The sequence below is a fragment of the Arthrobacter sp. FW306-1B-F12A genome, assembly GCF_058781865.1.
In genome coordinates this window covers 10,461-64,815 of sequence record NZ_JBYSXD010000023.1, presented here as the reverse complement: position 1 = coordinate 64,815, position 54,355 = coordinate 10,461, and the positions used below count along the sequence as shown (strand labels likewise).

Sequence of the window (54,355 nt, the reverse complement as noted above, 5' to 3'; positions counted from 1 at the left end):
CTCCCGGCCCGACCCCCGCTCGGTGACGTGAGCGAGGGTCCGCCGGAAACCGGTCATACGCGAGCGAGGATCGGACCAAAGGCCGTCATATGTGAGCGCGGATCTCCTTGCGCGCTAAGTTACTGGCGAGTAACATGGCGGTAAATGACACCGGCTTCCCCCGTGAGGGCTGTCCGGCATCTATGTCTCAACGAGGAGTCACACATGAGCCAAACCGGGAACAGCGCCAAGCCGAGGACAGTCCGCGACGTCGTTTACGTTGACGGTGTCCGGACGCCATTCGGCAAAGCGGGCGACAAGGGCATCTATGCAGGCACCCGCGCCGACGACCTCGTGGTCAAGTGCATCCGGGAACTGATGCGACGCAACCCGGGCTTGCCCGCCGAACGCGTTGACGAAGTCGCCATCGCCGCCACGACGCAGACCGGCGACCAAGGCTTGACCATCGGCCGCACTGCGGCCCTCCTGGCCGGCCTCCCCCGCAGCGTGCCCGGCTTTGCGATCGACCGCATGTGTGCCGGAGCAATGACCGCGGTCACGACGACGGCGAGCGGCATCGGTTTCGGCGCGTACGATGTCGTGATCGCCGGGGGCGTGGAGCACATGGGCAACCACCCCATGGGCGCGGGCGCGGATCCCAACCCCAGGTTCATGTCCGAGCGGATCGTCGATCCAGCCGCCCTGAACATGGGCAACACCGCCGAGAACCTGCACGACCGCTTCCCGTCGATCACCAAAGAGCGAACCGACGCCTACGCAGCGGCGTCCCAGGCAAAGCTCGCCGCCGCCTACGGCAAGGGACAGATCCAGCCCGACTTGGTCCCGGTCGCCACGATGAAGCCCGGACAAGGCTGGACAGTGAACACCGTCGATGAGCCGCCGCGGCCCGGGACCACCGTTGAAGACCTCGCGGAGCTGCGTACGCCGTTCAGGGCCCATGGCCGGGTCACTGCAGGCAACGCGGCCGGCTTGAACGACGGCGCGACGGCGGCAGTCCTGGCCTCCGCGGAGGCTGCCGAAGAGCTCGGCCTGTCCGTGAAAATGCGCCTGGTCTCCTATGCTTTCGCGGGGGTCGAACCCGAGGTCATGGGTATCGGCCCGGTCCCGGCCACTGAGAAGGCCCTCAAGAACGCCGGACTCGGCATCGGGGACATCGACCTTTTCGAGATCAACGAGGCCTTCGCGGTTCAGGTCCTGAGCTTCCTGGACCACTTCGGAATCGCCGACGACGACCCTCGCGTCAACCGCTACGGCGGAGCGATCGCCGTCGGGCATCCCCTCGCATCATCCGGCGTTCGGCTCATGAATCAACTGGCCCGCCAGTTCGAGGAAGACCCGTCCGTCCGGTACGGCATCACTACCATGTGCATCGGTTTGGGAATGGGTGCCACAGTAATCTGGGAGAACCCGCACCACCCCGACTACAACAGCCACAACAGCTACAACAGCGAGACCGAGACCGCCGTCGAGACCGAGAGCAAGGGAGCCGCAGCATGAGCGCCGCAGAATTCCAGAAACTGGCCGGACTGTTCCCGGACGAGACCGTGACCCACTCCTACGTTCAGGACATCGAACTCCCCGGCAACGCCGGAACGTTCGCCCTGATCACCCTCGACAACGGCCTGGACCACACCAAGCCCACCACCCTCGGACCCAATACCCTCGTCGAGCTCGGCACGGTACTTGAAGGCCTCAAGGATCGCGCTGCGCGCGGCGAGATCGTCGGCGTCGGCGTCACAGGCAAGCCATACTTCCTGGTGGCCGGCGCGGACCTCTCTGCGGTCAAGCGACTCGAAGAGCGGGAACACGGCCTGTGGATGGCGCAACTGGGCCACGATGTCTACGCGACGCTCGCCGATCTGGGTGTTCCCAGCTTCGCCTTCATCAACGGCCTCGCGCTCGGAGGCGGCCTCGAAATCGCCCTCCAGTCCACGTACCGCACGGTCTCGACGGGCGCCGGTGCCCTCGCTTTGCCCGAAGCCTTCATCGGACTCGTCCCTGGTTGGGGCGGCGTCTACATCCTGCCGCGACTCATCGGCCCGGAAAACGCCGTCAAGGTCATGATCGAGAATCCGCTGAGCAACAACCGCGCGCTCACCGGTCCCCAGGCTTTCCAGCTGGGCATTGCCGACGCGATCTTCGAACCCGCGGATTTCGTGGAGCAGTCCATTGCCTGGGCCGCGAAAGTGATCGCGGGCGAGGCCGTCCCGGATCGGAGCAACTCCGTGGACCCGGAGGACCCCTCGGTTGTCGAACGCTGGGCCGGCGCCGTAGCTGCGGGCCGTGCGTTCGTGGAAGCCAAAACCTCAAACGCATCACCGGCTCCGGCCAAGGTGCTGGATATCCTCGAGGCCAACCGGACCATGGGCAAGGCGGAATCCGCGGCCCTGGAATGCGAGACCCTCGCAGAGTTGATGCAGACGGACGAGTTCCGCTCCACCGTCTACGCCTTCCTGGACCTCGTGCAGAAACGGTCCAAGCGGCCTGCCGGTGCGCCCGACCGCAAGCTCGCGCGTCCCGTGACGAAGATCGGCGTCGTCGGTGCCGGCCTGATGGCGAGCCAGCTCGCCCTGCTGTTCGCGCGCCAGCTCAAAGTGCCCGTGGTCCTGACGGACATCGACCAGGAACGCGTGGACAAGGGAGTTGCTTACGTCCATGCGGAGGTGGACAAGCTGCTCGGCAAGAAGCGGATCAGCTCCGACGCCGCGAACAGGACCAAGGCCCTCGTCAGCGGCTCCGTCTCCAAAGAGGCATTCGCCGACGCGGACTTCGTCATTGAAGCAGTTTTCGAAGAACTCAACGTCAAGAAGCAGGTCTTCGCCGAAGTGGAGGCCATTGTCTCCCCCGAGTGCATCCTCGCTACCAACACGTCCTCGCTGTCCGTGACGGCGATGGCTGAGGATCTGCAGCACCCGGAACGCCTGGTCGGGTTCCACTTCTTCAACCCCGTCGCCGTCATGCCGCTCCTGGAGATCGTGCGTGCCCCGAAGACCGACGACGCCGTGCTGGCCACCGCGTTCGAGCTCGCCAAGGGATTGAAGAAGACAGCCGTGCTGGTCAAGGACGCCGCCGCTTTCGTTGTCAACCGGATCCTGCTGCGGCTCATGGGCGAAGTCATTGCCGCGTTCGACGAAGGGACGCCGGCGGACGTCGCCGATTCGGCGCTTCGCCCCATGGGCCTGCCGATGAGTCCGTTCACCCTCAGCGCGATGGTAGGCCTTCCGGTCGCCCAGCACGTCCAGGAATCGCTGCACGCTGCCTTCGGCGAGCGTTTTGCGGTATCCCAGAACCTGCAGAAGTTGGTTGACAACGGCGTGAAGTCACTCTGGGCTCCGGGTCCTGACGGACAGCCGGTCATCCCGGCCGACACGTTGGCACTCATGTCCTTCGGCACCACGCCGTCCACTTCCGAGGAGGTCCTTCGTCGCACGCAGGACGCCCTCGCCGAGGAAATCGGACTCATGCTGTCCGAAGGCGTGGTGGCCGGGCCTGAAGACATTGACCTCTGTGTCATCCTCGGCGCCGGCTGGCCGATGTTCCTGGGCGGCATCACACCGTATCTGGATCGGGTGGGCGCCTCCGAGCGTGTCAACGGCAAACGCTTCCTGGCTCCCGGGATCGCGTCGAAGCCGGCCGCCGGGTAGCGTTCCGGCGTCAAGAACCCGGCAGGCTCCGGGCAAGGCCGCCCAATGCGCGCACCAGTTCGGCGAAGGCTTCGCTTGGGTGGTTTTCCGAGACGATGCGCGCGTTGGGAGGCTCGCCCCACAGTCCGCGGAAGTCCGCCACGGTGGTTCCGATGAGCTTGGGGGCCGCCGTCTCGACGTGCACTGTGGCCGTGCGGGTGCTGTACCTGGCAGTGCGTGCGGCGACGGACGCCGCGAAGTAGTCGTGGATGTGCGCCAGGTAGCCTTGGCCGTACTTTCGGTGGAACTCGAAATAGAAGCGCAGCATATCGCTGAGGTGCCGCACGAGTTCGTTGGACGCAGTACTGCGCCGTCCCTCCGGCTGCTCCGGGAGGACAAGTTCCGGCTCCGTGCAAACCGCCTCGGCAGCCAAGGCCGCCACGTGCCCGGGCGTCAGTTCGATCCGTTCCGTGGTCTCCAAGGCGCACACCACCGGAAGGCACTCCTCGGGAAGTCCGGAGAAGGCCGCAAACACCTCGGCGGCTGCGTGCGGATCAACGTGGGTGTTCCACTCGGCGGTGGGCGTCGTGTTGCCCTGGTAGTAGTAGCTGCCACCCATGATCACGACGCCGCGCAGCAGCTCCGGCAGCCGCGGCTCGGCCCGCAGGGCGAGGGCAAAGTTGGTGAGGGGCGCCGTCAACAGGGCGGTCAGCTCCCCCGGCCGTGACCGGGCCGCTTCGACCCAAAGCTCGACGGCGTCGACGCCGTTCAGTTGTCCGCGCGGTTCCGGTAGCTCGGCGTAGCCCACGCCTTGGGGACCGTGGGTTTCCGGCGTGGTGGTCAGCGGGATCCGCAGCGGAGCCCGGGCCCCGATGGCAACGGGCACGTCAGGGCGGCCACACAACTCGAGCAGGGACAGGTTGTTGCGTGCCACCTGCTCCGCCCCGACGTTGCCCGGAGTGCTGCTCACTGCGACGAGTTCCACCTGCGGCTGGCTGCACAGGTAGGCGATGGCGAGGGCATCGTCGATTCCTGTGTCGCAGTCCACCAGCAAGCTCACGGATTCGCGCCGGCCTGCAGCCGCTGCCTGCTCCCCGCTCATGGAACGCTCCTTAGAAAAGGGCTACCTTGGGCGTGCGCGGGAAGATGTCGTCCATTTCGGCACGTTCTTCCGCCGTGGGCACCCAGCGCACGGCTTTCGCGTTTTCTGCGATCTGCTCCGGGCGGGTGGCTCCCGCAATGACGCTGCTGACTGCGGGCTGGGCGGCCAGCCAGGAGAAGGCCAGCTGCAGTTCGTTCAGGTCCCGCTCCTTGGCGAATTGGCTGAACCTGCCCAACTGGACCCAGTCGGCGTCGTGGACCATGTTGGTCCGCGTGTGGCTGAGGCGCGATCCTTCCGGGGCGCTGCCTGGAGCATACTTGCCCGTCAGGAGCCCGTTCGCCAGGGGGAAATACGGCAGGACACCGAGCCCGAAAGCCTGGGCGGCCGGAAGGACTTCGAGTTCCGCGCGGCGGTCCAGAAGGTTGTAGTGGTTCTGCGTCGAAATGAACCGTGCACCGCCCTGTATCCGTGCGACGTATTCGGCTTCGGCGATCTGCCACCCAGCACGATTGGAATGGCCGAGGTACCGGACCTTGCCGCTTGTGACGAGGTCATCGAGGGCTGCGAGGGTCTCGTCAACCGGGGTGAGGGGGTCCGGGGTGTGGTACTGGTACAGGTCAATCCAGTCCGTGCCGAGGCGGCGCAGCGATGCCTCGGCTGCTTGGATGATGTAGCGGCGCGATCCCCGGGCGCCGAAATCGTTGCCGTTGGCGCCGTGCATGTCCATGCCGAATTTCGTGGCCACGACGGCGTCGTCCCTGCGACCTTTCAGGGCGACGCCCAGCATGGTCTCGCTGAGGCCAGGCTCCCGGCCGTAGACGTCTGCAACATCGAAAAGCGTCACTCCGGCGTCCAAGGCGGCGTGCACTACCGCGTTGGTACCCTCCTGCGATTCAGTGGCCGTATTGGCCCGCCCGAGATTGTTGCACCCCAAACCGACTACTGAGACGGTCAATCCGGAATTTCCAAGACGGCGATATTCAGTCATGGTTTCACCCTACAACGACCGCGGGGGCGGGTCCGCCGCTCAGGATCCGAAGGCGATTCCCGCCTCTTCCATCGCATCGTGCAACTGGGCCATGACCTTGGGTCCCATGCCGTGCAGGGCCGCGACCCGTCCCTCGCCGAACTCGGCGAGTTGTTCCAGGGTTTCCAGACCTTCGTGGGCGAGTGCCCTTCGTGCGGGAGCGGACAAGCCCTTGGGCAGCGGAGTGTGTCCGGGCCAGTTGCTCTTGGGCGCCATGCGTGTCCCTTCGAAGCGGTGATGTGGTCCTTAGAGGGTAAAGCCCGCGCCCGTTTTCGGCGAGTGTTTTACTTTGAATGCGGTGGGTTCGGCATGGGGCGCCGCCGCGATGCTCAGCTTGGTGAAGTCCAGGTCTTCTCCCCTGATGCACACCTTGATGGCGTTGACGGCCTTGTTGACATCCGGGCACAGACAGAAAATGTTGAGCTTCGAGTCGCTGATATCGGATCGATCCACGGTACCCAAACCGCGCCAGGCCAGTTCGCTCGTCAGGGCGGCCTTCGCCTTGCGTTCAAGGTAGCGGTCGCGGTCGGTACCGTCCTTTGTCTTGAGCGCGATCTGAGCGACCACCCAAAACTGCTCGGTCTCGGGAATCTCCGCGTAGCCGTCTTCTTCGCATTGCGCGGCAAAGGCCGTCATGAGGCCTTCGACGGCGGATTCGTCGTCGACGTCGGTTTCGTCAGTGCTGCTCTGGTGTCCTACGACCCCGTGGTTGATGACGAACTGCTTGAATTCGTCGTCATACCAAGCTTCCCGGAAATGCAGGACCGCTTCGTCGTCGCGCTTATAGGTGCGGATGATGCCGCTCATGCCTGTCCTTTTCTGAACCACTCCGGGCAGGTGCTGTTCGGACCTGTGCCGTCGAAGGGTGCCTGTTTGTTGGATACTGCCTTGAACAGGCGGTTCACAGTTTGGGGAGACTGCCTGTGCTGGGGTGTTCTTGTCCTGGCAGGGGCCGCGCGAAAGGCACCTTTGTCCCCAGGACCTGCGCGACGACGTCGTGCGTTATCTGTTGGGCGGTAAGGCCCACGCGCTCAAGGACTTGGCTCCTGGTTCCATGGTCGAGGAATTCGACCGGAAGCCCCACTTCGTTGAGGGCCGTGTCCACGCCGGCCGCGCGCATCTCCTGGCGGATCCGGGAGCCGACGCCCCCTGCCCGGACGCCGTCTTCGATGCAGATCACCAAACGGTGCCGGGCTGCGAGGGCGATGATGGACTTGCGTACAGGCAGGACCCACCGCGGATCCACCACGGTGGAACTGATGCCTTGGGATCCGAGCCGGGACGCGACGTCGAGGGCGAGTTCGGACATTGCGCCTACGCTGACAACCAGGACATCGTTCTCGGTAGAGCCTTCGGGGCGGCGCGCGAGCACGTCGACGCCGTCGGAAAGCCGTTCGATCGCTTCGATCTCGCTTCCCACGCTGCCCTTGGAGAAGCGCACCACGCTGGGCGCGTCGGCGATGGCAACCGCTTCGCGGAGTTCTTCCCGCAGGCGGCTGGCATCCCGCGGAGCCGCGAGGTGCAGCCCTGGAACGATCTGGACCATCGCCATGTCCCACATGCCGTGGTGGCTGGCCCCGTCCGGGCCCGTCACGCCGGCGCGGTCCAACACGACCGTCACTCCGGCTTTGTGCAGGGCGACGTCCATGAGGAGCTGGTCGAAGGCACGGTTCAGGAACGTCGCGTAAACGGCGACGACGGGGTGCAGTCCACCGAAGGCCATGCCTGCGGCCGAGGTGAGGGCGTGCTGTTCGGCGATCCCGACGTCGATCACTCTTTCAGGGTGCCGTTCCGCGAACTTGTGCAACCCGACAGGGATCAGCATGGCCCCGGTGATACCGACGATGTCTTCGCGCTCATCGGCGATGTCCGCGATTTCCTCAGCGAACACGGATGTCCACGAGCGGGCTCCACCCGCTTCGGTGGGTTCGCCGGTTTCGGGATCGATGATCCCGACGGCGTGGAACTGGTCCGCCTCGTTGGCGAGGGCAGGCGCGTAGCCGTGCCCCTTTTCAGTCATGGCGTGGACGATCACCGGGCCGCCGTAATTACGGGCGGTAGTCAGCGCGTGCTCAAGGGCACGCATGTTGTGGCCGTCGACAGGGCCGATGTACTTCATGCCGAGGTCTTCGAACATGCCTTGCGGAGCCCACCAGTCCTTGATGCCCTTCTTCATGGCATGCAGGCTCCTGTAGGTGAACTGCCCGATCGGGCCGCCGCTTTGGAGTTTCTTCTTCCACCAGTCCAACACCACTTCATAGGTGGGGGCTGCCCGGAAGGAATCGATCGTGGGGCGCAGCGAAGCGAGGTAGTCGGCAAGACCGCCGACCGTCGGGGCATAGGAGCGGCCATTGTCGTTGACGACGATCACCACGCGTCGCCGCTTGTCGGCGGCGATGTTGTTGATTGCCTCCCAGGCCATGCCGCCCGTCAGCGCACCGTCTCCGACGACGGCGACAACGCAGCGGTCGCCCTCGCCGGTCAACTGGCGGGCACGGGAGATACCGTCGGCCCAGGACAAGGAAGAGGACGCGTGGGAGCTTTCCACGATGTCGTGCTCGGACTCGGCACGATCGGGGTAGCCGGACATGCCACCTTGCTGCCGGAGGGTGCTGAAGTCCTGCCTGCCGGTCAGCAATTTGTGGACGTAGGACTGATGGCCGGTGTCGAAAACGATGCTGTCGCGCGGCGAATCGAAGACCTTATGGATGGCCATGGTGAGTTCCACCACGCCAAGGTTCGGTCCAAGGTGACCACCCGTTTGGGCGACGTTGGTGATGAGGAAAGTCCTGATCTCGCCTGCAAGCTGCTCCAGCTGCTGACTGGTGAGCTTGCTCAGGTCCTGCGGGTTCCGGATTGTCTCCAAGAGTCCCAACGGCCCCTCCTTAGGGTGGTTGACGTGCTATACAACTCTAACGCCTTGGCCGGAACCAAGCCGCAGGAAAGGCTACAGCCCCGGCCGGTCGATGACCAGCCGGGGCTGTAGCTTTTGCCTTTGGCGCAGGCGGAGCCCGCGCCGGTATCGGCTAGTGGGCCGAGATTTGGCGCAGAACGTACTGAAGGATGCCGCCGTTGCGGTAGTAGTCCGCTTCGCCCGGCGTATCGATACGCAACACGGCGTCGAAGGACTTGGTGCTGCCGTCCTCGGCCGTTGCCGTGACCTTGAGCGTCCGCGGCGTGGTGCCGTTGTTCAGCTCGGTGACGCCCTCGACCGAGAACGTTTCCGTGCCGACCAGGCCCAGCGACGCAGCCGATTCGCTGGCCGGGTACTGCAGCGGGAGGACGCCCATGCCGATGAGGTTGGAGCGGTGGATGCGCTCGTAGCTTTCGGCGATGACAGCCTTGACGCCCAGCAGCGCGGTTCCCTTGGCAGCCCAGTCACGGGACGAGCCGGAGCCGTACTCCTTGCCGGCCAGGACCACCAGCGGGGTGCCGGCTGCCTGGTAGTTCTGGGCAGCGTCGTAGACGTAGGCCTGGGGGCCGTCCGCCTGGGTGAAGTCGCGGGTGAAGCCACCCTCGACGCCCGCACCGTCGTTGAAGTCAGCGAGCAGCTGGTTCTTGATGCGGATGTTCGCGAAGGTTCCGCGGATCATGACCTCGTGGTTGCCACGGCGCGAACCGTAGGAGTTGAAGTCCTTGCGCTCCACGCCGTTGGCCAGAAGGTACTGGCCTGCCGGGGTGTCCGACTTGAAAGAACCGGCCGGGGAGATGTGGTCGGTGGTGACGGAGTCGCCGAGCTTCAGCAGCACGCGGGCTCCGGCGATGTCCGTTACCGGTTCCGGCTGCGCCTTCATGCCTTCGAAGTACGGGGGCTTCCGCACGTAGGTGGACTTGGCGTCCCAGGCGAAGGTGTCGCCTGCCGGAGTGTCGAGTGCCTTCCAGCGGTCGTCGCCGTCGAAGACGCCCTCGTAGCCGCGGGCGAACATTTCCTTGTCGATCGAGGAATCGATGACCTTCTGGACCTCGACCGGGTTCGGCCAGATGTCCTTCAAGAAGACATCGTTGCCGTCCTGGTCCTGGCCCAGCGGATCGGCGTCGAAGTCGAAGTCCATGGTTCCGGCCAGGGCGTAGGCGATGACCAGCGGCGGGGAGGCCAGGTAGTTCATCTTGACGTCCGGGTTGATGCGGCCTTCGAAGTTGCGGTTGCCGGAGAGGACAGCCGAGACGGAAAGGTCGTTGGCCTGGATGGCCTCGGAGATTTCGGCGTCGAGCGGTCCAGAGTTGCCGATGCAGGTGGCGCAGCCGTAGCCCACGATGTAGAAGCCGAGCTTCTCCAGGTAGGGGGTCAGGCCGGACTTCTCGTAGTAGTCGGTGACAACCTTGGAGCCGGGAGCAACCGAAGTCTTGACCCACGGCTTGGACGTGAGGCCCTTGTCGACGGCGTTGCGGGCGAGCAGCGCGGCAGCAAGCATCACCGAAGGGTTGGACGTGTTGGTGCAGGACGTGATCGAAGCGATCGAAACGGCACCGTGGTCCAGTTCGAATTCGCGGCCGTCAGCTGTTGTGACGCTCACCTTGTTCGACGGACGACCGTTGGACTTCGGGCCGTGTCCGTGCGGCGCGACGTCGGACAGGTGCGTCGCGGTGGCGGTGAACGACGGCGAATCGGAGGCCGGGAAGCTCTCGTCGATCGCTTCGTCCAGGCTTCCGTCGGCCAGGTCTTCCTTCACGTAGTTGCGCAGGTCCTCGCGGAACTGCGCCTTGGACTCGGTGAGGATGATGCGGTCCTGGGGACGCTTCGGGCCCGAGATCGAGGGAACAACCGTGGACAGGTCGAGCTCGAGGTACTCGGAGAACTTGATCTCGTGCGAGGGATCGTGCCAGAGGCCCTGTTCCTTCGCGTAGGCCTCGACCAGGGCGACGTTCTGCTCGGAGCGGCCGGTGAGGCGCAAGTACTCGAGGGTGACGTCGTCGATCGGGAACATCGCTGCCGTTGAGCCGAACTCCGGGCTCATGTTGCCGATAGTGGCGCGGTTGGCCAACGGCACGGCCGCAACGCCTTCGCCGTAGAATTCCACGAACTTGCCGACCACGCCGTGGTTGCGCAGCTGCTCGGTGATGGTCAGGACGACGTCCGTGGCGGTGGCGCCGGCGGGGATGGAGCCGGTGAGCTTGAAGCCGACAACGCGCGGGATCAACATGGAAACGGGCTGGCCAAGCATGGCGGCCTCGGCTTCGATGCCGCCTACGCCCCAGCCGAGCACGCCCAGGCCGTTGACCATGGTGGTGTGGGAGTCCGTGCCGACGCAGGTGTCCGGGTAGGCACGGAGGACGCCGTCAACTTCGCGGGTCATGACGGTGCGTGCCAGGTATTCGATGTTGACCTGGTGGACGATGCCGGTTCCCGGGGGGACAACCTTGAAGTCGTCGAAAGCAGTCTGGCCCCAACGCAGGAACTGGTAACGCTCGCCGTTGCGCTGGTATTCGATCTCCATGTTGCGCTCAAGCGCGCCGGAGTTGCCGAAGGCATCGATCTGCACGGAGTGGTCGATGACCATCTCAGCCGGAGCCAGCGGGTTGACGCGCTTGGGGTCGCCGCCGAGGTCCTTGATGGCTTCACGCATGGTGGCAAGGTCAACCACACAGGGAACCCCGGTGAAGTCCTGCATGATGACTCGGGCCGGGGTGAACTGGATCTCGGTGTCTGGCTGGGCATCCGGGTCCCAGCCGGCCAAGGCGCGGACGTGGTCGGCCGTGATATTGGCGCCATCTTCCGTCCGCAGGAGGTTTTCAAGCAATACCTTAAGGCTGAACGGAAGGCTGTCTGCGCCCTCAACGGAGTTCAACCGGAAAATTTCATAATCGGTGCCGGCTACATTCAGTACGCCTTTGGAACCGAAGCTGTCCACAGTGCTCATGGCAGGACTCCTCTCGCAACAGCTTTCATCTTTGTCGCGTGGTTGACCGCTAGCTAGTTAGGCAAACCTAATCTGAGCGACTGCCGGCCGGTGGAGAAGTGAAGCGCGACGTAGGACTTCTCCCCCATCGTAGTGGCGCCTATGCCGCGGGCACCAGCAACGCAACGGTCTCCAGGTGGTGTGTGTGCGGATACAAGTCAAATGCCCGGAGGGATTCGAGGCGCCATCCGCTGTTCCGGAAGTACCCCAGATCACGCGCGAAGGAGGCCGGATCACACGACACATAGGCGATTGCGCGGGGCCCGGACTCGATGAGCTGGCTGACCACGGCCTTGCCGGCGCCGGCCCGCGGCGGGTCGATCACCAAGGCGTCGAAGCTCCGGGGGCGCTGCCGGAGGACACGTTCCACCCTGCCCTGGACAATTTCCACCTGGGTCTCTCCGTGCAGGTTCTTGCGGGCATCGCGGCTGGTCCCGGGCGATCCTTCGACGGACAGCACCGAACCGGTGATCCCCACGGCATCCGCCAAGGGCGCCGTAAACAATCCGGCTCCCGCGTAAAGATCGGCGACGGCCGATCCCGGAAGGAGGTAGCCGCCGTCGTGCAGGAATCCCGTCACCGCCCCCACCAGGGTCCCGGGCGCGTCCTTGTGGATCTGCCAGAACCCTTCTCCCGTCACCCGGTATTCGTGGCCGGCAGCCGATTCCTGGACCCACGTCCTGCCGCGCAACTGCAGGACATCTCCACCCACGGGGTCGAAGCTCGCCACTGAGACTTCCTGCGGGAGCTGGCCCAGGATCCGGTTGAGGCGCCGGGCGTCAGTACCCTCCTCCGGGGCGAGAAGGACGAGGGGACGCGATCCGTTGGCGGGCGCGGCCACCTCCACCCGCGAGATCCCCCGCAGATCGATGTCCCAGAGCCGCAACTCGTTGATGCCCGGCAGTGCCAAAGGCATCTCATGGACAGGAATCACGACGTCGGAGCGGTGGGCATGCATCCCCAGCCGGCCACCGGGGGTGACGGCAAAGCTGGCACGGGTCCGCCAGCCGAGCCCGGTATCGCCGTCGGATGCCGCAACACCGCCGGGGGCCGCGTCACCGGCGGCCGCCGGCTCCACTTCGACATCGAGTTCGACGCCGGCGAGCCGCTTCAACTGTTCGGCGAGGACTTCGGATTTGAGCAGCCGTTGCCGTTCCAGTGTTACGTGCCCGAGTTCCGCGCCGCCCACGGGCGGACCGCCCTTGCGCCAGGCGGCAAGAGAGTCGGCGAGCGGCCAGAAATGGCGCGTCCGATCGTCTGACGCTTCCAGGACGTCGACGACGTCGGCACGCCAGAAACGGGAAGACTCTCCTGCGTCGGTCAGCCGGACCCGGACCTTCTCCCCCGGGATGCCGTGCCGGACAAAAATAACCCGGCCTTCGTGCCGTGCGACAAAGTGGCCGCCATGGGCGATGGGGCCGACGTCCACCACCAGCTCCGTGGCAGCTCCGTCCTGGGCCGTGGGCGAGCTGGATTCGGTGTTGATCGGGTGGGTCATCAGGTATCCTGCAATGCCTTTGCTTCTTCGGAGGATTTCAATTGCCAAGGGACGCTGGCCACCATGACGCCGGGTTCAAAGTGGAGCCTGGCCTTGATGCGCAAGGCGGTCTGGTTGTGGACGAGCTGTTCCCACCACTTGCCGACGACGTACTCCGGGATGTAGACGACGATCAGGTCGCGCGGGGAATCACGGCGCATGTTCTTGACGTAGTCCAGGATCGGCGTGACGGTTTCGCGGTACGGGCTCGCCAAAACGGTCAACGGGACAGGGATGTCCAGCTTGTCCCAGGCCTCGACGGTGTGCGCGGTTTCCTCGTGGTCGATGTCGACGATGATGGCGTCCAGCCGGGACGGCCTCGACGCCCGCGCGTAGGCGAGGGCGCGCAGCACCGGTTTGCGGACGTGGGACACCAGGAGCACGGCATGGACCCGGGTAGGCAATGCACGCGGGGAAGAATCCTCGTCAACGGCCAGTTCCTTGGCCACGTTGTCGTAGTGGGCGCGGATGCTCCACATGATGAGGAACAGGACGAACATCGCGAGAAGGGCGATCCAGGCACCCTGTTCGAACTTGGTGATCAGCACGATGGTCAGCACCAGCGCCGTCATGGCGAAGCCGAGCATGTTGATGGTGCGGGACTTCACGATCCTGAGGCGGACGGCTTTGTCCTGCGCAAGTTTGAGTTCCCTGCCCCAGTGACGCACCATGCCCAACTGGCTCATCGTGAAGGAAATGAAGACGCCCACGATGTACAGCTGGATCAGCTTGGTGACATCGGCGTTGAAGGAAATGATGAGGACCAAGGCGCCGGCAGCAAGGGCGAGGACGCCGTTGCTGAAGGCCAGGCGGTCTCCGCGGGTCCGAAGCTGGCGGGGAAGGTAGCCGTCCTGGGCGAGGATGGACCCCAGGACCGGGAATCCGTTGAACGCCGTGTTGGAGGCGAAGACGAGGATGACGCCCGTCGCGGCGACAACAACGTAGAACGGGATGGACCCGGCGCCGAAGATCGTCTGTGCAATCTGGCTGATGGCAGGGTTCTGGATGTAGTCGTCCGGGAGCGGCTGGCCATGCAGGAGGAATTCTTTGGCCGGATCCAGCACGATGTGGACCTTGGTGGCGTTGGCGAGGTAGATGATGCCCGCGAGCATGGCCGAGGCGATGACGCCGAGCAGCAAGAGCGTAGTGGCGGCGTTCTTGCTCTTTGGCTTCTTGAAGTTCGGTACACCGTTGCTGATGGCCTCCACACCAGTCAGGGCCGCTGCGCCGGAGGAGAAGGCGCGCAGCAGCAGGAACGCGCCTGCCAGGCCCACGAGTCCCTGGTCGAATCCCTCTTGCGGGACGATGGTGAAGGCTGCCGAGGGAGCCTGGCCGAGTTGGCCCGTGGCCGCCTGGAAGATACCGACGGCCGTCATGCCCAGGATGGAGAACATGAATATATAGGTGGGAACCGCGAAGACACTGCCCGCTTCCTTGATTCCGCGCAGGTTGACGAGTGCCAGGACGATGACGCCGACTGTGGCGATGAGCGCCTGCTGCCCGTGCAGCGAGGGGATCGCGGTGGTCAGGTACGCCGCGGCGGAGGACATCGACACGGCGACGGTGAGGACGTAGTCCACCAACAACGCGGCGGCGACGGTCAGGCCAGCGAACTTCCCCAGGTTGACGTTGGCGATTTCGTAGTCGCCGCCACCGGAAGGGTAGGCGTGGACGTTCTGCCGGTACGAGGCTACAACCGTGAGCAAGACCACCATGACCGCGAGGCCTACGAGCGGCGAAATAGCCACAGCACTCACGCCCGCGAGGGCCAGCGTCAGCAGGATTTCGTCAGGGGCGTACGCCACGGATGACAGGGCGTCCGAGGCGAAAATCGGCAGGGCAATGCGCTTGGGAAGCAGGGTGTGGGCCAGGCGGTCGTTCCGGAACGGCCGCCCCACCAACACCCGCTTCGCGGCGTTGAGAATTGTCAGCACTCCGCAAAGCTACTCTGAATCGAACGCGATGTCATGACGGCGGACTGGCTTCCGCGACTTGCCCCGGTAGAGTCTTACCGAGCGGCATGCATAAGAGTGAAGGAGAAACCGTGGCTCACTTTGTGATCATGGGTTGCGGACGAGTTGGCGCAACGTTGGCGCACACCTTGGAAGACGCCGGCCATTCGGTGGCAATCATCGACCAGGACGACCGTGCTTTCCGCCGCCTGCGCAGCGGGTTCACCGGCAGGAAAGTCACCGGCGTCGGCTTCGACCGGGACACCCTCAAGCAGGCAGGTTGCGAGGAAGCGTACGCTTTCGCCGCCGTCTCCAGCGGTGACAACTCCAATATCCTCGCCACCCGGGTAGCCCGTGAGACTTTCCATGTTTCGCATGTTGTAGCCCGCATCTACGATCCCGGCCGCGCCGAAATCTACCAGCGCCTGGGCATCCCCACGGTAGCCGCCGTGCGCTGGAGCGCGGACCAGGTCCTGCGCCGGATCCTGCCCGAGCAACACTTGGCGGGCGACTACCGCGAACCCTCGGGCCGGTTGGTTTTGTCCGAAGTAGACCTCGACCAAGGCTGGATCGGGCACCCGCTGACTGCCATCGAAGCAGCATCCGGAATCCGTGTCGCTTTCCTCACCCGTTTTGGAGAGGGCGTCCTGCCCCAGGCCGGAACGGCGTACCAGGAGGGCGACACCGTGCACGCCATGTTGAATCTGGACCGCAGCGCCGAGGTGGCGCGCATCCTTTCCAGCGCACCTGCCAAGGAGTCTGAGTGAAAGTCGTTATTGTCGGCGCGGGCAGCGTCGGTTCATCGATCGCGCGTGAATTGCTCGCCCACAAACACGAGATCATGCTGATCGACCTCAAACCGGAGGTCATCGGGCGCAGCGGGCTCCGCGGGGCGCGCTGGCTCGTGGGCGACGCGTGCGAATTGAGCACGCTGCAGGAAGCGAAGCTGGAAGGGGCCGACGTCGTCGTGTCCGCGACCGGCGACGACAAAGTCAACCTCGTGGTGTCCTTGCTGGCCAAGACCGAATTCGGTGTGGGCCGCACGGTTGGCCGGGTCAACAATCCCAAGAACGACTGGATGTTCAACGATTCCTGGGGCGTCGACGTCGCAGTCAACACCCCGCAGCTCATGACGGCGCTCGTGGAAGAAGCCGTGGAAATCGGTGACCTCGTCCGCTTGCTGACCTTGCAGACGGGCGTCTCCTCACTCGTGGAATTCACCGTTCCCCACGACTCGCACATCATCGGCAGCACCGTGGGCGGCATCGAATGGCCCGAAGACGCCACCCTGGTGGCGATCCTTCGGGACCATGCGCCCATCACGCCGAGCCGCGACGACGTGATCGACGGCGGCGACGAGCTGTTCTTCGTCACCACCATTGCGGCTGAGGACGGCCTCAGGGGGCTGCTTTCCCCGTCCGCCGCGGACCACGGCTCAGTTGACGTCGAAGAAGAGTTTTCGGATCAGTCCGACGACGACGGCTTCGACGGCTGAGGATCACGATCCGGCTTCTGGCCCGGCACCGGCCGGGTCAGGAGCCAGGCAATCCAGAGCCCAAGGATGTATAGCGGAGCGCCCATGATCAGCCTCATGGTAGCGAGCGCGGCAAGGCCGGGTTCGCCCATGAAATACAGGGGCACCTGGACCACCAGCCGTAGTGCCAGGACGGCAATGACTACCCACGTGCCGATGGCGTAGGCCCGCAGGCGCTCCGGGTTCTTCCGCCATTCGAAGCCCTCGTTGCGGACGAATCCGAAAAGCAGGCCGGCGATCGGCCACTTGAGCAGGATCGACAGCACCATTCCGGCGATGTAGGCGATATTCGTATAGAAGCCCAGGACGTAGAAATCCTCGGCCTTGCCGGTGGTGTTCGCGAGCCAAGCGGAGATGGCGACGCCGGCGATCCCCGCAAGCGCCTGGGTCAACGGGCGCCGTTGGACAAGCCGGACTACGGTGAAGACGGCTGCCGCCGCGAGGGAGGCAATCAGGGACGCCGGAAGGTCGCGGGTGACCATGAAAGCGATCAGGAAGACGAGGCCTGGCACGATGCTCTCGGCTATGCCCTGGACACCCCCGGCGGATTTGAGGATATCCACGTGCCCGTGGCTGTTGCGTTGGAGTCCGGCTTTCTCGGCATAGCCGGCGGCAATGTCCGCAATGCTCGGCCCCTGGGCGCCCTGCCTGGCCTCCTCGGCCGAGCCGGGCTCCTCCTCCGCTGGTTTTTCGTGGGGGCCGGATCCATTGGCGACGGTCATTGGTGCTCCTGCCGGGAGAGGATTTCGTAGCGCGGATTGAACATTGTGGGCATCCCGTCTTTCGGCGTGACCATGCCCTCGAGCCGCAGGACCGTCCCTGGTTCAATACCGGGCACCTTGCGGCGCCCGAGCCAGATGACGCGGAGTCGGGTCAACGGACCGGTGTCGCCCCTATGCGCAATCCGGTCGACGACGATAGCCGAGAAGTGTGCTTGCTCATTGGCGGGCTGGTAGGTGACCGACTCGATGAAACCCGTGCAGTCGACCCTGCCCCGGACAGGGAGTTCAGTGAGGGGCAGGGACGCCGAGCTGCCATGGGCGGCAGCGGCACGCGCCGCTTTGTCAGCCAATCTGGGTGATCTCCGGGCCGCGTTCCGGCCGCTGAAGCTCCGGCGTTTCATGGGGAGCGCCGTGCTGGCCGGAGGCCACAGCATCCTTGGGAAGCTTCAGCTGAAGCAGCTCGCGGGGCGGCATGGGGTTGTCTCCGCGAATGACCACAACCTTGCGGAAGAGGTTCTCCAGTCCTTCGGCCGCTTTCCTGTCCAAGGCCGCGTTGCCGCCGATGACGCCACGGAGGAACCAGCGGGGTCCGTCCACGCCCATGAACCGGGCGGCCCGGAAGCCACGGCCGCCGTCGGCGGATTCGGTGGGAAGCTTGGCGATGAGTTCCGTGCCGAAGGTGCCGACGATCTCCTCGACTTCGCCTCCTTGGCTGGATACGGACTGGCCGATTTGTTCGCGGATCTCGTCCCACAGCCCTTCGGAGCGTGGCGCGGCAAATGCTTGGAGCTGGAGGCTCGAGCCATCGAGGTCCATGGTGACGGCCACTACCCGCTGGGTTGCTTCTTCGACTTCGAGGCGCAATTGAAGGCCCTCGGAAGGCTCGATCAGCAAGGCGCCAAGATCCACGTAGCCATCCTGGCTATCTATTTCGCTGGCATCCAATGGCCCCTTGGACAGGCGGAAGTCGCCCTTGGCGGCTCCACTGGCTACCGTGCCGGCGTCCTGCTGCGTCGTCGCGGCATTGGCCTGCTCAGTACCGTTGTCTTTCGGCTGCTCAGCCTTGGACTTCTTTCCGCGCCCAAAAAGCATCGGGTTGTCTCCTTAGTAGTGGTCTATCCCCAGTAAACCGCAGACTGCCCATCAACTCGCGGGCAGCATGGCAATCAGCTCCGTGCGGCGCCGATTGTCGAGGGTTGTTGCTAGCTCACGGCCGGCGCGAAGCCTCCGGTGGATCCAAAGCCGCCGGTGCCGCGCGAGGTGTCGGACAACTCCTCCACGGATACGAACTGCGCATACTCGACGCGCTGGATCACCATTTGAGCAATTCTATCGCCGCGCTTGAGTTCGATTGCGTGGTTTTGGTCGGTATTCAAAAGCGTCACGGAAATTTCACCTCGGTAGCCGGCATCAACCGTCCCGGGAGCGTTCACCACCGTGAGTCCGTGCTTGGTTGCCAGCCCTGACCGGGGGTGGATCAGCGCGACAAAGCCGTTCGGCAGTGCGATTGAGACGCCCGTGGGAACAAGCTTCCGCTCACCCGGCGCAAGCGATACGTCCGCGCGGGCCCGAAGGTCCGCCCCGGCGTCACCGGGGTGGGCGTAGGACGGCGCTTCCAATCCGGCGTCGAGCATTTTCAGTTGGACCTGAAGGGTCGGCGCGCCGTATTCGGCGGAGGTGTCTGCTGGGTTGGCTACTGCTGTCTCGTGGCTCACAGTCACACATTCTATCGCCCACGGAGTGCTTCCCCGGTTGCCGCCGCACGCCGGCCACAGGGCATGAGGGGCGTTAATTCCCGGGGGCACAGTCCCGATAAGCTGGTGGTATGCCTGAATCGACTGCTTCCGTACCCGCACCGCACCATTCCTCGAGTGGAACGGGCGTCCTGTTTACGGAAAAGCTCTGGCCCTCCCCCTGGATTTGGATTGTGGTGGTCGGCTTGTCCGCCGCGGGCATCTTGATGTTCGCGCCGATCAGCATCACCGCGGGGATTATCGCCGCGCTGGTCCTCTTTGCGATCATGACCACCATGCTGGTGTTGTCCACCCCGGCGATTGTGGTGGACCGGGACACCGTCCAAGTGGGACGCGCTACTATCCAGCGCGAGTTTGTCGGCGCCGTCACCGCGTACCGCAAGGACGAGGCCACCGCGGAGCGCGGAACCCGTCTCCACGGACTGGCGTTCCTGTGCCTCCGGGGCTGGATCGATCCCGTGGTGCGTATTGAAATCACCGACCCGGCGGACCGCACCCCGTACTGGTTGACGTCCACGCGCCGCCCCGAAGAACTTCTGGCAGCGCTGTCCACGCAGTCTTCGCGAGGCTAGCTTTCGCATTCCTTGCAGTAAAGGTGCCCGTCCTTCTCCCGCGCAATCTGGGAGCGGTGTTTGACGAGGAAGCAATTGAAGCACGTAAATTCGTCCGGTTGCGGAGGCAGGACGCGGACCAGCAGCTCTTCGCCGGACAAGTCCGCCCCGGGGAGCTCGTAGGCGTCCGCGAGGTCAGTCTCATCGATGTCAACAGCCGATGACGACTGTTTCTCGGTGCGATGCGACTTGAGTTCCTCGATCGAGTCCTCGGTGTCTTCTTCGGTCTTCCGAGGGGCGTCGTAGTCCGTTGCCATGGTCCCTTCTTCGTTCTCCCTTGCACGTCACGCAGGGCTTGCGATCCTGTCGACCGGAACCTCGCCCGGTCTAAGGATGTAACGCAGCGGGCCGCATTTTTGTGCCCGATATCGGGCAGATTGTCCTCCCGGATGTCTCGAATGTCCATACCCCGGTGCCGATCGCCTGCGCACGGAATGCCGGAAATCGCGGAATATCGCGGCGCGCCCTTTCTCCTAGTAGGAAAAGGCCGTACCGGGTGGCAGAGTTTCGAATGTCAGATAGGCCATGGTGGAGGATTTTATGCGGGATCTACGGCTGGTTGGCGTCCACGACGACGGCGGACATCTCCTGTTGAGCGGTACCGGCGGCGAGATGTTCCAGCTTCCGATTGATGAGGCGTTGCGGGTTGCAGCGAGCCGGACACCTGCCCAGGTGGCCGCACGTTCCTCGATCACGCCCGTCGCCATGTCCCCCCGTGACATTCAGTCACGCATCCGCAGCGGCGCTACGGCCGCGGAAGTGGCGGAGCTGTCCGGGATGCCGCTCGCCAACGTGCAGCGGTATGAGGGCCCTGTGCTTGCAGAGCGCGAGTACATCGCCCAGCAGGCACGCAAAGTCGAAGTCGCTGCCCCGGCCCCCGGCCAGGACGCCTACCGCGCAGCGTTCGGCGATGAACCCGCAAGCCTGGGCGAAATGGTCGCACACCGGCTCACGGCCCACGGAATCGATTCCTCTAGCGTGGAATGGGATTCCTGGCGCCGGACCGATGGCACGTGGACCGTCGTCGCACGCTTCGAAACCAAGCCAGGCAGCCTGGAGAGCATCGGCGAAGAACCGCCCGCGATGTGGACGTTCCATCCCGCCCGCAAATCCATCCAGAACGCCAACCGCTGGGCCCAGCAGCTCAGCGAACTGGAACCCCTTGATGGGCCCGTACCGGCGCGGCGGCTCGCGGCCGTCTCCGACCGGCCCTTTGACTTTGAGGCCGATGCCGGGACCGCCGCACGCGCGGCTGCCGCCGCTGCCACGAAGGAAGCCGATGGGCTCCTTGACATGTTGCGCTCGCGCCGCGGACAGAGGCTGGGACTTGACGAAGACAGTGACGACGCGTTGGCGCTGCTTCTGAGCAGCGGCGTTCCGGCTGCGCATCCACGTCCTGGCGACGTCGACGACGAACGTGCGGACAGCGACGCAGCTGACAAAGAGCCGGTCGATACGGAAACGCACCAGCAGCCTGAATCCGGGCCGGCCCCCAGCCGCCGTGACGCGCGTGCATCCATGCTGTCGCGGCTGAGCCTGGCCCCGAAGCATGACGACAAGGAAGACGATTCCCTCCACCTTCACGACGGCGTCAGCACGGACACCCGTGAAATCACGGTGATCCCCGGTCCGCTGCGCCCCGTGACCATGTTGCGCGGCAGGAACGATCACGACGGTCAGACCGGCCAGGACGAGGCGCGAACCCCGGGAGCAGCATCGCCGCGGGCGGGCTTGGACGAATTGCTCGGCGGCGCTCCCCGGCGGGATCGCGAAGAGCCGAAGCCCACCCGTTCCGGGCAGAAGGATGAAGAAACTTCCGACGCGGGAGCGGCCGAGCGCCAGCCGTCACGGCCCAAGCGCTCCAGCATTCCGAGCTGGGATGAAATCGTCTTCGGGACGCGCGGAGACTAGGCAGCGTTCAATTCGTTGCGGCTTCAGCCTGCGCCGTGCCAAAGGCAAGCGTCGACGTCGAACGGCAGCAACTGATCCCGGCTCGCCATGAGATTGGCTCCATGAGCGGTGACCCGGCGCATGTAGTGCCTTCGGCATAGGGTCTCGTACCCGACAACCGGCTGCGACGCGTCGATTTGCTCCGGGGTGACCTCCGCTTGTCCGGCCTCCCTGGCAACGTCTCCCACCACGACTTGCTCGCCTTCAACCACCATGATGCCGTCCACGGTCCGCGCATTGTGTGTCGCCCGGCGGCCGCACCAGCAGAGCGCTTCCACTTGCAGGACTTGGACCCTGTCCGCGAGCTCGACGAAACGCTGGGATCCGGGGAACAGCCGGGTGCGGAAGTCGGACGTGATTCCGAAAGCGAACACGTCTACGCCCATCTCGTCAACCACGCGCGCCAGCTGTTCCACTTGCACGGGTGAGTAGAACTGGGCTTCGTCACAGATCAGGTAGTCCACCTTGAGGCCCGTGGTCCGGCGTCGGACAACCTCGTCCCAGAAATCGGTGGTGTCAATGACTTCCACGGCGTCCGTCTGGAGCCCGAGACGGCTGGAGATGACGGATCCGCCGGCGCGGTCGTTGCAACTGAAGCGGACCCCGCCCCGGCCGCGGGCACGGTGGTTGTAATCCATCTGCAAGGCAAGGGTGGACTTGCCGCAGTCCATGGTTCCGGAGAAGAAAATGAGTTCAGCCACGGCGGCCCTTGGGACCTCCGGCTTGGAAGCACAGCAAGGGAACTTCGCGCTCCGCCTTGGTCAGCGAACCATGTTGCCCCACCACCTCCAAGGCAGTCGGACGGACGCGGCGGACGTCGTAGAGCGCCAAGGTGTCCCGGGCCGCGATCATGACATCCCCGATCCGGGGGGAAACCTCCGGCCGAAGGACCCCGAAGAGTCCTGCTTCAAGGGCCTGCCCGCGCGTGAAGGCCCAGATCCGGTCGCCGAAGCGGGCGCGCCAGGCATCCAGCAGGGCGTCCCGGTGAAGCTCCCGGGCGTCGGGTTCGAGGTACAGGTGGACCATGCGTGGCTCGCCCGCTGTGTGCCGCACCCCTGCGATAAGGGCAGGATCGGCGGAATAGTCGATGCGCTGAGACTCGGGAACGTCGAGCATTCCATGGTCGCCCGTGAGCAGGATGGTTGTCCCCGCCGGCAGTGAGGCAGAGAGCCTCTTGACCGTCGAATCGATTTCCTCGAGCTGGTGCTCCCAGCGATCGGACTGACAGCCGTAGCGGTGTCCGGCTTTGTCCAGCTCGTTGACGTAGAAGTACATGAGGGAGGGGGTTCCCGCAGCCATTTCCTCCCCCGCCATTGCCGTCCGGGCATGGAGCGAGGTGCCGCCCACGAACCGGCTTCCCCGGAGCGCCGCGCGGGTCATCGGCGACGCCCCGAACTGGGGCAGGCTCACGGTGACGACGTCGGCGTCAGCGGCCACCCGTTCGAAGATTGTCGGGAACGGCTGCCAACGCAAGGGGTCGACACCAGCGTCCCAATTGCCGAGCAAGTTGACTACCTTGTCCTGGGCAGGATCCAGGACGTCATAGCCCACCATGCCGTGTTCACCGGGCGTGCGGCCGGTTCCGAGGCTGGCCAAGGACGATGCCGTGGTGGAAGGAAAAGCCGAATCAAGCCACACCGGGACGGCACCCTGTCCCGAATTCGCAATCGACCTCAGAAACGGGGTGTGCGCGGCCTTCTGTTTCAGGAGATTGCGCCCCAGGCCATCGGCGAGAACAACGCACACGCGTTGCGATACGGGCAAGTGCAGTTTGTTGTCGAAGCCGGGCAGGCCCATGCTCGCCGCGGCGCTCGTGAAAACCTCGGCGATCGATTTGCTGCCATACAGCGGCGCGCCGGGAAGCTCGGGGATGGCGCCGGTAACGGGGACGGTGTCCTGGGCGACGGGTTCCGACGTCGCCATCAGCGCTGGTGCCCGCGGCTCAGCCTGTTGCCGAAGACGCCGGAGCGGAGTCGCGGACCGGAGATGGTACTTGCGTGAACCGAGGGCCCGGGAGCGCCCGTATTCACGGCCCGCAGCGCGCGGGCAAAGACCTTCGCGTCCTGAACGGCCCGGGGTCCGTCAGCCTCGGAGCTGATCCGCAGCACGATGTCCTCCTGGGAGATGGTGCCCGTGTATCCGTGGTCGGCTTCGCACTGGGGATCGCCGCAGCTGGCGGGTCCCACGTCCAGCCGCTGGCCTCCGGACCAGGCAATGGAGAGGGTCAGCTCCCTGACCGGGTCGCTGGGAGTGTAGTTCTGCGGCTGCGCATACATGTAGCTGAGGACGACCGAGCGGATCTGTGCCACGGGGACGGACTCGGTGGAAATCTGGGCGACGATCTGCTCCCCGGCTTCGTCGAGCTGCTGGTCGTCGACGTGGGTGATCACCAGCATGTCCTCGGTGAGGACGAGGACCGTGATGTGCCGCCGGACCTCGGCACGGTCGAAATGTGTTTCCAAATGCACCAGATGCGCAAGGCAGTCGCGCCCGTCCAAGGCGTCGGCCACAACATCGGCAACCAGGACAGGATAGAAGCCTGCCCGTTGAAGTGCCTGGTCCAGGCTCTGCCCCTGCGAGCTGTGGTTGTGTGTTGCATGGTGCCCGGTGGTAGCCGGACCGGACGGAGGCGTCGGGGACTTCGAGCTCATTCCCCCATTTTCACAGATCGGCTGGGGACTTCATAACCGTCCGGCCCTCCGGCGGTCAACTGCCAGCTCAGCTGAGCATCGCACGGCGGGCACTGTCTGTGCGCTGTGCGGCGTTCCCGATCCACACCTCGGCGGCAAGGATTTTCGCGCCCCGGGTCCCGGCCAGGACGGGATTGAACTCCACGAGCGCGATTTCGGGGTGTTCATCCTTGAGCCGGACCAGCCGTGCTCCGAGGTCTTCGAGGGCGGCCACGTCCACGGCCGGCAGCCCTTGGTAGCCGAACAGTTTCAGGGAAGCCCGGGGTGCCCTGATGAAGTCGTGGAGATCAGTCGTGGACAAGGGAGGTACCCGGTGCGCCCAATCGTCCAGGAGGTTCACGGCGTCTCCCGCCAAACCGAAAGAGACCACGGGCCCCAGGAGCGGATCCTCGATGGCCCGGAAGGTGCACGCCTGTCCCACTGGAACCATGGCCTGCACCTCTATGGCCGATGAACCGTAGGGCTCTAGTGCGCGACGCATCTGCGCGATGTTGCGCCGAAGCGAGTCCGCATCCTCGATGTCGAGACGCACGCCTCCCAGGTCCAGGCGGTGCCGGAGGGCGGGATCCGTGGTCTTGAGCACCACGGGCCAGCCGAGCCGTTCGGCGGCGTCTACCGCTTCGTCGTCGCTCTCGAACACAGCCGACGGCACCACGGGGATTCCGTAGCGGGACAGAAGCGCGGCCGATTCGCCGCCATCGAGCCGTACCAATTGCTCCCCCGCGACAGCAGACAGGAGCCGCTCGATGTGTTCGCGGGTACCTTCGCGGTCGCAACCAGGAGGCTCGATGAACATGCCTTGGTCCCGGTCCAGCCACTTCGCGTAACGGACCACAGCCGCCAAGGCCGCCACTGCGCTGCCCGCGCTGGAGTAGCAAGGAAGGGAAGGTCCGGACTCCCCGTTTGGGGCGAGTAATCCGTCCAGTTGCACGGAAGTGTCGAGGATCCCGGTGAATGCCGCCACGACGGGCTTTCCGGCCTCCGCCGCGCATTCAGCGAGCACTCCCGCGATCGCTTCCATCGTGAGGCTTCGGGACGGCACCATGGCCGCCACCACCGCATGCACGGAATCGTCTGCAAGATTCTTCCGGAGGCTGCGCCGCAGCCCGTCCCGCGATGCGGACATCCCCGCGTCCAGATCCACGTCGGTGACGATCCTGTCGACGACGAGCCCCTGGGGCGCCGCGTTGTCCGCCACGACCTTGCCGAAGGCCGCGGAATTGCTGTAGACGGCGAGCGCCGGGCCCTTGGGCAGGGGCTGGCTGGACACGATCTGCGCCACGTCCATGAGCTGTTCGATGGTTTCGACGGCGATGACGCCGGCTTGGCGCATCATCGCGTCCAGGGCGGCCGCAGGCGCCAGTGTGGTCCTCACCACGTGCCCCGGCGGAAGCCGCAGGCCCGTCACATCCGATTTGGCGACGATGACCGGCTTGCTCCGCGACAATCGGCGGGCCAGGCGGGAGAACTTGCGCGGATTGCCGATCGACTCCAAATAGAGCCCGACGGCGACAGTATCGGGATCGTCTTCCCAGAACTGCATGACGTCGTTGCCGGAGACATCGGCGCGGTTGCCGGCAGACAAGAACGAGGAAAGGCCCAGGCCCCGGCGGCTCGCTGCCGCGTAGACGGAGACCCCGATGGCCGCGGATTGCGAAAACAGCCCCAGTCCCCCGCGCCGGGGCAGGTTCGGGGCCATGGAGGCGTTGAGGGAAACCTCCGGGTTCGTGTTCACGATCCCCAAGGACTCGGGGCCGATCACGCGCATCCCATAGGACCTCGCCTGGCGCACGAGCTCACGTTGCCTCCGCAGCCCCCGCTCGCCGTCGTCCGCGTACCCTGCTGTGGCGACCACGAGGCCTTTGACCCCGGCCGCCCCGCACTCGTCCACGACCTTCGGCACTTCCTCGTTAGGCACAGCGACGATGGCGAGCTGCACCGGCCCGGGGACTTCGCCGATCCGGGCGAACGACTTCATGCCGCCCACCTCGAAGGCTTCAGGGTTGACCGCATAGACCGCACCGGTGAAGCCACCATCCAGGATGTGCTCAAGCAACTGGTGCCCGACGGTCCCCCACCGGCGGCTGGCGCCCACCACCGCGATCGACGACGGCGCAAGCAAGTCCCGCACGCTGCGGGCCTCGGCGCGGTGTTCCCGCGATTCCATGACGGCGAGGGATTTTGCGGTGGGGTCGATGTTGAATTCAACGCTGACCACGCCGTCGTCGAATTTGCGCGCAAGCTCATAGCCGGCATCGGCGAAGACCCGCAGCATTTTGCGGTTCTCCGGCAGGACCTCGGCCGTGAAGCGGCGGATGCCGTTCTCCCGCGCGGCCGCGGCCAAGTGTTCGAGCAGGATGGAGCCGATGCCCCGGCCCTGCTGGACATCGGAAATATTGAAGGCCACTTCGGCCTCCGTAGGGTCATCGAGCCGATCGTAGCGGCCGACGCCGACGATCTCTCCGCCGATGGTGATGACAAACGCCACCCGGTCCTTGTGGTCCACCTCCGTGAAGCGGTGCAGTTCCTTGCTGGAGAGCCTCGGCTTGAACGAGAAGAACCGCATGTAGATGGACGTCTCGGACTGCGCCGTATGGAAGGCTTGGAGGGCGCCGGCATCTTCGGGTGAGATTGGTCTCAAGTGGGCCGTTCCGCCGTCGCGAAGCACGACATCGGCCTCCCAATATTCCGGATATACGCCGGCGCCGGGCTGATCCACCATAGGCTTAGCCTAGCCAAGTCTTCCGCAGTACACGTTTAAGGATCCACCGACTCCATGGCACGAAGCCAAAGTCCCTCCCGCTCAAACGCGGCCTCGGCCGCTGTCGACGGGGACTTCACCGAGAACATCATCGATATCGACGTCACTTCCGAAATGGAAGGCTCCTTCCTGGAGTACGCGTATTCGGTGATCTATTCCCGTGCGCTCCCCGATGCGCGCGACGGCCTCAAACCCGTTCAGCGGCGCATCTTGTACATGATGAGCGACATGGGCCTGCGCCCGGACCGCGGCCATGTGAAGAGTGCCCGCGTGGTGGGCGAAGTCATGGGAAAGCTGCACCCCCACGGTGATGCGGCCATCTATGACGCCATGGTACGCATGGCACAGGACTTCTCGCTGCGCTTGCCCCTGATCGACGGGCACGGAAACTTCGGTTCGCTCGACGACGGCCCGGCAGCACCGCGCTACACGGAAGCCCGGCTCGCCGCGGCTGCGATGACGATGACCGAGAACCTCGACGAAGACGTGGTGGACTTCGTCCCCAACTACGACAACCAGCTCACCCAGCCGGACGTGCTCCCGGCCGCCTTCCCCAATCTGCTGGTCAACGGCACTACGGGCATCGCCGTCGGCATGGCCACCAACATGGCACCCCACAACCTCGTGGAAGTCATCGCGGCCGCCCGGCACCTCATCGCCAACCCGGATGCCACGCTGGACGACGTCATGCGGTTCGTGCCCGGCCCGGATTTGCCCACCGGCGGCCGGATCGTGGGCCTGGACGGAATCCGCGACGCCTACGCCACGGGACGCGGTTCATTCAAGACCCGCGCCAAGGTGGAGGTCGAGCAGCTCACGGCGCGCCGCACCGGCCTCGTGGTGACCGAGCTCCCCTACATGGTGGGTCCGGAGAAGGTCATTGAAAAGATCAAGGATGCCGTCAACGCCAAGAAGCTGAGCGGCATCAGCGACGTCATGGACCTCACCGACCGCAAGCACGGACTGCGGCTCGTGATCGAGATCAAGAACGGCTTCAACCCCAACGCCGTGCTGCAGCAGCTCTACCGGTTCACGCCGATGGAAGACTCCTTCGGCATCAACAACGTGACCTTGGTGGATGGGCAGCCGCAGACCTTGGGCTTGCTCCAGCTCCTCCAGGTGTATGTGGGCCACCGCCTTTCCGTCGTGCGCCGTCGCACAGCCTTCCGCTTGGGCAAGAAAAAGGACCGCCTCCACCTGGTGGAGGGCCTGTTGATCGCGATCGTCGACATCGACGAGGTTATCCAGATCATCCGCTCCTCGGACGAGGCATCGGCTGCCCGCGAACGGCTGATGTCCATCTACGACCTGTCCGAGATCCAGGCCAACTACATCCTGGAACTCCGCCTGCGCCAACTGACCAAGTACTCGCGCATCGAACTCGAGAAGGAGCAGGAAGAACTGCGGCGCGAGATCGCCGAGCTCGAGGCGATCCTGGCATCCGACGTGCTCCTGCGCGAGCTGGTGTCCGGAGAGTTGGCCGAAGTGGCCGAGAAGTACGGTACCCCGAGACGCACAGTCCTCCTTGAATCCGAGGCTGTCTCCCCCACCGTCGCCGCCGCCCTCGCAGCAGCCGTCCCGGCCGGCAAGGGCAAGGCCGCCGCGCTCCCGCTCGAAATCCCCGATGACCCTTGCTGGGCACTCCTGAGCGCCTCCGGCCAGATCGCACGGACCTCCAATCAGGAGCCGTTGGCCGAATCCGGCCCGCGGAGCAAGCATGATGTCTACCGCTCCGTGGTCAAGACAACCGCACGCGGCGAGATCGGCGCGGTCACCTCGCAGGGCCGCATGCTGCGGGTGCAGGTCATGGACATGCCGGCACTGCCGGCAATGTCCGGCCTGCCCAACCTTGCCGGGGGCGTCGCGGCAAAAGACTTCATCACCCTGCTCAAGGGCGAATCGCTCGTGGCGTTCGTGCCGCTGGATGCGGTGTTGGCCATCGGTACGGCCCAGGGCGTCGTCAAGCGCGTCCAGCCTGACTACCCGCTAAACCGCGAAGACTGGGAAATCATTGCCCTCAAGGACAAGGACACTGTGGTGGGCGTGGAGCCCGCCCAGGACGACGACGTCGACCTCGTCTTCGTGACCCGGCTTGCGCAGCTCCTGCGTTTCAGCGCCTCCGCCGTTCGGCCGCAGGGCCGTACCGCCGGCGGCATGGCGGGAATCAAGCTGGGGGTCGGCGACGACGTCATCCACTTCGGCACGGTGCGCGCCAATGATCCGGCCGCCGTCGTGGTGACGATTGCGGGCAGCAACGGCGCGCTGCCGGGAACTGCTCCGGGCACGGCGAAGATCACCCCGTTCGAGGAGTACCCGGCCAAGGGCCGGGCGACCGGAGGCGTGCGGGCGCACCGTTTCCTCAAGGGTGAAGACACACTCCTGCTCGGGTGGGCGGGCCATGGTCCGGCGAAGGCGTCATCCAGCGCCGGCGTTGCCCGTGCCCTCCCACAAGAACACGGCCGCCGCGACGGCTCCGGCGTTCCCCTCTCCCAGCCCGTGGATGCCATCGGTGCGAGCATGGCTTGGGAAGAAGGAAACGCCGGCGAGAAATGACGGGACGTAGCCGTTGAAGGGTACGTCCCGGCCGCGCTGGGCTACATCGTGGCGATACTGAGGATGTTTCCTTCCGAATCGAGGAACCAGGCTCCCCGTTCTCCGCTCGGCATGGTGGCTACGCCGTTTTCGGTCTTCAGGCCCGGGAAGTCGTACTCTTCGAAGACCACTCCGCGTTCCCTGAGATCGGCCATGTCCTGGTCCAGGTCCGTGCTCTGGAATCCCAACTGGGTGTTCTTCGCGGTCCCGGCATTGGGCGTCTCGTAGAGCAGGAAGGCTGTGCCGTTGGCGCACTTGTACATCAGGTTGTCTGTGGCTTCCGGGTTATCCGGTTCGAGGCCTAGCTTGTCGCGGTAGAAGTCGCGTGCGCGGGCGATATCGCTGGCAGGGAGCACGCCGGCGACGTTTAGATCCTTTAGCATGGCAGTTTCACTTTCCAGGCTTCCCCAGCACCTAACTTTACTCCTGATCGGGCTGATCAGGGCTGGAACAGGGCGCTCTACGTGCGGTGTGACCGGATCAGGAATCCGGGCCCTAGACTACTGCCATGCCGATCATTCCCGATGACAAGGACTGGACCTGGGTCCTGTCCACGCCCTGTCCCGAGTGCGGCTTCGACGCCGCCACTGTGACGCCGTCCACCGTCCCGGGGACAGTCCTGAACATGCTGCCGCGTTGGCGGGCCGTTTTGCGCCGGGAGGACGCCTCCACCCGCCCGGACGAACACACGTGGTCACCGCTGGAGTATGCCTGCCACGTGCGGGATGTCTTCAGCCTCTTCGACCAGCGCCTGAACTTGATGCTGCGGGAGGACGACGCCCGCTTCGCCAATTGGGACCAGGACAAGGCCGCGATCGACGGCGACTACGCGAATGCGGATCCGGCCGAAGTCGCTGGGCAGCTGGCCGCCGAGGGCACCCAGATTGCCAACTCCTTCGCTGCCGTGCACGAGGACGAATGGCCCCGCACGGGGGTGCGCAGCAACGGCTCGACGTTCACAGTGCTGACGTTCGCCCAGTACTTCCTGCACGACGTCGTCCATCACCTGCACGACGTGGACGGCTAGGCGCCGCGATGTCGTGGAAAGACACGAGGGCAACCCGCCTGTTCACCATTGATCTGCCCATTGTCCTCGGACCATTCGGCGGCCTGTCATCGGTGGAGCTGGCGGCCACAGTCAGCGAAGCCGGCGGGCTGGGTTCGTACGGCCTCTACGGCTACGATGCGGAACGGATTGCGGCCACGGCCCGCGACCTCAGGGAGGCCACCGGGAAACCGTTCGCACTGAATCTTTGGCTCCCCATCGAGGGCGAGGAGCCGCCAACCGCGGACCCCGGTCAGTTCGCCGCCTACGTGGACATCCTCCGGCCGTACTTCGAGCTGGTGGGCGTGGAACCACCCGCGCAACCGGACGCCTACCTGCCCGATCTGCAGGAACAGATCCAAGCGGCCATCGAGGCCCGGCCGGCTGTGCTGAGCTTCGTATTCGGTGTTCCATCGGGGGCCGTCATTGAACAGGCCCGGCGGAACGGCATTGTGGTGGTCGGTACCGCGACCACTGTTGACGAAGCGGTGGCCTTGGATGCCGGCGGCGTGGACGCCATCGTCGCCACGGGGATGGAGGCCGGCGGACACCGGGTTTCCTTCCTGCGCGCCCCGGAGGACTCGCTCGTGGGGACCATGGCCCTGGTGCCCCAGGTGGTGGATGCCGTCTCGGTTCCGGTCATCGCGGCCGGCGGTATCTCGGATGGCCGTGGAGTCGCTGCCGCGTTGGCGCTGGGCGCGGACGCCGTCCAGATCGGTTCGGCCTTCCTGGCCACGCGGCAGTCAGCCATCAGTCCCGCACACCTGGCCGCGATGCGCGGACCCGGCGCCGCCCACACGGTCCTGACCCGTGCCCTCAGCGGCCGTTTGGCTCGCGGCATCCCCAACAGGATCATCGCGGAGCTCGCCGATCCTTCCGTGCATGCCCCGTTCCCGATCCAGAACTGGCTGACCGGCAAGTTCCGGCCCGCCGCGGCGGCACAGGGAATCCCGGGCCTGATGTCGCTGTGGGCAGGCCAATCGACGCCGCTCATCAGGGAGGACGACGCCCGGAAACTCGTGGACAATATCGTCGAGTCTGTGGACGCTACCCTCGGGCGGCTCGGACAAACGTAACTTCGGGCCAGTTCCCGCGCACCAGCTCCGGGAGCGCCGACGGCGAGCCGAGATCAAGCCGGGAATCTCCCCCGTCGATGTCGGCCGGGTTGTGGGTCACCAGGACCACTGTGACGTCCTTCAGCCCGGCGCGCAGCTCCGCCATCATGAGCCGCCCGGCCTCGGCGTCGAGATGGGCGGTCGGCTCGTCCAGGAGCAGCACAGCTGCTCCTGTGAGGAGGGTGCGGGCCATGGCCAGCCGTTGGCGTTCGCCGCCGCTCAAGAACGAACCCGAGGGGCCAATGCGGCTATCGAGACCACCGGGAAGCCCGGAAACCACTCCGGAAAGCCCGACGGCGCCCAAGGCCTTGTACATATCCACTTCGGAAGGCTTGCGGCCGGCCGGGCGGGAGAGCAGCAAATTGCCTCGAATCGTGGAGTCGAAGAGATGGGCCTCCTGGGGACACCACGCGGCCTTCCCGCCGATGTAGGCCCTCCCGGATGATGCGGGCAGGAAGCCAAGCAGCACGGAGAGCAGCGTGGATTTCCCCGAGCCTGAAGGTCCGGTGACCGCGAGCCAGCGTCCGGGCACCGCTTCGGCGCTGAGCCCTCCGAATACAGGCGCGCTGCCGGGCCAGGACGCTTCAAGGCCATCCAGCAGCAGCCCCGAAGAGCCGTCGGGTCGTTCCGGCAGCGTCAGCACACCGCCGTCGACCTCCGGCGTATCGAAGGCACCTGACTGGGCAATCCGCCGCAGTACCGCGGCCAATGCCGGACCCTGCCGCACGGCGGACACTGCCGCCGCGTAGGGTTCCGCGAGGGCCAGCTGGACAAGGACGACGACGGCGAGCACCGCCGGCGCGACCGTTCCGGCCTGCACTGAAGGTGCTGCCAAAATCCCAGCCCCCAGGGCTCCCAGGGTGCAGGCAAGCACGGTCAGCCCCTGGCCGATTCCATCAGCCCACGCGGAACGCTGTGCTGCCACCGTGGCTGCGTTGTCCTTCCGGGTCAAGGACGACAGGACTGCTCCGGCGACGCCGTTGGCGCTGAGCTCCGCGCGGGCGTCGAGGGCCGCGGCAACATCGCGCAGAACGAGCGAGCGCAGTTCCTGCTCGGCGCGTGCCGCGTTGCGGTCCGCTGTCAGGGCAAGAACCGGAGCCAGGACCAGCCCAACCACGGCGGTCGCTGCAACCGCCGGCACGGTGGCGGGAACCAGCAGCGCCGAGGCGACCACCGCCGACACCGCGACGGCGAGCGCTGACAGCGGGGGAAGCACGACGCGCGGCAGAACGTCGCGCAGCGTATCGACGTCGTCCACCACAGCTCCAAGGACATTGCCGCCCTGCAGGAGCCGCCGCAAGGACAGCGCCCGGGCGCTGAGAGTTGCCCAGAGCGCGCCCCGGAGCCTCGTCATGGCGGCGAAGACCGTGTCGTGGACGACCAGCCGTTCGGCGTACCTCAGCACCGCCCGGCCTATCCCGAAGAACCGGACGCCCACGATCGCTCCAAGCAAGTACAGGATGGGCGGTTGCTCGCTGGCCCGGATGATGAGCCAGCCGGACAGCCCGGACAGTGCCACGGCAAACAAGGCGGCGAGCGCCGCGAGCAGCACGGCACCGGCGAACTTGTAGCGGACGGGCGCCAGGATCCGCGCGAGGGCCTTGAGCATGGAGATGGCGGTGCGGGGTTCAATTCCCCCGTCCGGTGTGGTTCCCGGAGTCGCGTCGCCCCGGAGCGGAGGAGGCACGGACACGGCGGATTCCAGGCCCACAGGACCGGAGTGTTCCTGCGCGGCCACGCGGTCGCTCGTCCCGCCGTCGACGCTCACTACGTTGTCCGCCAGCTTCCGGGTCGCGGCGTCGTGGGCCACGAGGATCACAGTCGCGGCCCCCCGCAGCCCCGCGATCGCCGAACGGATGGCGTCCGCGGACGCGGCGTCGAGGTGGGCGGTGGGTTCGTCGAGCAGCAGGACCGTGGCACCGGCGTCGAGGCGCGCCAAGCCACGGGCCACGGCCACCCGGCGCACTTCGCCAGGGCTCAACTCGGCAGGATGTTTGAACGCGAGGTGCTCCGCGGCGGCCTGCTCCAGGCAACGCATGGCCCTTGCGATATCAGCGTCCGGCGTGGATCCAGGGCCGGACGGCGCGAAGTCCTGGTTGCCGCCGTTCAGGTAAAGGATGATCTCGTCGAGCACCGTGCCGGCGACCATGACGGGATGCTGCGGAACCCAAGCGACCGCTCCGGCTTCCAGTCCGGTGACGGACCCTTCGATGGTTGCCAGCGGACCGTCGCCGATCGTGCCGGCGAGGACACCTACGATGGTGCTCTTGCCGGAACCGCTGCGGCCGTCAAGGGCGGTGATCTGCCCAGCCGGAGCCTTGAAGCCGATGGGCCCGACGGCGGCAGCCGTCCTTCCCGCGTACGTCACCGTCAGTCCGGTGACCACGACGCCGGCTGGCGCCCCGCTGCTGGCGGGCGCGCCGTCGTCGTGCCCGTCATTCAGCGGGCGTCCCGCCGGCGACTCCAGCACGGCGTTGGCTGCAGCCAAAGCCTCACGCCCGTCGTCGCTGGCGTGGTGGGCAGTGCCCAGCTCGCGCAGGGGAAGATAGCAATCGGGGGCCAGGATGAGGGCCAGCAAGCCTGCTTCCAGACCCATGTCGCCGGCCACGAGTCGAACCCCGATGAAGACGGCCACGACGGCGACGGAGATGGTGGCTATGAGTTCCAGGGCGAGAGCCGACAGGAAGGCAGTCCGCAGGGTTCCCATGGTGCGCGAGCGGTATTCCTCGGAGAGGTCCTCAAGGGCTGCGCGTTGTTCTCCCGCGCGACCCAGTCCAACCAGCACCGGAAGTCCCTTGGCCAACTCCAGGATGTGCCCCGAGAGCCTCCGCAGCGTGGATTGGGCTTCGCGCACCCGGTCCTCGGTATGGCGGCCGATCAGGACCATGAAGAGCGGGACCAGCGGCAGGGTCAGCACCACCACCACGGCGCTGACCCAGTCCGCGAAGAGGATCCGTACGCCGAGGAGCAAGGGCAAAGCGGCACAATTGACCAACGCGGGAAGGAACTGGGTGTAGTAGTTGTCCAGTGCATCAAGGCTCCGGGTCGCAAGCACGGCAAGGCCGCCGTCGTTCACGTCGCCGACCCGTCCCGCTGCCCCGGGGCCGAGTGCCCGCCCCAGCAGCCGGGACCGCAGCTCTTCCTTGACCCCGAGGGCCGCGCGGCGCGCCGCGACTCCCTGGCCCCAGACTGTCAGCGAGCGCAGGACAGCGCCGGCGGCGCCCCAAAGGAGTCCTTCGCGCCACCCCAAGCCGCCTGCCGCAAGTCCGGACAGCATCCCCGCGATGGCCTGCGCAATCAGTACCAGGGACAAGGCCTTGAGTGAGGACAGCAGGCCAAGGAAATACAAAGCCGATCGGGTGGCGGGTCCGGCAGGCAGCTGGGGCTTCATCCGCTACTCGCCGGCGTCGTGGGGTGAGTGTTTGGCGGCTGGTCCGCCCGGCGCCGCATGGCCCACCAGCACCTTTGCCGCGATGGCGGGGAGGAAACCATGTGCGGGGGGAATATGTGCAGCGCTCACGCGGCGGCGGAACACCCAATAGGTCCAGGCCTGGTAGGCGATGACGAGGGGCAAGCCGACGGCAGCCACGATGCTCATCAGCCCCAGGGTGTAGGCGGAGGACGAGGCGTTGGAAATGGTGAGGTTGAAGGCAGGGTTCAAGGTGGACGGGATGACCACGGGGAACGCCGCGCCGAAGATGGACGCAGTGGCGCACACCAGGAACGCACCCAGGGCTCCGAAAGCCTTGCCCTCAGCGCCGCGGCGGGCAAGGACCCAGGCGCCTGCCGCTGCGAGGACTCCGAGGGCCACCAGGATCCACGTCAACGGCTTGCCGCTGAGCAGCTGCACGGCGACCATCCATGCCAGCAGCGGCAGCAATGCGAGCGGGGCAAGCCGCACAAACCAGCGGCGCGCCCGGTGGCGCACTGCGCCGTCGGTCTTCAGTGCCAGGAACGCGAGCGCATGCACCAGGGCGAACGCGACCACGGCGAATCCGCCCAGCACCGCGTATCCGCTGAACCAGGCAAAGGGGCCGCCCTGGCGGTCGCCGTTCGAGTCGATCGGCAGCCCGGTGGTGGTCAGCGCGAGGGCAGCGCCGATGCCGAACGCGGCCGTGAACGAGCCCAAGGCGATCGCCCAGTCCCAGACGGTCCGCCAGCGCGCGGTGTCCACTTTTCCCCGGTACTCGAAGGCCACAGCCCGGAAGATCAGGGCCACCAGGACAATGAGCAGCGGCAAGTAGAGCGCCGAAAACAACGAGGCGTACCACAGCGGGAAAGCCGCGAAGGTGGCACCGGCCGCGGTCAGCAGCCACACTTCGTTCCCGTCCCACACCGGGCCGATCGTGTTCAGCAGCACCCGGCGGTCGGTGTTGTTCCGGGCGAAGAGCTTCATGAGCATTCCGACGCCTAGGTCGAAGCCCTCCAGGAAGAGGTAACCCGTCCACAGCACGGCGATGGCCACGAACCAGACGGTAGGCAACAGTTCCATTCGAAAGATCCCTTTGCTTCCTAGTAGGCGAATGCCAGGACGTCGTCGCTGTCACCGGGCTGGCCCGGAGCACCCGGCGTCCCGCCGTCGTCGTCCTTCTTTTCTTTCTTTTCGCTGCTGCGAGCCTCAGCGAGCTCCGGCATCGCGGACACCACTCCGCCCCGGGCGTATTTGACCAGCAGCCGGACCTCGACCACCAGCAGGACCGCGTAGATGGAGGCCAACACGACCAGCGAGGTGATGAGCTCGGCGGCGGAGACGCCGGGTGAGACGGCCGCGGCCGTGAACATGAACACTTGGTCGACGCCGCTGGCGTCCGGATTGGGCGCGACGACGAACGGCTGCCGGCCCATTTCGGTGAAGATCCAACCGGCGGCGTTGGCGCCGAAAGGAGCGAGGATGCCGAAGACCGCCAGGCGCATGATCCAGCGGGATTGCGGGACCATGCCCTTGCGGGTCACCCACAGGGCGAGCAACGCGGCAAAGGCAGCGATCCCGCCGAAGCCGATCATCATGCGGAAGCCCCAGTAGGTCACTTCCATGACGGGTACGTACTGGATGTCTTGGCCTGCCCGATCGCCGTACAGGGGATTGTCCGGCAGGTGGGTGCCGTACCTGGCCTTGTATTCGTCAAGGAGGCTGTTGACGCCCTTCACTTCGGTGTTGAAATCACCCTTGGCCAGGAAGGAAAGGATGCCGGGGACCTCGATCACGGCCACAATGTCGTTGCAGCTCTTGGACCCGAGGTTGCCCACGCTCAGCACGGAGAATCCGGTGCCATCGTGGCAGGCGGCCTCGGCCGCGGCCATCTTCATGGGCTGTTGTTCGAACATCAGCTTGCCTTGCAAGTCGCCCGTGAATGCGGTGCCGGCGAACGAGATCATGGCGACGACGGCGCCGATCCGCAGGGAGGTGATCCACACCTGGTAGTCGGCCTTGTCCCGTCCGGGAATGTTGGCTTCGCCTGCTACGGCCCGGCCATCGGCTCCTACGGTGTCAATGCCATCGTGGCGGCGGCGCCAGAGGTGGTACCAGGCGATGCCCAGGAGGAACGCACCGGCGACGGCCAGCGCGCCGAAGAGCGTGTGGGGTACGGCCACCATGGCGGTGTTGTTGGTGAAGACCGCCCAGGCGTCGGTCATGACGGGACGCCCGTTGACCATCGTGACGCCGACGGGGTGCTGCATCCAGGAGTTGGCCACGATGATGAAATAGGCCGAGAAGACCGAGCCGATCACGGCGATCCAGAGGCACGCGAGGTGGATGCCGCGCTTGAGTTGCTTCCAGCCGAAGATCCAGAGTCCCAGGAAGGTCGATTCCACGAAGAACGCCAGAAGCGCTTCCAAGGCCAGGGGCGCACCGAACACGTCGCCGACGAACCGGCTGTATTCGCTCCACGCCATGCCGAATTGGAATTCCTGCACGATGCCCGTGGCCACGCCCATGATGAAGTTGATGAGGAAGAGCTTGCCCCAGAACTTGGTCATCCGCAGGTATTCCACCTTGCCGGTGCGATACCAGAGGGTCTGGATGACGGCCACCACGAGGCCCAGCCCGATGGTCAACGGCACCATCATGAAGTGGTAGACCGTGGTGATTCCAAATTGCCAGCGTGCGATTTCCAAGGCGTCCATGGCTGTCCTTATTGTTCCGCCGCCCGCTGGCGGCGTCCATTTTCTACGTTGCGTAGAACCGACTTCTTCTACACAGTGTAGAACAAACCCCTGCGATGTGCTCACCACTCTTCCAGCGGTGTCACAGTGCCGCAAGGACACGCCGCGCCGCATGTTCTACCTCACGTAGAATCGCCGCCCGAAAAGCGGTAGATTGAGGGAGGAATGTTGGATCGTCGCACTTCCATACAGCCCGCGAAAACGGGCAAGGCAAGTGCGGAAAGTAGGGATGCGTTGATGGCAAGTCTTGGCGAACTGGAACGGGCGGTCATGGATCTCCTTTGGGCGGGCCAGGAGGCTGCGACAGCCAACAAACTCCGTGATCTGCTGGCGCAGGATTCCGCCGCCACGGATGGTATTGCAGGACACCAGGGCAAGGACCTCGCAGTCACCACGGTGCTGACGGTCTTGTCCCGCCTCGAGAAGAAAGGCCTCGTGGAGCGCGAACGCGGCACCCGCCCGCACCGCTACCAGGCTGTTTCGAGCCGCGCGGACCACACGGCGGACCTCATGCACGAGGCCCTCGGCTCCGCCCCGGACCGCGAAGCCGTGCTGGCCCGGTTCATCGGTTCCGTAAGCGAAAGTGAAGCCGCCACGCTGCGCAAGCTGCTCGGCAAAAACTAAGCCCCCATGTTCTGGACCTCATATTTTCTGGCGGTCCTTGCTTTGGTGCTGGCCTGGCCGGTTCCTGTCCTTTTGTCGCGCGCCGAATGGCCGTCACGCGCACCCTTCATGGCAATGGTCCTCTGGCAGGCCATCGCACTCGCCGGTGGCCTCTCCATGATCGGCGCCATGCTCGTCTACGGGCTCGAGCCCATCGGCGACAACCTCATTGCGGGCCTGCGTTCCCTGGCCGGCATGGTGCTCCACAACGAGCCCACCACGGCACTGGGCTTCTGGCACTTGTTCGCTTTGTCCGCCGCGGCACTGTTGAGCGCCCATCTCGTATTCACCTTGCTGCTCACCTACGTCAAGATCGAGCGGCAGCGGCGGAGGCACCGCGAACTCCTCGCACTCCTGGCCTCACCGTCCGACGACGGCCCCGGCACCGTGGTCATCAACCACGACTCCCCCGTTGCGTACTGCCTGCCCGGCGGCGCACGGTCGGTGACCGTCCTGTCCGACGGCCTGATGGCTGCCCTCGAGCCTGCCGAGCTCCGGGCCGTCCTCATCCACGAGAATGCCCACCTCTCGCAACGCCATGACCTTCTCTTGTGGGCCTTCGCGGCGTGGCGCCAGGCACTCCCCTGGTTCCCCACCACGCGGCTCGCCCAGGTTGCGGTCAACTCCCTGATCGAAATGCTCGCCGATGACGTGGCCCTGCGCACCGAAAGCAAAGGAACACTCATCAAGGCGATCGCGATCGTGGCCAGCGGTTCCGCCCGTCCCGTGGAGCAATTCGCCCCGCCCGGAACAAGCAGCGACGACGCTTCCCCCGAAGGCAGCACCTTGAGCGGCACCGGCGGTGCCGATTCACCGCGTACGACGGCGTCGCGCGTCAGCCGGCTGCTCTCACCCAAGCCACCGCTTCCGGCAGCCCAGCGCGCCCTGGTCCTCGCGGCGTCGGCCATGTTGCTCGCTGTGCCGACAGGCTTGCTGATTGTCCCGGGTTTGCTGGGCTGAACCGGATTGGACTGAGCAGGCTGCCGGGCTACGCAGGCCCACCGGATCAGGCGTCGATGCGTTCCCGGTCCAGGTCCGCTGCGCCGGCAATAATGAAGTCCTTGCGCGGGGCGACGTCCGATCCCATGAGTAGGTCGAAGGTGTCCTCCGCCATCTTCGCGTTCTCGATCCCCACTTTGCGGAGGGTGCGGTGGCGCGGATCCATCGTGGTCTCGGCGAGCTGTTCGGCGTCCATTTCGCCGAGGCCCTTGTAGCGCTGGATCGGCTCCTTGTAGCGCTTGCCCTCCTTGGCGAGCCTGGCCAGCAGGACGTGCAGTTCGGCCTCCGAGTACGTATAGATCATCTCGTTGGCCTTCTGGCCGGCGTTGATGACTTCCACACGGTGCAGCGGCGGGACGGCCGCATATACCCGGCCCTCGTCGATCATCGGACGCATGTACCGGAAGAACAAGGTGAGCAGCAGCGTACGGATGTGCGCGCCGTCGACGTCTGCATCGGTCATCAGGATCACCTTGCCGTAGCGGGCGGCGTCGATGTCGAAGCTGCGGCCCGAGCCGGCACCCACCACCTGGATGAGGGCTGCGCACTCCGCGTTGGAGAGCATGTCCCCCACCGAGGCTTTCTGCACGTTCAGGATCTTGCCACGGATCGGCAACAGCGCTTGGAAGTCCGAGGACCGCGCCAGCTTTGCGGTGCCCAGGGCGGAGTCACCTTCCACGATGAACAGCTCAGAGCGTCCGACGTCGTCCGTGCGGCAATCTGCCAGCTTGGTGGGCATCGACGACGTTTCCAGCGCATTCTTCCGGCGCTGCGTTTCCTTGTGGACGCGGGCCGAGATACGGGACTTCATTTCGCTGACGATTTTCTCGAGCAGCAGGGCGGACTGGGCCTTGTCGTTGCGGTTCGCCGAGTTCAGGCGCGCGGTGATCTCATCCTCGACCACCTTGGCAACAATCGCCCTGACAGCCGATGTCCCCAGGATTTCCTTGGTCTGGCCCTCGAATTGCGGCTCGGCCAAGCGGACCGTCAGCACTGCCGTGAGGCCAGCCAGGACGTCGTCTTTTTCAATCTTGTCGTTGCCCGCTTTGAGCTTGCGTGCGTTCGTTTCGACGGCCTTGCGGAACGTCTTCAGGAGTGCCTGCTCAAAGCCGGCCTGGTGCGTGCCACCCTTGGGCGTGGCGATGATGTTGACGAAGCTCCGCATAGTGGTTTCGTAGCCGATCCCCCAGCGCAGCGCGATGTCCACTTCACAGTCGCGTTCCACTTCAGCGATCTTGCTGTGCCCGTTTTCGTCAAGGACCGGAACGGTTTCCTTGAACTTGCCCGCACCATGGAGCCGCCAAATATCCGTGACGCCCGAATCCGCGGCGAGAAAGTCGACGAATTCGGAAATGCCGCCGTCGTGGTGGAAGACCTCCTGGTGCGGGCCGCTCTCGCCGGGGGTGCCGGGGAGCCGGCGCTCGTCCCGGACAGTGAGCTTGAGGCCCGGAACAAGGAAAGACGTTTGACGGGCGCGCGCGGCCAAGTCCTCGTAGGCGAACTTCGCGTCCGGGGTGAAGATCTGCCGGTCTGCCCAGTAGCGGATGCGGGTACCCGTGACGCCGCGCTTGGCCTTGCCGACGACGTCGAGCACCGAGTTCTCGACGAACGGTTCGAAGACCGACGTCGGGCTGAGCTTCGAGCCGGCGTCCTTGAATCGTCCGGGCTCGCCCCGGCGGAAGGACATCTGGTAGGTCTTGCCGCCGCGGTCCACCTGCACGTCCAGACGGGCGGAGAGCGCGTTCACTACCGACGCGCCAACGCCGTGCAGACCGCCGGACGCCGTGTAGGAGCCACCGCCGAACTTTCCGCCTGCGTGAAGTTTGGTGAAGACAACTTCGACGCCGGTGAGCCCGGTCTTGGGTTCCAGGTCCACGGGGATGCCGCGGCCGTCGTCGTGGATTTCCACCGAATTGTCCGCATGGAGGATGATCTGGATGTCGTGTCCGAAGCCTGCCAGCGCCTCGTCCACGGAGTTGTCGATGATCTCCCACAGGCAGTGCATGAGGCCGCGGGAGTCGGTGGAGCCGATGTACATGCCCGGACGTTTGCGGACCGCCTCCAGTCCTTCCAAAACTGAAAGGTGCCGGGCGTTGTATTCAGAACTCGGTGCCACGGGCGGGGCGCTCCTTCGGGGGTGTAACAGAGGCAAAAAACACTCCTCCTAGGCTAGCTGCCCCGGAGCCCGGACGAGAGCTGCCACTCCCAATCGTGCTGGACGCCACTTCCCGGTGTTACGCACATGTGATACGCGGACAGCGAACGTGACCCATCCTTGCCATGGTTTTGCTTCGAATGCTGGTTATATGGATACACAGAACTACTAAGGAGGCCGAACATGACAACAGCAGTTGCAGACCGCACACTCAATGCACTCGACCGGTGCGACCGTTGCGGGGCCCAGGCATATGTCCGCGTTGTACTCGAGTCCTCCGGCGGTGAGCTGCTCTTCTGCGGCCACCACGCACGTGCAGTAGAGGCCACGCTGCGGCCGATGACTTCGGACTGGCATGACGAGACGGCGCGCCTTCAGGAGAAGGAACCCGTCCTCGCCGACTAGCCCCAATGGCTGGCCCCCGCGGCCACCTGGCTGACAAAACTTCATAGAGACAGGGGCCCCCCCCCGCCCGAGGGGGCCGCTTCGTTAACCGGGGTCTCCCGGCCCAGGCGGCAACGTTGCCTAGGCGCGGCCCGCGTCCCGGTGCGTCCTATCCTGCCTGGCCCTGGCCACGTCGGCAGCGATCTCCTGGTGCCCTTGGGCGCCAAGGCCGGCCACGACCCCAATGATGTCTTTATCGGGCCGGTTCTGGCTCAGTTTTGCCTTCGCCTCGATACCGCTGATCACCAGCTCGATGCCGACGATCGCACGCAACTGGCCGGAGACGTAGCGCTCCGGGGCGTCATCCACGGACCACGGCCGCTCGGAACGGGCTTCATTGAGCCCGGTCAGCCGCCTGACATGGTTCCCGAGCCACTCGGCGTCGTCATGGACGGCAAGCCTGCCGTAAACGTGGGCCGTGGAGTAGTTCCACGTCGGGACGACGCGTCCGTGCTCTTCCTTCGATGCATACCAGGTAGGCGAGATGTAGGCGTCCGCGCCCTGGATGATGACGAGTGATTCCCCGATCGAGGGCTCGGACCATTGCGGGTTGGTTCGGGCGAGGTGTCCGTGGAGCGCGCCGTGTTCGCCGATCGAGGGCTCGTAGATGAGCGGCAGGAAAGTCGCGAGCATGCCCTGTGATGTCATGGTGACCAGATTGGCTGCACCTGGCCGCGTCAGGAGGTCGTGGATCACGTCAGGACCGGCCTCGAAGTGCGCTGGGATGTACATGGGTTCTATTCTTCCTTTTCTGTGGCGGGTGGTCTCGGTGTTCTATTGGTCTTCAGCGGCCTTGGTCGGCGGGCTGCGGATTGAGGCGGACCCGGACCGCGATGCCGGCGCAAGCGATGACGGCCAGCCCGCCGACGATCGTGGTCCAGCCCAGGGATTCGCCCAGCAACAGCCCTGCCCAGCAAATGCTCAGCACGGGCTGGATGAGTTGTACCTGGCTGACCTTGGCCATGGGCCCGACGGCGAGGCCCCGGTACCAGGCGACGAAGCCGAAGAACATGCTGACGACTCCGAGGTATGCAAAAGCGGCCCATTGGACCGGTGAGGCTGACGGCGGCTGCTGGGACACGGAGAGTGCTGTCAGGCCGGCCATCAACGGCAGGGCCAGGACGAGCGCCCAGGATACGGTCTGCCATGCGCCGAGTTCGCGGGCGAGCAGGCCACCTTCCGCGTAACCGATGGCCGCGGAAACGACGGCGCCGAGGAGGAGCACGTCTGCCCAGTTGAGTTGCCCGAACCCACCGGACTGCGCTGGGTTACCGGCCTGCGATAGGGCAAATCCGATGGCCGCAACGGCCCCTACGGCCGTGACCAGCCAGAAGGCTGCCGGAGGATGCTCACGCCCGCGGAGCACCGCGGCGGTTGCCGTCGCAGCAGGCAGCAGGGCGATGACGACAGCGCCGTGGCTGGCCGGCGCCGTCGTAAGCGCGAATGAGGTGAGTAGCGGAAAGCCGACAACAATCCCGGCGGCGACCACCGCGAGCCGTGCCCATTGTTTGCCTCGCGGAAGGCGCTGCCTGGTGAGCACGAGGGCGGATGCCGCGAGTATCGCTGCGACGACGGCACGGCCGGAGCCGATGAACAGCGGCGACAGGCCACCCACCGCCACTCGGGTGAAGGGAACAGTGAAGGAAAACGCCGCTACTCCGAGGAGGCCCCACCAGAGGCCCGTTATCGAGCGGGACGGTATCACTTCTCGAATAAGTGTAGTAGCGCTACTATTGTCTTTCATGAACAACGATAGCAGTTCCAGGATTGCGATGCGACTGCGGGAATGGATCACCGGGGCCGCTCCGGGATCCCGGCTGCCGTCCACGCGGTCACTGGTTGCCGAGTACCAGGCCAGCCCTGTGACGGTGCAGAAGGCCTTGCAGACGCTCACTTCGCAGGGCTTGATCGAGAGCCGGCCCGGCGTCGGGACCTTCGTCCGGGCCGTCCGGACAGCGCGCCCCTCGGACTACGGCTGGCAAACCGCAGCGTTGCGTGCGCCGCAGGCGCCTTCCCGCTCAGCCTCCACCACGATGCGCGACACCTCGAACGCCACTATTGCCTTCCACTCCGGATACCCGGACCGGGAACTCCTGCCGGAACGGCTTGTCCGGGCCGCTCTCGCCCGCGCGGCCCGCGGCGACGCTGCCCTGTCCCGACCTCCGGCGCCGGGACTTCCCGAATTGCAGTCCTGGTTCGCGCACGAACTCGGCACCGCGACGCCGGCAGGACTCACCCCGCCGACACCGAGCGACGTCATCGTCCTGCCGGGAAGCCAAGGCGGCCTCAGCTCCATCTTCACGGCATTGGTGGGCCACGGGCAGCCACTGCTTATGGAATCCCCGAGCTACTGGGGAGCCATCCTGGCCGCGACCCAAGCCGGAGTCCGCATCGTCCCGGTGCCCAGCGGGGCCGAGGGGCCCGAGCCCGAAGAATTGGCCAGGGCCTTTGAGGAGACGGGCGCCCGGTTGTTCTACGCCCAACCGAACTATGCCAACCCCACCGGTGCGCAGTGGTCCGCCCGCCGTGGGGAAGAAGTCCTGGATGTTGTCCGGGAGTACGGCGCCTTCCTCGTCGAGGACGACTGGGCCCACGACTTCGGCATCACGTCGACGCCGGTACCCATCGCCGCACGTGACGATTCGGGCCATGTGGTCTACTTGCGCTCCCTCACGAAAAGCGTTTCACCCGCCATCCGCGTTGCCGCGGTCATTGCTCGCGGCCCGGCCCGCGAACGCATCCTTGCGGACCGGGCGGCCGAGTCGATGTACGTCAGCGGGCTCCTCCAGGCTGCGGCACTCGATGTGGTCACGCAGCCTGCCTGGCAGACGCATCTGCGCAGCCTCCGCCATCAGCTTCAGTCGCGCCGCGACCTCCTTGTCACGAGCCTGCGTGAACATGCCTCCCAGGCCCATCTCAGCCTCATCCCCAAGGGAGGGCTGAATCTCTGGGCACGCCTGCCGGACGGCACGGACCTCGAGGGGCTGACCCGTGACTGCGAGAGTGCCGGGGTGATGATCGCGGTCGGTACTGAGTGGTTCCCCGCCGAACCGGCGGGACCGTTCATCCGGCTCAACTATGCGGGACCCAACCCTTCGGCGTTCCCGGAAGGTGCCCGCATCCTTGGCCACGCGCTCGAACGGAACAGCCCTTAGATACAGCCGCTGATGCAAAAGTGGGCCCCCGGGGAATCCGGGGGTCCACTTTTGACGGGCGGTGCCGGCTAAGGCATGGCGTCCGTTGCTTTAGTCAAGGTAGTCGCGCAGAACCTGCGACCGCGAGGGGTGGCGCAGCTTTGACATCGTCTTCGATTCGATCTGACGGATGCGTTCGCGGGTGACTCCATAGACCTTGCCGATTTCGTCTAAAGTCTTCGGCTGGCCGTCGGTAAGGCCGAAGCGCATCGCGACGACGCCTGCTTCCCGCTCGGACAGGGTATCGAGCACTGAGTGCAACTGCTCCTGGAGGAGGGTGAAGCTTACGGCGTCCGCAGGCACAACTGCTTCGGAGTCCTCGATGAGGTCGCCGAATTCGGAATCGCCGTCCTCGCCCAGCGGAGTGTGCAGCGAGATGGGCTCGCGGCCGTACTTCTGGACTTCAACGACCTTCTCGGGAGTCATGTCCAGCTCGAGGGCAAGTTCCTCAGGCGTAGGTTCGCGCCCAAGGTCCTGCAGCATCTGGCGCTGGACGCGTGCCAGCTTGTTGATGACTTCCACCATGTGCACCGGGATGCGGATGGTACGGGCCTGGTCCGCCATGGCGCGGGTGATGGCCTGACGGATCCACCAAGTGGCGTAGGTGGAGAACTTGAAGCCCTTGGTGTAGTCGAACTTCTCCACTGCACGGATCAGGCCCAGGTTGCCTTCCTGGATGAGGTCCAGGAAGAGCATGCCGCGGCCTGTGTAGCGCTTGGCCAGCGAGACCACGAGGCGCAGGTTGGCTTCGAGGAGGTGGTTCTTGGCCCTCTTGCCGTCGTGGATGATGAACTCGAGTTCACGCTTCAGCTTCGGGTCCATGGAGCCGTCGTCGGCGTTGATCTTCTCTTCTGCGAAGAGACCCGCTTCAATGCGGAGCGCAAGGTCGACTTCCTGCTCAGCGTTCAACAGGGCAACCTTGCCGATCTGCTTCAGGTAGTCCTTGACGGGGTCGGCCGTGGCACCGGCTGACATGACCTGCTGGACAGGCGCGTCATCGTCATCGGCATCCGAGTAAACAAAGCCGGAGCCGGTGGTCGCGGGCTTCTTGCCCTCTTCGCCTTCTTCGACTTCCTCCGTGAGCTCTGCTTCGTCGGGAACGACGGCGTCAAAATCCTCGGCTTCTTCCTCGGAGTCCTCGTCGGCGCCGGCGGACTTGTTGGCTGCTTCGGCAGCGGCCTTGGCGCCGGGCTTGGGCCCGCGCTTCTTGGGTGCCGGCTTGTCTGCACCTGCAGTCGAAGCATTGGCAGCACGCGTTGCCGCACGCTTCGCAGCTGTAGCCGCCTTCTTTTCTTCGGCGGACAGTTCGGCCAGGGCGGCGGGTTCCTTCTCGGCGGAAGACGGGGTCACAGAAAACCTTTCTAGCGGCGGTCTGTGGAATCACCATGGGGGCAACACCACTATGACCCTGTCAAGTCCGTGATCAACATCAAGTGCCATCGCCGACTGCAGAGTCTTTAGGTAAAACTCCCGACGGCGCCTTAATGTTCCCTAGAGTTCAGGGGACGTTAACGGCACTTGAAACACGGACCCAACCGGGTCTCGGCAACCATTGTCTCACGGTTTTGAGTTCCGGGGGTCGATATCCGCTACCGGGCAGACAATTACGTGCCGCACGGATTTCACTCAATGTGACGCTCCTGGAGTCACCCCGGGGCTTGGAGTCATGCCACCGCACCACCGAACTTCCGCCACGCGGACGACTTGCTTTTGGCCCAGCCGCAGACTGTTCCGCGCCTCACCACCTCGGCGAGCAACTCCGCGAGTCGATAGCCCCGTTGTTCAGCGTCAGCCTGGGACAGGAGCTCGCGGGCGAACGAACCGCTCCCCCGGCACCACTGAATCCACCCCCGGATCGTAAGCGTTGCAGCGCGCGCCTCCCCACCACTGCGCCGGGAGAGCATCGCCAGAACCCGGTCCAGGCTCGTCAACCGTCTCCAGTCGGGGTTCTCCGGGTAGAGGCCCAGGAGCACGTCTCCATAGCGCAAGACGCTGACATCCGTGGCCGGAGTCCGCTTGCCCGCTGCTGGTGGAGGGGGACAGAGACCGGGCGGAACGACCAAGGAACCCTGTTCATCGTCGTCTTGGTCAAAGAAGCCGAAGGCCTCCGCACCGCCACAAGCGACGGTTTTCCCGGCAGCCGCCAGGACCACCACGGCGTCGCGCCAGGCGGAGACCCGCAGGCTTGCCCGGAGGAACGCCGCAGCCTCGCCGTCGAACTCCCCTGGGCGGCTGGAATCGAGGACCCCGCTCCACACATCCAGCATTTCTTCGAATGCCTTCCTGCTCCGCCATAGCCGGAGCAATTCCCCAAGCGTGGCGTCTTCCGTGCGCATGAATTCCGGATCACGGACGGGCTCGTCCTCAGGCCCCAACAACAGTGGCGATTCCAAGACGTTGCTCCCCCTGAACACCATTTCCGCGTTGAGCCGGCTATCCAGGATCTGGTCTACGGGACGGCCGGGAAGGGGACAGCACTCCACATCGGTGCAGAATGCGCTTCGCCAGTAGTCGGAACCAATGAACCATGCATCCCGCAACACCAAGCCCCGATGATCCACGACGCGTACCAGGGCTTCCAGCAGCGGCAGGCCGTGCGGCACGGCGCCGCCGGCGTCCCAACCGTCGTCGCTGAAGAATGCCAAGAGCACGCCGTCGGCGTCATGGTCCGCTTCCAGATACTCACCGATCCTCCGTGAGTACGCGGCAAGCGCGCGGTCGGATCTCTCGCCCGGAAGGTCCACGCGGAGTGTGGCGCCAAGTGTCTGCCCCCGCAGCGTGATGGCAACGAGGCTCTCCTTTGGCCAGAGCCCCAAGGCGTGGGGAATGAAGCCGAGGATGTCCTCGGGCCGGAAGACGGTCACGCGGTTGTCTGCTGTCATGAATCCAGCATCGGCATCAATGGCGGGCCACGGCAGGCCTCAATTGCCCTATGTGGACAAAGGTGTCCGTCGACCCCTGTGGAGGAACACCGCGAAAACAGGCTACGGCGTGGAACTCCGCTGCTTCGCGAGACGTTCGCGGCGCAATTCCACGCGGCGCCGGCGCTGGTTCGCCAACGACACGAGGAGCGGCGGGACGTGGACGCCTTGGGCGGCCATCTGACGGCGCACCTTGCGACGGGTCATGAGGATCAACACCGTGCCCACGAGAAGGAACAGGAACTGCACGCTCAATGCGATGCGGAAGGACGCCAGGCCGTACAGCTCCCCGCCCGAGAAACCACTCGTGTGGAGAATGTCGAGGATGAGCCCAACCAGGTAGATCGTCAGGAGCGCGGCAACGAAGCCGCCCACATTGACGATGCCCGTGGCGGTACCAATCCTGTGGGAAGGATTGAATGTCCGGGCAAAGTCAAAGCCGATCATGGACCCGGGTCCGCCGATCGCCAGGGCAATCACGAGCAATGCAAGCAACCACAGGGGCGCCCTGCTGGGCAACAGCAGGACAGCAGCCCAGGCAAGTGCCGTAGCCGCCGTGATCAGGAGCACCATGGCCGAGCGCCGCATCGGGTGCCTGGCCACGAAGGTTCCAAACAGAGGGCCCACGAGAATGCTGGTGACGACGAACAGTCCCATCAGGGCGGACACAGTGGCCGGGTTCAGGCCCTGCGCCGAGACCAGGAACGGGTAGCCCCAGGACATGGCGAAGACGTTGCCGCTGAACTGGACAGTGAAGTGGCACCAGAGTCCCAGGCGCGTGCCGGGCTGCTTCCAGGCACGCGCGAGGGTCACGCCCGTGGCGCGCAGCCCCTGCGCGTTCTCCCTGGGCGGGTGGCCCGGCGGAACGTCCCTGAGCAAGGCAAGGACAAGGACGACGGCGAGCGCGGACAACGAGCTCAACGCCAGGAAAGCCGTGTTCCAGCCTGCCGAATGAAGGACGAGGGCGAAGGGCACCACACTGATGAGCTGGCCGAGCTGGCCCGACATTCCCGTCAGCTGGGTGACGAGCGGAACCCTCGCCGGCGCGAACCAGATCGGCACGAGGCGGATCACGGAGACGAAGGTCATGGCGTCCCCGGCGCCGACCAGGACCCTGCCGAGCACTCCAGCCGGAACAGCGTCGGCATATGCCAGCTGGAGTTGACCGAGGCCCATGAGTACGGCACCGCTGGCGATCATGGCGCGCGAGCCGAAGCGGTCAACCAGGAGCCCAACCGGTATTTGGAGGCCTGCGTAGACCAGCAGCTGAAGCACGGTGAAGAAGGAGATGGCCGCTGCGCTGGCATGGAACCGTTCGGTAGCCTCCAGCCCGGACACGCCAAAGGATGTGCGCTGGGCCACTGCCACAAGGTAGGCAAGCACCCCGATCGTCCAAATGAGCCAGGCGCGGGGTGCGTTCACCCTTCCATTATGCCCGGGGCCGCATTAAAGCTGCTTTATGGGCGCGCATCTTTACGTGCGAGATACGCCTCAACCGCCGCGCCCAGATCCTCGGCGTTGGGCAATTCGTCGTTCTCGTCGGCCAGCAGGGAACGGCGGACCGTTCCCTCGGCCTTGTCGTCATAGCGGGACTCCAGCTTGGAAACGACCTGCTGGACGTCCTCGGATGCTTCCACTTGTTCGGCGATCTGCCTGCCCACTTCCCTGCCGGCCTCGCGAAGGCGGTCCGTCGGCAGCATCAGGGACGTGGCTGCACCGAGGTATTCGAGTCCCGCCACCGCTGCCGGCGGGTACTCGGCATCCGCAAGGTAGTGCGGGACGTGGATGACATACCCGGCCACTTTCCGCCCGGCTTCGGCCAGCCGCAACTCGAGGATGTGGCCAATGGCCGCAGGAACCTCGACCGTCGGCTTCCACGTGGAAATGCCCTCGATGAGTTCCGGACGGTTGCCGTGCACCGTGACACCAACCGGCCGGGTGTGCGGAACCGGCATAGGGATGGAGTGGATCCAGGTCACCAGGTTGACGTCCAGTTTTTCCACGATCCCGACGACGGCGCGCGCGAAACGCTCCCACTGGAGGTCCGGTTCAAAACCGGCAAGCAACAGGAACGGCTCGCCCAAGCCGTCATTCAGCTTGTAAAGCGCCAATTGAGGGGCCTTGTAGTCTTCCAGATGGTCTTCGACAAAGCTGATGTGGGGACGGCGCGTGCGGTAGTCGATGAGCTGGTCGGCGTCGAACACAGCCACCGTTTCGACTTCGAGCGTATCCAGCAGTTCCCGGTTGATCTGCTGGACCACGTGCCCGGCGTCAGCGAATCCCGTGAAGCCCATCAGCATGTTGAGGCCCCTGGTGTCCGGGCTGTGGAAGAGCTCGATGTTGCTCGCGTAGAGCGGCTCAGGGTCAAGGAGTGAGCCGGAAATCCGTTCAAGCACGGCATGTTCCTTTCGCAGTTTCAAGTTCATTGGAGGAGCAGGCGGCTGCACGCCGCAGCGGATGCCTTGGCGGCCGGCCACGCTCCCTGTATTGGTACAACGCCCCGGACGGGCCGCGCATTCCTGTCGGCCAATGTGCCGCAACTCTCATTTAATTGCTTTCCGGCGCGACAGACAGACTACGATCGAGACGTGCCGCCGTGTGCGGACCCAAGCAACCACCGACGTTGTCCCAGGCGGACAACGGAGGGGTACCAGGGCCGGGCGCCTAACATGCAGCCCGGCCAAGCCATGCAGAGAGAGATGAGGACAAATCCTCGTGGTGAAGACTACAGACATCACCCTTGGCACTATCGCCAAGGACCTGAAGAAGGCGCCCAGCGACGCACTCGTGATAGCCGTCGGTCAGGGGGAAGACGGGCCGGTACTGCTCGGGAACCCCTTGGGCGCGAAGGCCGCGGAAACCCTCGCGGCTTCATTGGGCCTCCTCGGCATCACGGGAGCAGCCGATCAGGTACACCGTCTGCCGGGTCTTCCGGAGACCGGTTCGGGCGTCCTCGTCCTGGCGGGTGTCGGCAAAGTCGCCGACGACGCCCTCCTGGCCGAGGAAACCCTGCGCCGGACTGCGGGATCCGCCGTCCGCCAACTTGCCGGTTTGTCCTCCGTGACACTGGCCCTCCCGACGGCGTCCCTCGCCGACGTCGCAGCCGTCGCCGAAGGCGCTGTGCTGGGTTCCTATTCCTATACAGAGCACCGCTCCAGCAAGGACGGCCTCAAGGACCCGGTCGGCAAGGTCCTGATCCACACGGCGTTTGACGGCAAGGACGTCCAGCCCGCGCTCGATCGGGCCTTGCTCGTGGGACGCGCGGTCAACGCCACCCGCACGCTGGTCAACGAGCCTCCGAGCCACCTCTACCCGGAGTCCTTTGCCGAAGCTGCCAAGGAACTCTCCAAGGGGCTGCCGGTCAAGGTCACCGTGTGGGACGAAAAACGCCTCGAAAAGGACGGGTTCGGCGGAATCCTGGGCGTTGGAAAAGGTTCGACCCGCCAGCCGCGCCTCGTCAAGGTGGAGTACGCCCCGGCCAAGGCCACCAAGAAGATCGCCCTGGTCGGTAAGGGCATCACCTTTGACACCGGCGGCATTTCCATCAAGCCGGCCCTCGGCATGGGCGACATGAAGAGCGACATGGCGGGCGCCGCCGTCGTACTTAATACTGTCCTGGCCGTCGCGGGGCTCGGGTTGCCCGTCAAGGTGACCGCGTGGCTCTGCATCGCCGAGAACATGCCCTCGGGCGCTGCACAGCGCCCGGCAGACGTCCTTACCGTGTACGGCGGCAAGACGGTCGAGGTCCTCAACACCGACGCCGAGGGACGCCTGGTCATGGCGGACGGAATCGTCGCGGCCAGCCTCGAGCAGCCGGACGCCATCATCGACGTCGCGACGCTGACGGGCGCCCAGCTGATCGCCCTCGGCAACCGCACTGCCGGAGTCATGGGTTCCGACTCCGTCACGGGCGCGCTCAAGTCCGCGGCAGATCGCGCGGGCGAACTCGTGTGGCCGATGCCGCTGCCGGAAGAGCTTCGGGCCAGCCTTGATTCGCAGGTGGCGGACATCGCCAACATCGGCGAACGCCACGGTGGAATGATGACGGCGGCCGTGTTCCTGCGTGAGTTCGTCGGGAAGGACGCCGAGGGCAAGCAGATCCCCTGGGCGCACGTCGACATCGCCGGCCCGTCCTTCAACAACGGCAGCCCCTACGGCTACACGCCCAAGCAAGGCACCGGCTGCACTGTCCGGACGCTGCTCGCTTACGTCGAAGACGTGCTGGCGACGGCCTAAGCAAGTCCCAAGTGGGGCCGGTTCATGACCGGCCCCACGGCCCGACGTGAGTCTGGCCACAAGCGCCCCACAAATGCCCCGGCAGGGTGGAGCATGGATAAGTGGTTCGCTAAGGTGAACCACGGTAGTCACAAATGCAAGAGAACTTCGGTGCTGGCATAATCGCGGCAGTACAAGTTCCAAGACCAGATGACGCGTAGTCGCGTGTCATCGCTCACGCGAGGGAGCGTCCTAGTGGCCGATCAGGCAACTGCGCAAGAATTCGACATCCTGGTACTCGGTGGCGGCAGCGGCGGCTACGCCACGGCTCTGCGTGCCGTTCAGCTTGGTTTCACCGTTGGCCTCGTCGAGAAGGGAAAGCTCGGCGGCACCTGCCTGCACAACGGCTGTATCCCCACCAAGGCCCTGCTGCACTCGGCCGAACTGGCCGACCACGCACGCGATTCCGCCAAGTACGGCGTCAACGTCACGTTGGACAGCATCGACATCACGGCCGTGAACGCCTACAAGGACGGAATCGTCGCCGGTAAGTACAAGGGCCTGCAGGGACTCATCAAGTCCAAGGGCATCACGGTCATCGAAGGCGAAGGCAAGCTGCAGGGCACCGACACCGTCGTCGTGAACGGCACAGCCTACAAGGGCAAGAACATCGTCCTGGCTACGGGTTCCTACTCCCGTTCCCTGCCCGGCCTGGAAATCGGCGGCCGCGTCATCACGTCCGATGAAGCGCTGACCATGGACTACATCCCCAAGAGCGTCATCGTCCTCGGCGGCGGCGTCATCGGCGTCGAATTCGCTTCCGTGTGGAAGTCCTTCGGCGTCGACGTCACGATCGTCGAAGGCCTCCCCTCCCTCGTTCCGAACGAAGACACCGCCATCGTGAAGAACCTTGAGCGCGCTTTCAAGAAGCGCGGCATCAAGTTCAGCACCGGCGTCTTCTTCCAGGGCGTCGAGCAGGACGAGAACGGAGTGAAGGTCACCCTGGTTGACGGCCAGACCTTCGAAGCCGATCTCCTCCTGGTTGCCGTGGGCCGTGGCCCCGTCACCGCCAACCTCGGCTACGAAGAGGCAGGCGTCACCATCGACCGCGGCTTCGTCATCACCAACGAGCGCCTGCACACCGGCGTCGGCAACGTCTACGCCGTCGGCGACATCGTCCCGGGCGTCCAGCTGGCCCACCGCGGTTACCAGCAGGGCATCTTCGTCGCCGAAGAGATCGCCGGCCTGAACCCGGTAGTCGTCGAAGACGTGAACATCCCGAAGGTCACCTTCTGCGAACCTGAAATCGCCACCGTCGGCTACACCGAAAAGGGCGCCAAGGAGAAGTTCGGCGAGGACCAGGTCCAGACCCAGGAATACAACCTGGCCGGCAACGGCAAGAGCTCCATCCTGGGCACCGGCGGCATCGTGAAGGTTGTCCGCCAGAAGGACGGCCCCGTCGTCGGTATCCACATGATCGGTTCCCGCATGGGCGAGCAGATCGGCGAAGCACAGCTGATCGTCAACTGGGAAGCACACCCGGAGGACGTGGCACAGTTCATCCACGCGCACCCGACGCAGAACGAGACCCTGGGCGAAGTCCACCTCGCGCTGGCAGGAAAGCCGCTCCACGGCTAAGTCTTTACGCAAGACACCCGGTCCTGGGGGGGGGGGGGCGGCCGGGGGG

General features: G+C 65.3%; 43 protein-coding genes. 15 read left to right on the top strand and 28 right to left on the bottom strand.

Annotation, left to right across the window (positions count from 1 at the left end):
• The first annotated feature begins 204 nt into the window (after positions 1-204).
• Together AC3WJU_RS12815 and AC3WJU_RS12810 are read left to right on the top strand one after the other, a co-directional pair.
• Positions 205-1,497, top strand: coding sequence for a thiolase family protein (locus tag AC3WJU_RS12815; protein ID WP_492260033.1), 1,293 nt, complete (start codon positions 205-207; stop codon positions 1,495-1,497).
• Complete coding sequence (locus AC3WJU_RS12810; protein WP_492260032.1) at positions 1,494-3,644, top strand: 3-hydroxyacyl-CoA dehydrogenase NAD-binding domain-containing protein; 2,151 nt, start codon at positions 1,494-1,496, stop codon at positions 3,642-3,644. The genes AC3WJU_RS12815 and AC3WJU_RS12810 overlap by 4 nt, the downstream gene beginning before the upstream one ends.
• A 10-nt stretch (positions 3,645-3,654) precedes the next feature.
• Here the strand turns inward: AC3WJU_RS12810 and AC3WJU_RS12805 are convergent, their stop codons facing one another.
• The 8 genes from AC3WJU_RS12805 to AC3WJU_RS12770 form a co-directional block, all read right to left on the bottom strand.
• Positions 3,655-4,725 carry a nucleoside hydrolase gene (locus AC3WJU_RS12805; protein ID WP_492260031.1) on the bottom strand — a complete coding sequence of 357 codons (1,071 nt, stop codon included), beginning with the start codon at positions 4,723-4,725 and terminating at the stop codon, positions 3,655-3,657.
• Between the two features lie 10 nt (positions 4,726-4,735).
• Positions 4,736-5,713, bottom strand: coding sequence for an aldo/keto reductase (locus AC3WJU_RS12800; protein WP_284990709.1), 978 nt, complete (start codon positions 5,711-5,713; stop codon positions 4,736-4,738).
• 39 nt (positions 5,714-5,752) lie between these two features.
• Positions 5,753-5,968: a helix-hairpin-helix domain-containing protein gene (locus AC3WJU_RS12795; protein ID WP_028266791.1), complete on the bottom strand. Its 216-nt coding sequence runs from the start codon at positions 5,966-5,968 to the stop codon at positions 5,753-5,755.
• Between the two features lie 30 nt (positions 5,969-5,998).
• The gene (locus tag AC3WJU_RS12790) at positions 5,999-6,559 is read right to left on the bottom strand and encodes a hypothetical protein (RefSeq protein WP_059389101.1); all 561 of its coding nucleotides are present in this window, start codon (positions 6,557-6,559) and stop codon (positions 5,999-6,001) included.
• 94 nt (positions 6,560-6,653) lie between these two features.
• Complete coding sequence (dxs, locus tag AC3WJU_RS12785; RefSeq protein ID WP_059389102.1) at positions 6,654-8,627, bottom strand: 1-deoxy-D-xylulose-5-phosphate synthase; 1,974 nt, start codon at positions 8,625-8,627, stop codon at positions 6,654-6,656.
• 151 nt (positions 8,628-8,778) lie between these two features.
• Entirely contained in the window at positions 8,779-11,610 is a 2,832-nt protein-coding gene (locus AC3WJU_RS12780; RefSeq protein WP_492260030.1) for an aconitate hydratase, read from the bottom strand.
• Between the two features lie 139 nt (positions 11,611-11,749).
• Entirely contained in the window at positions 11,750-13,147 is a 1,398-nt protein-coding gene (locus tag AC3WJU_RS12775) for a class I SAM-dependent RNA methyltransferase (protein WP_284990712.1), read from the bottom strand.
• On the bottom strand, positions 13,147-15,120 hold the full coding sequence (locus AC3WJU_RS12770) for an APC family permease (protein ID WP_332603114.1): 1,974 nt from the start codon (positions 15,118-15,120) through the stop codon (positions 13,147-13,149). The genes AC3WJU_RS12775 and AC3WJU_RS12770 overlap by 1 nt, the downstream gene beginning before the upstream one ends.
• A 110-nt stretch (positions 15,121-15,230) precedes the next feature.
• Between AC3WJU_RS12770 and AC3WJU_RS12765 the strand changes: the two genes are divergently transcribed.
• Both AC3WJU_RS12765 and AC3WJU_RS12760 read left to right on the top strand, forming a co-directional pair.
• Entirely contained in the window at positions 15,231-15,905 is a 675-nt protein-coding gene (locus tag AC3WJU_RS12765; protein ID WP_059389103.1) for a potassium channel family protein, read from the top strand.
• Complete coding sequence (locus tag AC3WJU_RS12760; RefSeq protein ID WP_284990714.1) at positions 15,902-16,633, top strand: potassium channel family protein; 732 nt, start codon at positions 15,902-15,904, stop codon at positions 16,631-16,633. The genes AC3WJU_RS12765 and AC3WJU_RS12760 overlap by 4 nt, the downstream gene beginning before the upstream one ends.
• Here AC3WJU_RS12760 and AC3WJU_RS12755 read toward each other — a convergent pair.
• The 4 genes from AC3WJU_RS12755 to dut all read right to left on the bottom strand — a co-directional run bounded on the left by AC3WJU_RS12755 (position 16,603) and on the right by dut (position 19,109).
• Positions 16,603-17,394, bottom strand: coding sequence for a DUF3159 domain-containing protein (locus tag AC3WJU_RS12755; protein WP_284990715.1), 792 nt, complete (start codon positions 17,392-17,394; stop codon positions 16,603-16,605). The genes AC3WJU_RS12760 and AC3WJU_RS12755 overlap by 31 nt on opposite strands.
• Positions 17,391-17,744, bottom strand: a complete 354-nt coding sequence (locus tag AC3WJU_RS12750) for a hypothetical protein (protein ID WP_059389104.1) — start codon at positions 17,742-17,744, stop codon at positions 17,391-17,393. Before AC3WJU_RS12750 ends, AC3WJU_RS12755 begins: the two co-directional genes overlap by 4 nt.
• Positions 17,737-18,486, bottom strand: a complete 750-nt coding sequence (locus AC3WJU_RS12745; RefSeq protein ID WP_306962482.1) for a DUF3710 domain-containing protein — start codon at positions 18,484-18,486, stop codon at positions 17,737-17,739. The genes AC3WJU_RS12750 and AC3WJU_RS12745 overlap by 8 nt, the downstream gene beginning before the upstream one ends.
• A gap of 110 nt (positions 18,487-18,596) precedes the next feature.
• A complete protein-coding gene (gene dut / locus AC3WJU_RS12740) occupies positions 18,597-19,109 on the bottom strand; it encodes a dUTP diphosphatase (protein ID WP_364538293.1) in 513 nt (170 codons plus the stop codon).
• 110 nt (positions 19,110-19,219) lie between these two features.
• Between dut and AC3WJU_RS12735 the strand changes: the two genes are divergently transcribed.
• Positions 19,220-19,720, top strand: a complete 501-nt coding sequence (locus AC3WJU_RS12735) for a DUF3093 domain-containing protein (protein ID WP_059389106.1) — start codon at positions 19,220-19,222, stop codon at positions 19,718-19,720.
• On the opposite strand, the gene AC3WJU_RS12730 is transcribed toward AC3WJU_RS12735, so the two are convergent.
• Complete coding sequence (locus tag AC3WJU_RS12730) at positions 19,717-20,016, bottom strand: DUF4193 domain-containing protein (RefSeq protein ID WP_059389107.1); 300 nt, start codon at positions 20,014-20,016, stop codon at positions 19,717-19,719. The two genes, AC3WJU_RS12735 and AC3WJU_RS12730, sit on opposite strands and share 4 nt — an antisense overlap.
• 283 nt (positions 20,017-20,299) lie before the next feature.
• On the opposite strand from AC3WJU_RS12730, the gene sepH reads away from it, so the two are divergent.
• Positions 20,300-21,670, top strand: a complete 1,371-nt coding sequence (gene sepH, locus AC3WJU_RS12725) for a septation protein SepH (protein WP_492260029.1) — start codon at positions 20,300-20,302, stop codon at positions 21,668-21,670.
• A gap of 23 nt (positions 21,671-21,693) precedes the next feature.
• On the opposite strand, the gene AC3WJU_RS12720 is transcribed toward sepH, so the two are convergent.
• The 4 genes from AC3WJU_RS12720 to AC3WJU_RS12705 form a co-directional block, all read right to left on the bottom strand.
• Positions 21,694-22,410, bottom strand: a complete 717-nt coding sequence (locus tag AC3WJU_RS12720) for a thymidine kinase (RefSeq protein ID WP_284990721.1) — start codon at positions 22,408-22,410, stop codon at positions 21,694-21,696.
• Positions 22,403-23,632: an alkaline phosphatase family protein gene (locus AC3WJU_RS12715; RefSeq protein WP_492260028.1), complete on the bottom strand. Its 1,230-nt coding sequence runs from the start codon at positions 23,630-23,632 to the stop codon at positions 22,403-22,405. Before AC3WJU_RS12715 ends, AC3WJU_RS12720 begins: the two co-directional genes overlap by 8 nt.
• Positions 23,632-24,360, bottom strand: a complete 729-nt coding sequence (locus AC3WJU_RS12710) for a DUF5998 family protein (RefSeq protein ID WP_307055134.1) — start codon at positions 24,358-24,360, stop codon at positions 23,632-23,634. The genes AC3WJU_RS12715 and AC3WJU_RS12710 overlap by 1 nt, the downstream gene beginning before the upstream one ends.
• A 67-nt stretch (positions 24,361-24,427) precedes the next feature.
• Positions 24,428-27,121, bottom strand: a complete 2,694-nt coding sequence (locus tag AC3WJU_RS12705; protein ID WP_332603117.1) for a bifunctional acetate--CoA ligase family protein/GNAT family N-acetyltransferase — start codon at positions 27,119-27,121, stop codon at positions 24,428-24,430.
• Positions 27,122-27,175: 54 nt separating this feature from the next.
• Between AC3WJU_RS12705 and AC3WJU_RS12700 the strand changes: the two genes are divergently transcribed.
• On the top strand, positions 27,176-29,713 hold the full coding sequence (locus AC3WJU_RS12700; RefSeq protein WP_284990727.1) for a DNA gyrase/topoisomerase IV subunit A: 2,538 nt from the start codon (positions 27,176-27,178) through the stop codon (positions 29,711-29,713).
• 41 nt (positions 29,714-29,754) lie between these two features.
• Here AC3WJU_RS12700 and AC3WJU_RS12695 read toward each other — a convergent pair whose 3' ends face one another.
• Positions 29,755-30,135: a VOC family protein gene (locus tag AC3WJU_RS12695; RefSeq protein WP_059389111.1), complete on the bottom strand. Its 381-nt coding sequence runs from the start codon at positions 30,133-30,135 to the stop codon at positions 29,755-29,757.
• Between the two features lie 125 nt (positions 30,136-30,260).
• Between AC3WJU_RS12695 and AC3WJU_RS12690 the strand changes: the two genes are divergently transcribed.
• Positions 30,261-30,779: a DinB family protein gene (locus AC3WJU_RS12690; RefSeq protein ID WP_059389112.1), complete on the top strand. Its 519-nt coding sequence runs from the start codon at positions 30,261-30,263 to the stop codon at positions 30,777-30,779.
• Positions 30,780-30,787: 8 nt separating this feature from the next.
• Positions 30,788-31,873: an NAD(P)H-dependent flavin oxidoreductase gene (locus AC3WJU_RS12685; protein WP_284990728.1), complete on the top strand. Its 1,086-nt coding sequence runs from the start codon at positions 30,788-30,790 to the stop codon at positions 31,871-31,873.
• Here the strand turns inward: AC3WJU_RS12685 and cydD are convergent.
• The 3 genes from cydD to AC3WJU_RS12670 are packed head-to-tail and all read right to left on the bottom strand — an operon-like array spanning position 31,845 to position 38,038.
• Positions 31,845-35,303, bottom strand: coding sequence for a thiol reductant ABC exporter subunit CydD (gene cydD, locus AC3WJU_RS12680; RefSeq protein ID WP_492260027.1), 3,459 nt, complete (start codon positions 35,301-35,303; stop codon positions 31,845-31,847). The genes AC3WJU_RS12685 and cydD overlap by 29 nt on opposite strands.
• Before the next feature lie 3 nt (positions 35,304-35,306).
• Positions 35,307-36,404, bottom strand: coding sequence for a cytochrome d ubiquinol oxidase subunit II (cydB, locus tag AC3WJU_RS12675; protein ID WP_307055123.1), 1,098 nt, complete (start codon positions 36,402-36,404; stop codon positions 35,307-35,309).
• A 20-nt stretch (positions 36,405-36,424) separates the two neighbouring features.
• Positions 36,425-38,038, bottom strand: coding sequence for a cytochrome ubiquinol oxidase subunit I (locus tag AC3WJU_RS12670; RefSeq protein WP_492260026.1), 1,614 nt, complete (start codon positions 38,036-38,038; stop codon positions 36,425-36,427).
• Between the two features lie 276 nt (positions 38,039-38,314).
• Here AC3WJU_RS12670 and AC3WJU_RS12665 point away from each other — a divergent pair, with 276 nt between their 5' ends.
• Both AC3WJU_RS12665 and AC3WJU_RS12660 read left to right on the top strand, forming a co-directional pair.
• On the top strand, positions 38,315-38,701 hold the full coding sequence (locus AC3WJU_RS12665; RefSeq protein WP_078105520.1) for a BlaI/MecI/CopY family transcriptional regulator: 387 nt from the start codon (positions 38,315-38,317) through the stop codon (positions 38,699-38,701).
• A 6-nt stretch (positions 38,702-38,707) separates the two neighbouring features.
• A complete protein-coding gene (locus AC3WJU_RS12660) occupies positions 38,708-39,700 on the top strand; it encodes a M56 family metallopeptidase (RefSeq protein ID WP_306962502.1) in 993 nt (330 codons plus the stop codon).
• 46 nt (positions 39,701-39,746) lie between these two features.
• Here the strand turns inward: AC3WJU_RS12660 and AC3WJU_RS12655 are convergent, their stop codons facing one another.
• The gene (locus AC3WJU_RS12655) at positions 39,747-41,855 is read right to left on the bottom strand and encodes a DNA gyrase/topoisomerase IV subunit B (RefSeq protein WP_492260025.1); all 2,109 of its coding nucleotides are present in this window, start codon (positions 41,853-41,855) and stop codon (positions 39,747-39,749) included.
• 222 nt (positions 41,856-42,077) lie between these two features.
• Between AC3WJU_RS12655 and AC3WJU_RS12650 the strand changes: the two genes are divergently transcribed.
• Positions 42,078-42,299 (top strand): DUF7455 domain-containing protein, encoded by a 222-nt coding sequence (locus AC3WJU_RS12650; protein ID WP_059389114.1) that lies wholly within the window; start codon positions 42,078-42,080, stop codon positions 42,297-42,299.
• Between the two features lie 120 nt (positions 42,300-42,419).
• On the opposite strand, the gene AC3WJU_RS12645 is transcribed toward AC3WJU_RS12650, so the two are convergent.
• Both AC3WJU_RS12645 and AC3WJU_RS12640 read right to left on the bottom strand, forming a co-directional pair.
• Positions 42,420-43,070, bottom strand: a complete 651-nt coding sequence (locus AC3WJU_RS12645) for an FMN-binding negative transcriptional regulator (RefSeq protein ID WP_492260024.1) — start codon at positions 43,068-43,070, stop codon at positions 42,420-42,422.
• A gap of 52 nt (positions 43,071-43,122) precedes the next feature.
• On the bottom strand, positions 43,123-44,082 hold the full coding sequence (locus AC3WJU_RS12640; protein WP_492260023.1) for a DMT family transporter: 960 nt from the start codon (positions 44,080-44,082) through the stop codon (positions 43,123-43,125).
• Between AC3WJU_RS12640 and AC3WJU_RS12635 the strand changes: the two genes are divergently transcribed.
• Complete coding sequence (locus AC3WJU_RS12635; RefSeq protein WP_492260022.1) at positions 44,081-45,493, top strand: aminotransferase-like domain-containing protein; 1,413 nt, start codon at positions 44,081-44,083, stop codon at positions 45,491-45,493. The genes AC3WJU_RS12640 and AC3WJU_RS12635 overlap by 2 nt on opposite strands.
• A gap of 90 nt (positions 45,494-45,583) precedes the next feature.
• On the opposite strand, the gene AC3WJU_RS12630 is transcribed toward AC3WJU_RS12635, so the two are convergent.
• The 4 genes from AC3WJU_RS12630 to AC3WJU_RS12615 form a co-directional block, all read right to left on the bottom strand.
• Complete coding sequence (locus tag AC3WJU_RS12630) at positions 45,584-46,882, bottom strand: RNA polymerase sigma factor (RefSeq protein ID WP_059389116.1); 1,299 nt, start codon at positions 46,880-46,882, stop codon at positions 45,584-45,586.
• 314 nt (positions 46,883-47,196) lie between these two features.
• A complete protein-coding gene (locus AC3WJU_RS12625) occupies positions 47,197-48,414 on the bottom strand; it encodes a DUF4192 domain-containing protein (protein WP_492260021.1) in 1,218 nt (405 codons plus the stop codon).
• Positions 48,415-48,516: 102 nt separating this feature from the next.
• The gene (locus tag AC3WJU_RS12620; RefSeq protein WP_284990738.1) at positions 48,517-49,875 is read right to left on the bottom strand and encodes an MFS transporter; all 1,359 of its coding nucleotides are present in this window, start codon (positions 49,873-49,875) and stop codon (positions 48,517-48,519) included.
• A 35-nt stretch (positions 49,876-49,910) separates the two neighbouring features.
• Positions 49,911-50,849 carry a proteasome assembly chaperone family protein gene (locus AC3WJU_RS12615; RefSeq protein WP_059389119.1) on the bottom strand — a complete coding sequence of 313 codons (939 nt, stop codon included), beginning with the start codon at positions 50,847-50,849 and terminating at the stop codon, positions 49,911-49,913.
• Positions 50,850-51,168: 319 nt separating this feature from the next.
• Between AC3WJU_RS12615 and AC3WJU_RS12610 the strand changes: the two genes are divergently transcribed.
• The gene (locus tag AC3WJU_RS12610) at positions 51,169-52,689 is read left to right on the top strand and encodes a leucyl aminopeptidase (RefSeq protein ID WP_284990741.1); all 1,521 of its coding nucleotides are present in this window, start codon (positions 51,169-51,171) and stop codon (positions 52,687-52,689) included.
• A gap of 234 nt (positions 52,690-52,923) precedes the next feature.
• A complete protein-coding gene (lpdA, locus tag AC3WJU_RS12605; RefSeq protein WP_492260020.1) occupies positions 52,924-54,306 on the top strand; it encodes a dihydrolipoyl dehydrogenase in 1,383 nt (460 codons plus the stop codon).
• Positions 54,307-54,355 lie beyond the last annotated feature (49 nt).

Coding starts and splice junctions, on each gene's coding strand:
- AC3WJU_RS12795 (WP_028266791.1), bottom strand. CDS start 5,968: ATGGCGCCCAAGAGCAACTGGCCCGGACACACTCCGCTGCCCAAGGGC.
- AC3WJU_RS12660 (WP_306962502.1), top strand. CDS start 38,708: ATGTTCTGGACCTCATATTTTCTGGCGGTCCTTGCTTTGGTGCTGGCC.
- AC3WJU_RS12665 (WP_078105520.1), top strand. CDS start 38,315: ATGGCAAGTCTTGGCGAACTGGAACGGGCGGTCATGGATCTCCTTTGG.
- AC3WJU_RS12810 (WP_492260032.1), top strand. CDS start 1,494: ATGAGCGCCGCAGAATTCCAGAAACTGGCCGGACTGTTCCCGGACGAG.
- AC3WJU_RS12625 (WP_492260021.1), bottom strand. CDS start 48,414: ATGACAGCAGACAACCGCGTGACCGTCTTCCGGCCCGAGGACATCCTC.
- AC3WJU_RS12705 (WP_332603117.1), bottom strand. CDS start 27,121: ATGGTGGATCAGCCCGGCGCCGGCGTATATCCGGAATATTGGGAGGCC.
- AC3WJU_RS12780 (WP_492260030.1), bottom strand. CDS start 11,610: ATGAGCACTGTGGACAGCTTCGGTTCCAAAGGCGTACTGAATGTAGCC.
- AC3WJU_RS12700 (WP_284990727.1), top strand. CDS start 27,176: ATGGCACGAAGCCAAAGTCCCTCCCGCTCAAACGCGGCCTCGGCCGCT.
- AC3WJU_RS12695 (WP_059389111.1), bottom strand. CDS start 30,135: ATGCTAAAGGATCTAAACGTCGCCGGCGTGCTCCCTGCCAGCGATATC.
- AC3WJU_RS12645 (WP_492260024.1), bottom strand. CDS start 43,070: ATGTACATCCCAGCGCACTTCGAGGCCGGTCCTGACGTGATCCACGAC.
- AC3WJU_RS12790 (WP_059389101.1), bottom strand. CDS start 6,559: ATGAGCGGCATCATCCGCACCTATAAGCGCGACGACGAAGCGGTCCTG.
- cydD (WP_492260027.1), bottom strand. CDS start 35,303: ATGAAGCCCCAGCTGCCTGCCGGACCCGCCACCCGATCGGCTTTGTAT.
- AC3WJU_RS12685 (WP_284990728.1), top strand. CDS start 30,788: ATGTCGTGGAAAGACACGAGGGCAACCCGCCTGTTCACCATTGATCTG.
- AC3WJU_RS12635 (WP_492260022.1), top strand. CDS start 44,081: ATGAACAACGATAGCAGTTCCAGGATTGCGATGCGACTGCGGGAATGG.
- AC3WJU_RS12710 (WP_307055134.1), bottom strand. CDS start 24,360: ATGAGCTCGAAGTCCCCGACGCCTCCGTCCGGTCCGGCTACCACCGGG.
- AC3WJU_RS12755 (WP_284990715.1), bottom strand. CDS start 17,394: ATGACCGTCGCCAATGGATCCGGCCCCCACGAAAAACCAGCGGAGGAG.
- AC3WJU_RS12670 (WP_492260026.1), bottom strand. CDS start 38,038: ATGGACGCCTTGGAAATCGCACGCTGGCAATTTGGAATCACCACGGTC.
- sepH (WP_492260029.1), top strand. CDS start 20,300: ATGCGGGATCTACGGCTGGTTGGCGTCCACGACGACGGCGGACATCTC.
- AC3WJU_RS12640 (WP_492260023.1), bottom strand. CDS start 44,082: ATGAAAGACAATAGTAGCGCTACTACACTTATTCGAGAAGTGATACCG.
- AC3WJU_RS12735 (WP_059389106.1), top strand. CDS start 19,220: ATGCCTGAATCGACTGCTTCCGTACCCGCACCGCACCATTCCTCGAGT.
- AC3WJU_RS12815 (WP_492260033.1), top strand. CDS start 205: ATGAGCCAAACCGGGAACAGCGCCAAGCCGAGGACAGTCCGCGACGTC.
- AC3WJU_RS12775 (WP_284990712.1), bottom strand. CDS start 13,147: ATGACCCACCCGATCAACACCGAATCCAGCTCGCCCACGGCCCAGGAC.
- AC3WJU_RS12745 (WP_306962482.1), bottom strand. CDS start 18,486: ATGCTTTTTGGGCGCGGAAAGAAGTCCAAGGCTGAGCAGCCGAAAGAC.
- AC3WJU_RS12805 (WP_492260031.1), bottom strand. CDS start 4,725: ATGAGCGGGGAGCAGGCAGCGGCTGCAGGCCGGCGCGAATCCGTGAGC.
- AC3WJU_RS12650 (WP_059389114.1), top strand. CDS start 42,078: ATGACAACAGCAGTTGCAGACCGCACACTCAATGCACTCGACCGGTGC.
- AC3WJU_RS12730 (WP_059389107.1), bottom strand. CDS start 20,016: ATGGCAACGGACTACGACGCCCCTCGGAAGACCGAAGAAGACACCGAG.
- AC3WJU_RS12690 (WP_059389112.1), top strand. CDS start 30,261: ATGCCGATCATTCCCGATGACAAGGACTGGACCTGGGTCCTGTCCACG.
- AC3WJU_RS12800 (WP_284990709.1), bottom strand. CDS start 5,713: ATGACTGAATATCGCCGTCTTGGAAATTCCGGATTGACCGTCTCAGTA.
- cydB (WP_307055123.1), bottom strand. CDS start 36,404: ATGGAACTGTTGCCTACCGTCTGGTTCGTGGCCATCGCCGTGCTGTGG.
- AC3WJU_RS12715 (WP_492260028.1), bottom strand. CDS start 23,632: ATGGCGACGTCGGAACCCGTCGCCCAGGACACCGTCCCCGTTACCGGC.